Raw genomic sequence first — 57,671 nt, forward strand, 5'->3', positions numbered from 1 at the left:
ATTTGGCTTGACACCATGACCGCCGCTCATTGCGAGCGAAGCGACTTGTCCGCCATAGCCCGAAGGGCGACGGCGGAAGCAATCCAGGACTGTCTCGGGCCACGCGACTCTGGATTGCTTCGTCGCTTCGCTCCTCGCAATGACGGGAGAGACACAGGAGATTCTCATGCTCAAAGAAATCCGTCCCGCCATCTTGGTCCTGGTCGCGCTGACCCTGATTACCGGGCTGCTCTACCCGCTCGCCATGACCGTCGTCGCCGGCACCATCTTTCCGGCGCAGGCCGAGGGCAGCCTGATCACGCGCAACGGCAAGGTGATCGGATCGGCGCTGATCGGTCAGGAGTTCAAGGACGACAAATATTTCCACGGCCGTCCGTCGGCGACCTCGGCCGCCGATCCGAACGACTCCACCAAGACGGTTTCTGCGCCCTACAACGCCGCCAACTCGTCCGGCTCCAATCTCGGCCCGACCAGCAAGGCGCTGGCCGACCGCGTCAAGGAGGACGTCGACAAGCTGAAGGCGGAGAATCCCGCGCAGGCCGTGCCGGTCGATCTGGTGACGACCTCGGCGAGCGGGCTCGATCCGGACATCTCGCCGGAGGCGGCGCTGTTCCAGGTGCCGCGGGTGGCCAAGGCACGCGGCTTGCCGGAGGCGAGCGTCCAGGCCGTGATCGCCCGGCAGACCCAGGGCCGTCTGCTCGGACTGCTCGGCGAACCCCGCGTTAACGTGCTGGCGCTCAACCTGGCACTCGATGCTGCCAAACCGCAATGACGCCTTGAAGGTCTTGGCCTTGAAGGTCTTGGTCTTGGCGCCGAGGTCCCTCCGTCTATAATGCCGCATGGCCAGTCAACGCCGCGATCCTGACCAACGTCCCTCGCCGGAGGCCCTGCTCGAAGCGGCCCGGCGGGAGGACAGTCCTGCCGGCAAGCTCAAGATCTTCGTCGGCGCCGCCCCCGGCGTCGGCAAGACCTATGAGATGCTGTCGAGCGCGCATGCCAAGCTGAGGGCCGGCGTCGACGTCGTGATCGGCTTCGTCGAGACGCATGGCCGCGCCGAGACCGAGGCGCTGGTGCGCGGCCTGGAGATCGTCCCGCGCAAACGTATTTCCTACAAGGACCAGATCGTCGAGGAGATGGATCTGGATGCCGTGATCGCGCGCCGCCCCAAGCTCGCGATCGTCGACGAGCTCGCGCATACCAATGCGGTGGGCAGCCGCCACCCCAAGCGCTATCTCGACGTCGAGGAGCTGCTGTCGCACGGCATCGACGTCTACACCGCGGTCAACGTCCAGCACATCGAGAGCCTCAACGACGTCGTTGCCCAGATCACCCATGTGCGCGTGCGCGAGACCGTCCCGGACTCGGTCCTCGACCGCGCCGACGCCATCGAACTGATCGACCTCACGCCCGACGATCTGATCCAGCGACTGAAGGAGGGCAAGGTTTATGTGCCCAAGCAGGCAGAGCGGGCGCTGGAGCATTATTTCTCGCCCGGCAACCTGACCGCGCTGCGCGAGCTCGCGCTGCGCCGGACGGCCGAGCGCGTCGACGAGCAACTGCTCACCCACATGCAGGCCAATGCCATCGCCGGCCCCTGGGCAGCCGGCGAGCGCATCCTCGTCTGCGTGTCGGAGGATCCGCGGGCGACAGGGCTGGTGCGCTACACCAAGCGGCTCGCCGACCGTGTCCACGCGCCGTGGACCGCCGTTACCATCGAGACTCGGCGCAACCTGCAACTCACGGACAAGCAGCGCGACCGGCTCGCCGATACGCTGCGGCTAGCCGAGACCCTCGGCGGCGAGGCGCTGACGATTCCGGGCGTCGGCCGGCGTATCGCGGATGACCTTATCAACTTCGCGCAGGCCAACAACGTCACCCAGATCATCATCGGCAAGTCGAGCCGCTCGCGCCTGTTCGAGATCATCAGGGGCTCCGTGGTCCACGACCTCGTCAGGGGCGCCGGCAACATCAGCATCCACGTCATCGCCGGCGAGGAGGCGCCGGACACCACGAGCAGCTCGGTCCAGACGCGAGCGCGCAGCGAGCCGCTGCAGCCGAAGCCCTATCTGAAGGCGCTGCTGATCACGGCTGTCGGCCTTGGCCTCGCCGAGCTGATCCAGCCCGTCTTCGGCATCGAGAACGTCGATCTGGTGTTCCTCACGGCCGTGGTCGGCGTCGCCGCACGCTACGGCCTGTGGCCGTCACTGCTGGCGAGCCTCGCCGCCTCGCTCTGCTACAACTTCTTCTTCCTGCCGCCGCTGTATACGTTCACGATCACCGATCCGACCAACATCGGCGCGTTCTTCTTCTTCATGTTGATCGCGATCCTGGTGTCCAACGTCGCCGCGCGCGTTCGCGTTCAGGCTGACGCCGCCACCCACCGCGTCCGGACCACCGAGCAGCTCTATGCCTTCAGCCGCAAGCTTGCGGGCACCGCGACCCTCGATGACGTGCTGTGGGCCACGGCCTATCAGGCGGCGTTGATGCTGAAGGTACGGGTCGTGCTGCTGCTGCCGCAGGACGGCAAGCTCACGGTCATGACCGGCTACCCGCCGGAGGATCAGCTCGACGACGCCGACCTCGCCGCCGCGAGCTGGGCCTGGAGCAACGACCGCGCCGCTGGGCGCGGCTCCGACACGCTGCCGGGCGCCAAGCGGCTGTTCCTGCCGATGCGCACGGGGCGCGGCTCGATCGGCGTCATCGGCATTGATGACGATCGCACCGGGCCGCTGCTGACGCCGGACCAGCGCCGGCTGCTCGATGCCCTGGTCGACCAGGGCGCGCTCGCGATCGAGCGCGTGCTGCTGGTCGAAGACATGGACAAGGTCAAGCGCACCATGGAGCAGGACCGGCTGCGCTCGGCACTGCTCACCTCGATCTCGCACGATCTGAAGACGCCACTCGCCTCCGTGCTCGGCGCGGCCTCGACGATGCGCGATCTCGCGGCCCAGCTGTCCGACAAGGAGAAGCTCGACCTGCTCGCCACCGTCATCGACGAATCCGAACGGCTCAACCGTTTCATCGCCAATCTCCTGGACATGACCAAGCTGGAATCGGGCGCGATCGTGCCGAACGCCGCGCTCCACGACGTCGGCGAGATCGTCGGCAGCGCGCTGCGGCGCGCGAGCAAGATCCTCGCCGGTCATCATGTCTCGCTGGTACTGGCGCCCGATCTGCCGATGGTCGAGGTCGACGCGGTGCTGTTCGAGCAGGTGCTCTTCAATCTGCTCGACAACGCCGCCAAATATGCGCCTCCCGAGACCTCGATCGCGATCCGCGCGGCCCGCGACAGCAACTGGATCATGCTCGAGATCCGTGACGAAGGCGACGGCATTCCCGCCGCGGAGGTCGAGCACGTGTTCGACAAGTTCTATCGCGTGCAGAAGGGCGACCAGGTGCGGCCTGGCACCGGTCTGGGGCTCGCGATCTCGCGCGGCTTCATCGAGGCGATGCATGGCCGCATCTTCGCCGGCAACCGCACCGATCGGCCCGGCGCGGTCCTCACCATCCGCCTGCCCGTGCCGGCGCAGGCCAGATCGCTGGATACGGCCGCATGACCGGCGCTCCGATCAAGGTGCTCGTGATCGACGACGAGCCGCCGATCCGCAAGCTGCTGCGGATGGGCCTGACCACGCAGGGCTACGAGATTCTCGAAGCCTCGAACGGCAGGATCGCGCTGGAGCTGTTGGGCCAGGAGCCGGCGCTGATCATTCTCGACCTTGGCCTGCCCGACGTCGACGGGCTCGAGCTGCTGCGAACCATCCGTGGCCGCAACGAGGCCGTGCCGGTCGTGGTGCTGTCCAGCCGCGGCGACGAGGCGGGCAAGGTCCAGGCGCTCGATCTCGGGGCCGACGACTACATCACCAAGCCGTTCGGCATGGACGAGCTGCTGGCGCGGCTGCGCGCGGCGCTGCGGCACCAGTTGCAGGTGCAGGGCGAGCGGCCGGTGTTCCGCACCGGCGATCTCTCCGTCGATCTGGTGCGCCGCATCGTCAAGGTCGGCGAGCGCGAGATCAAGCTGTCGCCCAAGGAGTACGATCTGCTCCGCGTCCTGGTGCAGCACGCCGGCAAGGTGCTGACGCACCGCTTCCTGCTCAAGGAGCTGTGGGACGAATTGACCGACGCGCAATATCTGCGCGTCTATGTGCGTCAGCTGCGGCAGAAGATCGAGGCCGATCCCGAGCGCCCGCAATTCGTATTGACCGAGACCGGCATCGGCTATCGGCTGCGCGCGCCGGACTGAGCTTTGGCCGTATCGGCCGACTGGTCCTGTGTGTCAGGGGCGTTGGCATCGCCATTCGATGGGCGAGCTTGCGTGTCCCGCGGGCGGCATCAGCTCGTTTCGTTATATTTTCGAGCAATTTTGACCAGCCGGTCATCTCGCGCTGCGGCACAGTACGTCCGCAGGCGCCCGTTCTCTGGATCAACGGATGATCGAGACCGCGGTCGTGCCACCTCATCGGCGCAGCTGATCGTGCGTTTGCATGCACGACGGTGTAAACACGGGACGTGCCATGTCTCGGCTTGTCAGAACACGATCTGAATTTGGGGGGGCGAGGCTGCCGACTGCGGCGCAGAGATTGTCATCGGCGATACTGGGAAGAGCATCATGCCCGAAATTCATCTCAATCAAGGTCAGCCCGACGCGTTGCGGTGCCGCTTTGGCATGAAGGCCGGCCTATGTCCCGGTGAGGGGTTCTGCGCGTTCGATCTTTCAGCCTGCAGGGACTGTTCGAGATCGCAGCACAAGATCCAGACCTTGACGGGTTCGGAAGACCCGATGAGATCAAAGATATTGCACACCTGGATTTCGTTTGCCGTTCGTCCATCGACGTCGTTCTTGGCTCCCATCAGTGAGGTCGGTCATGGAAGAATACATTCATCTGCAGAACCTCATCCTGTTCAGGAAACGTCTCGCTGAATTCAACGATGAGTCCAAGCGGACGGTGCTCCTGAAATTGCTGACTGAGGAAGAGGCCAGGGACGCATCATTCGGACCGTCGCCTTGTCCAGTTGCGCCTCATGCAGCGGATCAGAACGTCTGATTGGCTTCTCGGTCTATCCGTCATCGAAACGATGAGCGCGAAGCTGCATTGGAATCTCGATGTATCGACGGGCTTCGATTCCCGCGATCGTGAAAGCATGGGTGGAGGTACGCGGCATCAGCTTGCGCTTTGGAACTTTCGTCTCGCCGACGCGGTTTACGTGTCGCAATCGGGAGGATGTTCATGGCACGACAATACTCGCGCAAGGCATCGGCCAAGGTCGGCCGGGCCATGAAGAAGCGCAAGGCCGGCACGCTGCGCAGCGGCGGTTCCGGTCGCAAGGTCAAGAGCCGCAAGCAGGCCATCGCGATCGGCCTGTCGGAGGCGCGCCGCGAAGGCAAGAAGGTGCCCGCGAAAAAGAGCGCGAGGGCCTCGGCGAAGAAGACGGCCAAGAAGGCGAGCAAGAAGAGCACGAAGAAGACTACCAAGAAAACGACGAAGAAGAAGTCGAAGAAGAGCTGACGAGGCGATCATTCGGGCTACGATCATCGCGCACGCCATGACCCGCAGCCGTCGCAAAATTCTCCGCTGTCGTCCCGGCGAACGCCGGGACCCATAACCCCAGGGAGATGTTATTGCGCGGGATGTGGGACAAGTCTTGTCTTACAACACCCGCCGCGGAGTATGGGTCCCGGCGTTCGCCGGGACGACGGCGGTGGGTGTGGAGGCCGCTTGCGCCACGCAGGCAGCTGCTGGCTTTCACCCCGCCTTCCTCTGCCGCGCCGCCGACCGATGCGCCTTCTTCGCCGGGCGTCGATGCGTGCTCGTCCGCCGCGACGCCGCACGCGCGGTCTTTTTTCGGCTCTTGCCGTTCAGGCTCTGCTTCAGCGCATCCATCAGGCTGACGACGTTGTCGGGCCGCTCCGCCGGCTCCGGCAGCTTGATCGGCTTGCCCGAGGCCTTGCGCTTCACCAGCGCCTTCAGCGCGGTCTCGTACTGGTCCTTGAACTCCGAGGGGTCGAAATGGGCTGCCTTGGTCTGCAAGATGTGGCCGGCCAGCTCGACCATGTCCTTGCTGATCTTCGGCGCCCTGATGTCGTCGAAGAACTCGGCTTCGTCGCGCAGCTCATAGGGAAAGCGCAGCGTGGTGCCGAGCATGCCCTTGCCCATCGGCTCGATGGCGATGACGTGCTCGCGGTTGGTCAGCACGATCCGCGCCAGCGCCACGCGCTCCTGGTCCTTCATGGCGTCGCGGATGACCGCGAAGGCGTCGAGCGCCGCCTTGCCGTCGGGGGCGATGTAATAGGGGTGGTTGAGATAGCGCTGGTCGATCTCGTCGCGCGGCACGAAGCTGTCGATGTCGATCGTGTGGTTGCTCTCGATCTGGACCGCCTCCAGCTCCTCCGGCTCGATCTCGACATACTGTCCCTTGGCGAGTTCATAGCCGCGGCCCTTCTGGTCGCCCTCGACGATGTCGCCGGTCTCGGCGTCCACCATCTGCTGCTTGAGCCGGTTGCCGGTCTCGCGGTTGATCAGATGGAAGCGCGTCTTCTCGACCGACGTCGACGCCGGATAGAGCACGACGGGGCAGCTGACGAGCGAGAGTTTGAGCGAGCCTTTCCAGTAGGCGCGGGGGGCCATCGTGGTCTCCTTGGACAATCCGGACGAGGCTGCAACGGGCAAGCATCGGTGTGGGTTCCATGGGCCCGGCGAAGGTCGCTTCGGGAAAAAATAATTCGCTTGACGACTTCGTAAAATCAGCATTATGGTCCGACCCGTTCCGTTGCGTCGGAGGGGACGTATCGCGGTCGTCACGGACGTCGGCAGCGGAATGCGATGGGTGTGCCGGGTTGCAGCGTGATTCAGTCGCGCCGACGAACAATCCGGCATGCACGGTCAAGTCGCGCGGTCCTGATACCCCGATGCTGGTATCCAGCGCAATGCGCGCAGGCGCATTGTCGCGACACGGTGGCCAACAAGCCCGGCGCACCGGGGAGAACGCGAAGCAGCCGTTAAAGCCGTCGCGCAGGGAGGGCCGGGATGTCTCGGCTGCACCTGTGGTACCTGCCGCCTGCATTTCTTTCTGCAGGCGGGCCATGGGGGCGGCGAGCTCCCGGCCTTCCCTGCGCCCTCTCGACTGGCAGAGGGCGGACGCCAGCACAGCCTGGGCCCTCCATGAGCCGCGGGAACGCGGAACTTTGCCCGAAGTTATCCTGCCGATGCGGCCGGTTCCACGAGTTCGCCGGCTTTGCTACGCTACCACTCAACGCGAGGGATCACCGTGGCGCTCGGGAAGCTTTCCACCTATCGCAAGAAGCGCGATTTCGACAAGACGGCGGAGCCGTCCGGCGACGCCAAGGTCGCGCGTACGGCGCGGCCGCGCTTCGTCATCCAGAAGCATGACGCAACGCGCCTGCACTACGACCTGCGGCTCGAATTCGACGGCGTCTTCAAGTCGTGGGCCGTCACCAAGGGGCCGTCGCTCGATCCGCACGACAAGCGGCTGGCGGTCGAGGTCGAGGATCATCCGCTCGACTACGGCGATTTCGAAGGTACGATCCCGGAAGGCGAGTATGGCGGCGGCACCGTCATGCTGTGGGACCGCGGCTATTGGGACAGCGAGGACCCGGAGCGCGGGTTCAAGAAGGGCGATCTCAAATTCACTCTCGAGGGCGAAAAGCTGCATGGCAGCTGGGTGCTGGTGCGGATGCGCCACGATCGCACCGGCGGCAAGCGGACCAATTGGCTGCTGATCAAGCATCGCGACGAGTTTGCCCGGGAAGGCGAGGCCAACGATATCCTGGATGCCGACAAGTCGGTCGCCTCGGGCCGCACGATGGAGCAGATCGCGGCCGGCAAGGGCAAGGCGCCGAAGCCGTTCATGCTCGCCAAGACGCAGCGCATGAACGCGGATGCGGTGTGGCACTCCAACCGCAGTGACAGCGAAACCAAGCCGACTACGAAGGCCTCATCACCGAAAGCGAGGGCCGAGAAGGGAAACGGCACCAAGGCCCGCGTTGCGCCGAAGACGGTATCGTCGCTGCCCGACTTCGTGCCGCCCGAGCTTTGCACGTCGGTCGCGCAACCGCCGAGCGGCGAGGGGTGGGGGCATGAGATCAAGTTCGACGGCTACCGCGTGCAGATCAGGGTCGAGGGCGGCGAGGCAACCCTGAAGACCCGCAAGGGCCTGGACTGGACCGCCAAGTTCGGCGCGATTGCGGAGGAGGCTGCGAAGCTGCCGGACGCGATCATCGACGGCGAGATCGTCGCGCTCGACAAGGACGGCAATCCGAATTTCTCCGCCCTTCAGGCGGCGATCTCGGCGGGTGAAACCGACGAGCTGATCTTCTTCGCCTTCGACCTGATGTTCGCCGAGGAGTTCGACTTGCGCCGCCAGCCTTTGCGCGAGCGCAAGGCACGGCTGGCGAAGCTGCTGAAGGCGCATATCAAGGGCAAGACACCGCGGATCCGCTACGTCGAGCATTTCGAGAGCGACGGCGAAGCCGTGCTGGAGTCGGCGCGCAAGCTGAACCTCGAAGGCATCGTCTCGAAGAAGTTGGACTCGGCCTATCATTCGGGACGGACGGAGAGCTGGACCAAAGCCAAGACCAGGCCCGGCCACGAGGTCGTCATCGGCGGCTGGAAGACGACCAACGGCAAATTCCGATCGTTGATGGTCGGCGTCAACAAGGACGATCATCTCGCTTATGTCGGGATCGTCGGCACCGGCTTCGGCCAGGACACGGTGAAGGCGATCATGCCGGCGCTGAAGGCGGCGGCATCCGACAAGAGCCCGTTCAGCGGCAAGAACGCGCCGCGTAAGACGCGTGACGTGCATTGGCTCAAGCCCGAGCTGGTCGCCGAGATCGAGTTTGCCGGCTTCACCGGCGACGGCAATGTCAGGCAGGCCTCGTTCAAGGGACTGCGCGAGGACAAGCCAGCCCGCGAGGTCGTTGCCGAGGCGCCGGTGGTGGCGACGAAGGTTGCCAGGCCGGTGGCGCGGGCCGCCGCGAGCGTCGCGACCGTCGGCACCACGCTGCACAAGACGCCGTCACGCACGAAGGGCTCGGCGACCGTGATGGGCGTTGCAATCTCCAAGCCCGACAAGGCGCTGTGGCCGGACGCCGGCGACGGCGAGCCCGTCACCAAGCTTGATCTTGCGACCTATCTGGAAGCCGTCGGCAACTGGATGATCGGGCATCTGAGGGGGCGGCCGTGCTCGATCGTGCGTGCGCCTGATGGCATCGGTGGCGAAAAATTCTTCCAGCGGCACGGCATGCAGGGCATGTCGGACCTGCTGGAGCTGGTCAAGGTCTCGGGCGACCGCAAACCATATCTGCAGATCGACCGCGTCGAGGGATTGATCGCGGTGGCCCAGGTCGCCGCCGTCGAGCTGCATCCATGGAATTGCGCGCCGGACGCCTATGACGTCCCGGGTCGGCTGGTGTTCGATCTCGATCCGGCGCCGAACGTCGCGTTCGAGGAGGTGATCGCGGCCGCCAAGGAGATGCGCCAGCGCTTGAAGAGCCTCGGGCTCGAGAGCTTCTGCAAGACCACGGGCGGCAAGGGTCTGCATGTGGTGACGCCGTTGCTGCACGGCGCGCGCGACAAGGTGAGCTGGCCCGAAGCGAAGGCGTTTGCACAGGGCGTGTGCCAATGGATGGCGAACGACCGCCCGGAGCAGTACCTGCTCAACATGTCGAAGAAGCTGCGCAAGGGGAAGATCTTCCTCGACTATCTGCGCAACGACCGGATGTCGACGGCGGTCGCCGTGCTGTCGCCGCGCGCTCGCGAAGGCGCCACCGTGTCGATGCCGCTGACCTGGGCGCAGGTGAAGAACGGGCTCGAACCCAAGCGCTACACGGTCCGAACCGCGCCGGCGCTGTTGCCCAAGACCAAGGCGTGGGAGGGCTATGACGACGCGGCCGGAGCGATCAAGCCGGCGATGAGGAAGCTCGCGAACGAAGTGTAAGGGATACGATGCGGGGGCGCAATCAAGGCCAGGCCGACGTGGCGCGGCCACGTCGGCCCGAGCTGATCAGTTGGATGGCTATGAGATCGATCGGATCAGATGCGTCCGAGCAGGACGAGAATCAGCACGATGACGATGATCAGGCCGAGGCCGCCGCCGCCGTAGTAGCCGGTGCCGTAGAACGGACCGCCGCCGATGCCGGAAAAGCCGCCGAGCAGGGCGATGATGAGAATGATGAGGATGATAGTTCCGATGGACATGTGCTTCCCTCCAGTGCCCGGCAGCGGGGCGACAACGTGCTCTGCCTTCGCCGAGGAAACTGGTTGGAACTTCGAAAGTTCCGCGTGGGAACAAGTAAAATGCAGCGTGTGTCTTTGCGGTCGTAGCCACCGATGACTACGTAGAGAGGGTTGTTAGTCAGGAGATCGCGATGTCAAGACCGCTTGTCGTTTCCATTCCGCATCGCCTCGGCAAGGACGAGGCCGTGCGCCGGCTCCAGGCCGGTCTCAGCCGCGCCGCGACCAGCGTTCCGGTCCTGAAGGTCGACGAAGAGCGCTGGGAGGGCGACAAGATGATCTTTCGCGTTCGCGCGCTCGGTCAGGCGGCGTCGGGCCATGTCGACGTCGCCGACGATCACGTGCGTGTCGAGGTCGTGCTGCCCTGGCTGCTGCAGCGCTTTGCCGAGGCCGCGCAATCCGCGATCCGCAGCCGCGGCCAGCTGCTGTTGACGAAGAAGAGCTGATCAGGTCGGCGCCGCTCCTGTCCGACGTCGACCAGGCGGGTGGGCTGCCGCGTCGGTCCGCGCCGGGATCGCCGCTGCAGGAAAATGCGTGAAGATGGAGGACACCGCCAGGATGCCGTCCTGCATGTCCGCCGGTATGTAGCCGCGGGCATGAACCTCGGCGTCGAAACCATCTGCGTGGGGCCACACCCGGCCACCGTCGGTGAAGGGTGCAAAGTTGCGCACGGTGACGACGACGACGGCGTCCCGCCCGCGCCGCCGTGCGAAAGCAATGATGTGATCGGCATGACGTCCGCTCACCTCGAGCGGCTCGTAGGAGCCGTCGGTGAACACGGCGGGCATCTGGTTGCGAAGCTTCAGCAGCTCCCGCGTCCAGGCGAGCTTGATGCGGCCGTCCGGCCAATGGTCCGCGAGGTGGGCCCAGTCGGGAGTCTCGCACGCACGCAGCGCGTGCTCACGCGCTGCGAAATCGACCGGGCGGCGGTTGTCGGGATCGACCATCGAAAGGTCCCAGAACTCGGTGCCCTGATAGAAATCCGGCACGCCGGGCATCGTCGCCTTCAGCGTGAGCTGGGTCAGCGAGTTCAGCGCGCCGAGCAAAGCGAGTCGCCTGGAAAGCGTCTCCAGCGACTGCAGGAACTCGGGCGAGCGCTCGCGATCCAGGATGCGGTCGATGAAGGCGCGCAGGCCGTTCTCATAGGCCTCGTTCGGATTGAGCCAGCTGGTCTCCTCCTTGCCCTCGCGCGCGGCCTTCAGCGCATAGGCCTGCAACCGCTCGGGCAGGGTGCCATCGGTGCCGCTTGCCGGCCAGATGCCGACGAGCGTCTGGTACAGCATGTATTCGAACGCCGCCGAGGGCGCGCGCATTTTGCCATCCGTGATGACGTGCGGCGCGTTCAAGGTCTTCCAGCGTGCCATCGCGGACGTCCAATCGTTGGGCAGCTCGGTGATGGCGGCGAGCCGCGTGCGCGCATCCTCGCCGCGCTTGGTGTCGTGGGTAGCAGTGGCGGTCATGCCGTGCGGCCAATGCCTGGCGCGGTCCCGCATCAGCTTGTGGAAGTCGGCGATCGCCAGAGCATGCGCCGCTGGATCGCCACCGACCTCGTTGAGCGCGAGCAGTCGGTGGAAGCGGTAGAAGGCGGTGTCCTCCAGCGACTTCGCCATCATCGGCCCGGTGAGCTGCTGCACCTTGAGGGCGAAGCGGCGCACACGCGGGACGCTGTGGTTGGTGCTGCGGTCGCGCTTGATGAGATCCATGGTCAGCGCATCGCGCAGGAACTCGAAGATCGAGCCGTCGGAGGCGAACCATTCGGCCCGGGCGCCTGCGATGGCGTGGTCGATCAGCTTGCGGTCGGTCTCGGTCGGGCCGGCTGTGGTGAGATAGGTGCGATAGACCGGGAAGTGAAGAACATACAGCTCGAGCGCCTGGCGCAGGATGTCTTCCGAATAGTCGCGCGTCGAGTAGTGGCCGTTGGCGATGCGCGCCAGCAGGCGGGTCAGCACGGTGAATTCGCTGGTCAGCAGCGTCTCCAGCACGCGCCGCTTGGCCTCCTTGATCACAGGCGCGAGCTTCGGCGGCTTGTTGCTGATCTGGCGCCAGATCTCGTCCAAGGGCTCCAGACCTTTGCCGTCGATCAGGACCTGGGTGATGACGTTCATCCACTCGTAGCCGGTGGTGCCGTGCACGCCGGCAAAACCCGGCAGCTTCTCGTGCTCGCAGAGAATCTTCTCGATGACGACGTAGAACGGCCCGGCTGCGGGCCCCCGAGCGTCGCGGATCAGCCGCCGCAGGCGCTGGAAATATTGTGCGGGATCGCGCAGGCCGTCGATATGGTCGAGCCGCAGACCCTGCAACTGGCCATCCGCGATCAGCTTCTTGACCAGCCGGTGGATCGCTTCGAACGTGCCGGCATCCTCGACGCGCAGGCCCGCCAGCGTGTTGACGTCGAAGAAGCGGCGGTAGTTGATGTCGCTGGACGCAAGCCGCCAATGGCCGAGCTTGTAGTGCTGTCGCTCCAGCAGATGATGCAGAGCGAGCGTCTGCGCACCACGGTCGGGGCCGGCCTTATAGGCCGCGATCCCCTGGGCAATGACGTCGGCCGCGCCGGGAATGGCCTTGAGGGCCGCCTTGAACGCCGGCGCTTCCTTGCGGTTCGGATGGCGCAAGCCGCGATAGCGCGACGCCAGGTCGAGAATCGCCTTGCCGGCCTCGCTGCTCTCCTCACCGGCCTCCTTGACGATGATGCGCAATACCTCGCCGTAGCGCTCCGGCGCGATCGGCAACCGATGCTCGAAGTACCAGCAGGAGAACGAGCCTTCGTCCGGATCATAGCGCAGCTCGATGTCGCCATGTTCGAGCGCGTGGCCGTAGGAGGTGCCGATGATCGGCAGCAGCACGCCGCCGCGCGCGCGGTACGGCAACTGGTCCCAGTCGATGTCGAACGAGGCGGCGTGCGGCGAAGCCTGGCCCCATTCGAGCACGTCGAGCCACCACGGATTGTCGTCGAAATGCACGCCGACATGGTTCGGCACGAAGTCGAGGATGAGGCCGAGATCGTACTGCTTCAGCGCCGCGCTCAGTTTCGCAAAGCCGTCCTCGCCGCCGAGCTCGGGATTGAGCTTGGAATGATCGGTGATGTCGTAGCCATGCGTCGAGCCCTTCCGCGCCGTCATGAAGGGCGAAGCGTAGACGTGGCTGATGCCCAGCGCCTTCAGATATGGCAAGACGCGTGCGGCCGATTCGAAGTTGAAATCACCCGTGAGCTGCAGGCGATAGGTCGCGAGGGGAATGGCCGGAGGCATGCTATCCCCCGATGCTCCAGAACACCGACCACGGCGGCAGGCGGTCTCCAGGCGTGTCGCCCCAGATCGGGGTGCCCGGGACGCCGGTCGGCGAAGCCGCGAGCTCCTTGTCGGAGACGTTGGCAAGCAGATTTAGCCGGCTGCCATCGCCCATCAGCCAATGCGCGCTCAGGCGACCGTCATCGGTCACGTCCGCCTCGCCGAATTTCGCTCCCGGAAGCCGCGGCGCAACCTCCTTGTGACGCACCGCAAGGAGCGCGCGCACCAGCGCGAGACGCTCGCGCCCCGGCGACTCATTGCGGGAGTCCCAGTCGATGATTGCGGACTTGAAGGTTTCGATGTCGAGCGGATCGGGAACCTCGTCGCCATATTTGGCGTACGCCCACTCATACTCCCTGCGGCGTCCGTTGCGCACGGCATGCGCGAGGTCGCCCTGGAAGTCGCAGAAGAACGGGAACGGCTGCTTCGAGCCCCATTCCTCGCCCATGTACAGCATCGGGACGGTGGGCGCGAGCAGCGTCACCGCGAGTGCCGCCGCGATCCCTTCCGGCGACGCCAGCGCCTCCAGGCGGTCGCCGAACACGCGGTTGCCGATCTGGTCGTGGTTCTGCAGGAAGTTGACGAACGCGCCGGGGGCCAGATGACCGCTCGGCTCGCCCCGCGGATCGCCGCCCCAGAATGCCGCGGGTTCGCCTTGGTAGACGAAGCCGGAGGCGAGCGCGCGAGCGAGATCGCGGCGCGGCGCCTGCTGGTAGTCACCGTAATAGCCGCCGCTCTCGCCGGTCAGGATCACGTGCCAGGTGTGATGATAGTCGTCGTTCCACTGCGCGCGGAATTTGCCGCGCGGCGGCTCCTCTGCGGAATCCAGCATGCTGGCGCGGTTGTCGCCGTTTTCGAGCACGAGATGGATGTGCCGCCCGGTTGCTTCGACCAGCTTGCCCACGGCGGCGCTGAGATCGTGCAGCATCGGGATCTCACCCTCGTTGGACAGGATGTGATTCACGGCGTCGAAGCGCAGGCCGTCGAAGCGATAGTCCGTCAGCCAATGCAACGCGTTTTGAATCGCGAAGGCGCGCACTTCGGAGCGCCGGTAGTCGATCGCGCTGCCCCACGGCGTATGCGCGTCGGTGAAGAAGGTCGGCGCATAGCGGCCGATGTAGTTTCCCTCCGGGCCGAAGTGATTGTAGACGACGTCGAGAAACACCATGATGCCACGCAGATGCGCCTCGTCGATCAGCGCGCGCAGATCATCGGGACGCCCATAGACGCTGTCCGGGGCGTAGAGCAGCACGCCGTCATAGCCCCAGTTGCGGGAGCCGGCGAAGTCCGCCAGCGGCATCAGTTCGAGCGCGGTGATGCCGGTTTCGACGAGATGATCGAGCTTGTCGATCATTGCGCGGTAGGTGCCTTCCGTCGTGAAGGTGCCGACATGGCTTTCGAGGAACACGGCATCCTGCCATGGACGACCGCGCCAGTTCTCGGAGCGCCAAGTGTAGGCACGGTGGTCGATGATTTCGCTCGGGCCGGAGACATCCTCCGGCTGGAAATCCGAGCCGGGATCTGGAACGTCGAGCTCATCGTCAATACGGAACTTATACCGCGTGCCGGCGCCGACGCCGGCGACGTCGAGCGAATACCAACCGCCATCCCCGCGTTGCATCTCATGCTTGACGTCGAGGATCAGATCGACGCGCCTGGCGGCGGGCGCCCACAGCCGGAACGTCGTGCCGTCCTGCGTGAGCCGAGGTCCGAATTGACGGCCGTTCATGACTGGCCCGCATACGCCAGCACGGAGCGGGACGGGGCCTTGAGATCCGCACCGGACGCGAAATCGATCGGCGTCTGCTGGGCTTCGGTGGTGTTCAGGACCTGTTGCCACGTCTTGTACTCGGCAAGCTTGGGCAATTTGAATCCGATCTCTTCGGGGGCCGCGTTCAGAACGATAAAGATCGGAGCCTGTTCCTGTTCCACCGGAGCGAGCACATAGGCGAGAAATCGTCCGTCGGGAAAGGTCCAGTCGGTTTGCGTCATCTCCTCCGCCGAAGGCGTCAGCCACAGCACGCCGAAGCTGCCGTCCGGGCGGCGGCCATCGAGCCAGCGGCGCGCGCGAATCTGGCCGAAGCGGCGGCGCAGCTCGGTCATGTGCGCGATGAAGTCGATGAGATCATCGCCCTCGCGGCCCATGCCGCTCCAGTCCACCCAGCCGACCTCGTTGTCCTGGCAATAGGCGTTGTTGTTGCCATGCTGCGAGTTGCCGACCTCGTCGCCTGCGAGCAGCAGCGGCAGGCCCTGCGCGAGGAACAGACAGGCGAGCTGGTTCTTGCGCGACTGCCGCCGCAGCGCCGTGATCGTCACGTCGTCGGTCGGCCCCTCATGACCGAAATTGTTGCTGTGGTTGTCGTTGGAGCCGTCGCGATTGTCCTCGCCGTTCGCCTCATTGTGCTTGCTGTTGTAGCTGAAGAGATCGGCCAGCGTGAACCCGTCATGGACGGTGACGTGATTGACGCTGGCGCGCTGGGTGCGGCCGTCATGGTTGAAGATGTCGGACGAGCCGGTCATGCGGCTCGACACCTCGCCGATCAGGCTGCCTTCGCCGCTCCAGTAGCGACGCATGGCGCTACGATAGCGGTCGTTCCATTCGGACCATTGCGAGGGGAATGCGCCGACCTGATAGCCGCCGAGACCGACGTCCCAGGGCTCTGCGACCAGCTTGACGCTCGCCAGCACCGGGTCCTGGCGGATCGCGGTGAGAAAGCCGCTGCGCCGGTCGAAGCCGTGCTTCTCGCGCGCCAGGGTGGTGGCAAGGTCGAAGCGGAAGCCGTCGACGTGGCAGACCTCGACCCAGTAGCGCAGCGAGTCCATCACCATCTGGAGCACACGCGGATGCGTCAGGTTAACGGACGAGCCGCAGCCGGTGAAATCGTCGTAGAAGCGCGGATTGTCGGGCTTCAGCCAGTAGTAGGACGCGTTGTCGATGCCGCGATAGCACAGGGTGGGTCCGAGATGGTTGCCCTCGGCGGTATGGTTGTAGACGACGTCGAGCATGACCTCGATGCCGGCATCGTGCAGCCTTGCCACCGTCGTCCGGAAGGCATCGAGCGGATTGTCCTGCGCGTAGCGAAGCTCCGGCGCGAAGAACGAGATCGTGTTGTAGCCCCAGTAGTTGACCAGCTTCTTCTCGACCAGCATGCGGTCGTCGATGAAGGCGTGGATGGGAAGCAGCTCGATCGTCGTGACGCCGAGCCGCTTCAGATGCTTGATCATCGCCGGCGACGACAGCCCGCCATAGGTGCCGCGCAGATTGGGTGGGACGTCGTCGCGCTTGTTGGTCAGGCCCTTGACATGGGCCTCGTAGATGATCGTGTCCTCCCACGGGATCTGCGGCCGCATTTCGCGCCGGCCCCAGTTGAAGGTCTCGTCGATGACGACAGCCTTGGGCATGCCGCGGGCGTTGTCGCGCCGGTCGAACGAGAGATCCTCGCGCGGCGAGCCGGCGCGGTAGGCGAAATGCGCGTCGCTCCAGACCAGCCGGCCGGCGAGCCGCTTGGCATAGGGGTCGAGCAGCAGCTTGTTGGCATTGAAGCGGTGGCCCTGCTCCGGCTCGTAAGGACCGTAGACACGGTAGCCATAGAGCTGCCCCGGCGAGACATCGTTGAGATAGCCGTGCCAGACATCCTCCGTCCGCTCCGGCAGTTCGATGCGCTCGATCTCGCGCCGGCCCTGGCTGTCGAACAGGCAGAGCTCGACCTTCTCGGCATTGGCGGAGAACAGGGCAAAATTGGTCCCCCGCCCGTCCCAGGTTGCTCCGAGACGGGCGTGGCTTCCAGCGGCCAGGCGCATTGCGTCAGGCTTCCGGGAGGAGAAATACCGCTGCCATGGGCGGGAGGATGAGGTTGAGCTGGTGTTCTTCAGAGGCATGGACCTGGCCGACGTTGCCGACATTGCTGCCGCCATAATGCAGGGAGTCGGAATTGAAAGCTTCCCTCCATCTGCCGCCGAACGGCACGCGGACCCGGTAATTGTAATACACGTTGGGCGAAAAGTTCACGACGACGACGCAGCGCGCGTGCTCATCGAAGCCCTTGCGCACCCAGGCGAAGACGTTTCGGTCGGAGTCGTCGGTCGTCAACCACTCGAAGCCGTCCGGCTCGCAGTCCCGCTCATGCAGCGCCGGCACGTTGCGGTAGAGGTGGTTGAGGTCGCGGATCAGGGCCTGGATGCCGGCATATTTGGCGTCGCCGAGCAGATGCCAGTCGAGCGAGGCATCGTGATTCCACTCGCGCTCCTGGGCGAGCTCGCAGCCCATGAACAGGAGCTTCTTGCCGGGATGCCCGAACATGAAGCTGTAATACGCACGCAGGTTGGCAAAACGCTGCCAGTCGTCGCCCGGCATCCGGCCAAGGATGGAGCGCTTGCCGTGCACGACCTCGTCATGCGACAGCGGCAGGATGAAGTTTTCCGAAAAGGCGTAGTGCAGGCCGAACAGGATCTCGCCGTGGTGATATTTGCGGTGGATCGGGTCCTTGCTGATGTAGCGCAAGGTGTCGTGCATCCAGCCCATGTTCCACTTGTAGCCGAAACCGAGCCCGCCCATGTCGACCGGGCGAGACACCTGCGGCCACGCCGTGGATTCCTCGGCAGCCGTGGTCGCCTGCGGGAAATGGCCGAACACGTCGATATTGGTCCGGCGCAGAAACTCGATGGCCTCGAGGTTCTCGCGCCCGCCATATTTGTTCGGAATCCAGCCGCCGGACGGACGGCTGTAGTCGAGATAGAGCATCGAGGCGACGGCATCGACGCGCAGACCGTCGATGCCGTAGCGCTCCAGCCAGAACAGCGCGTTCGAGCGCAGGAAATTGGCGACTTCGGTGCGGCCGTAATTGTAGATCAGCGTGCCCCAGTCGAGATGCCGGCCCTGCATCGGGTTGGCGTGCTCGTACAGCGCGGTGCCGTCGAAATGGCCGAGGCCGTGCGGATCATCCGGGAAATGGCCTGGCACCCAGTCGAGCCACACCGCGAGGCCCTCGCGGTGGCACGCATCAACCAGCGCACAGAAGTCCTCAGGACTGCCGAAGCGGCTGGTCGGCGCGAACAGGCCGGTCGGCTGATAGCCCCAGGAGCCGTCGAACGGGTGCTCGCTGACCGGCAGGAATTCGATGTGCGTGAAGCCCATGTCGCGTGCATAGGCCGGCAGTTGCTCGGCGAGTTCGCGATAGGTCAGCCACTGGTTATTGTCCTTGCGCCGCCAGGAGCCGAGATGCACCTCATAGATCGAGACCGGCCTGTTCAGCTTGTTGATGTCATGCGGCGCCGGCCGAGGTCGCGGCAGGCTGGACTCGTCGACCACGATCGATGCGGTCTTGGGACGCATCTCGGCCGCGAAGGCCATCGGATCCGATTTCAGCGGCAGGTGCTCGCCCTGCGGACCGATGATGTCGAACTTGTAGTGGTCGCCGGCCCTGGCGCGGGGAATGAACAGCTCCCAATAGCCGTTGCCGCGGACGCGCATCGGGTGGCGCCGCGCATTCCAGAAGTTGAAATCGCCGACCACGCTGACGCGACGTGCATTGGGCGCGAGTACGACGAATCCGACGCCATCGACGCCGTCGAGCACCATCGGATGCGCGCCGAGCTTGTCGTAAAGCCGCTCATGGTTGCCTTCGCCGAGCAGATGCAGGTCGAAATCGCTCAGGATCGGCAGGAAACGATAGGGATCCTCGAGGTCGGTGACGTGGTCGCCGAATGTCGCCCGAAGCCGATAGCGCTGCAGCGACGGCATGGTCCCGGTGAACAGGCCGGCATCATGGATGCGCGTCAGCGCGGCGACGTCGCCGTGCTCGCCGACCACCTCGACGCGGGAGGCCTCGGGCAGGAACGCGCGCACGACGGCCCGCCCGTCGACATTGTGCTGACCGAGATAGCGAAACGGGTCGGCATGCCGACCTTCGATGATCGCAAACGCCTCGGGAGAAAGATGGGTCATGAGGTCTCGCTGGCTGATGCTGGCTCGGACAGGACGCGAAGCAGGTTGCTCAATGCGATGCGCAACCAGTCCGGCCGGTGAGCCAGATCATATTCGAGCGCTCCGAGGGCTTTTTCCAGCATGAAAAAGTTAAGGAGCGCCTCCGCCGTATGCGGATCGTCCGGCCAGAGGCGCTGACTAGCCTTGATTTCGCGATAGCCAGCCAAGAAGGCGGTCGCGGCCTGGTCGCGCCATTCCGACAGCGCGGCGGCGATACGGCCGTGATCGTCCTGGCTCGCCCTCAGGGCGCGCTCCTGGGCGACGCGGACCGAGCAATCGATCGAGCGCAGGAAGCCTGCGATGTCGCGCGCCGGCGGCGCCTTGCGCCGACGCTCGGCAAGCGGCTGCTCCTCGTCACCGTCGAAGTCGATGATGAAAATATCGTCCTTGACGATGAGGATCTGGCCGAGATGGAAATCGCCATGCAGCCGGATGTCGCAGCCGCCGATATGGTGCGGGATCAGGCTGCTGAGGCGCTCCGACAGCTCGCCGCGCCTGGCGAGCACCTGGTCGACCAGCCCTCGTTCCGGATCCTTGAGGTGATCGCGGCGCTCGCCCAGGCCCGTGAGGATCCGGTCAGCCTGGCCGCGCAGCCGGTCGATCCAGTGATCGAGATGATCTGCGTTCGTGGGCTCGGGCGCGAAATCGACGATGTCGCTGCGCGAGGCGAGCGCCGCATGCAACTCGCCGACGCGACGGCCTGCCTGCGCCATGTAGCGCAGATAGGGCGACAGCTCCTCGCTCTGCCGCTCGTCGCCGCTCGCGGCGAACACGCGCTGGTCGTCGACGTAGCGATCGAGATAGGCGGCGCTGACGGTCCAGCCGTCGCCCTGGTTCTCGACGAAGCCGTGGACGCAGCCGACGGTCTGCCGCTCGCCCTCCTGGATCACCTCGACACTGCCGAGCAGCGGCGGGACATTGGCGAAGCCTACGGTTTCCGTGAGGAAACCGCCGATCTCGATCTCCGGGTGCGGACCAGCCTCCAGCTCGCGGCGGAGCTTGATGAAGAACTCGTTGTTGACCACCGCCTTGCTGCTGCAGCGGTCGGTCTCGACCACGCGCACCTGCTCCGATTCGCGGATCTGCTTGTCGGGAAACCGCGACGTCGGCCGGAATTCGAGGCGCACCCCGTTTTCCTCGACCGTCAACGCTTGCTTCAGATTGTGCAGGAGCAGCGCAAGAAAGATCGGGCTCGTCGCTGCATCGAGCAGCGTTCCCTCGCGGGCGCCCTGGCGCACGGCGGCGAAGGCCTGCGGATTGTAGCGATCGCGATCGAAACGCACCCACTCGATCTGCATCGGCAGCAGATAGCGCCGCTTCTCGTCGCGCTCGGCGGCCTTGAAGAAGATCAGCCAGGGCCGGTTGTCGCCGATGTCGCAGAACGGGATCGCCGAGGTCAGCGTCGGATGGATCGCGTCCGCCGAGCGCTCGGGGTACCATCGTGCGCGCGCCAGATGACCGGGCAGAACGTCGCGTTCGAACACGCTGCGAGTGCGAGCCAGCGATACCCAGGTCGAGCCGAGCGGCACGACCAGCGTCTCGAACTCCGGTACCGCGCGCTGGATGATGGGCTCCGACTTCTCGCGCTCCTTGAGCTGGAACCAGTAGAATCCGTAGGGCGCGAGCGTGATCATGTAAGGCAGTTCGCCGATGGCGGGAAAGCGCGAGCGGCCGAGCATTTCGATCGGGACGCGATCCTTGAATGGCGAGAGATCGAGCTCGGTCGCCTGCGCCGAGCGCGACAGGTTGGCGACGCAGAGGATGACCTCGTCCTTGTATTGGCGGACATAGGCCAGAACCGACCGGTTGGCCGGGCGGATGAAGGTCATGGTGCCCCTGCCGAAGGCCAGCGTCGACTTGCGCACCGAGATCAGCTTCTTGGTGGCGTTCAAAAGCGACGACAGGCTGCGCGACTGCGCCTCGACATTGACCGCCTCGTAGCCGTACACCGGGTCCATGATCATCGGCGCGTAGAGCCGCGCCGGGTCGGCGCGCGAGAAGCCCCCATTGCGGTCGGGCGTCCATTGCATCGGCGTTCGTACGCCGTTGCGGTCGCCGAGATAGATGTTGTCACCCATCCCGATCTCGTCGCCGTAATAGATGATCGGCGTGCCGGGGAATGACATCAGCAGCGAGTTCATCAGCTCGATCTTGCGCCGGTCATTGTCCATCAGCGGCGCGAGGCGGCGGCGGATGCCGACATTGATGCGCGCACGCGGATCGTTGGCGTAGGTCGACCACAGATAGTCGCGCTCGACGTCGGTGACCATCTCCAGGGTCAGCTCGTCATGATTGCGCAGGAACAGCGCCCATTGGCAGGTCGCGGGAATGTCGGGCGTCTGGCGCAGGATGTCGGTGATCGGGAAGCGGTCCTCCTGGGCGATCGCCATGTAGATGCGCGGCATCAGCGGGAAGTGATAGGCCATATGGCATTCGTCGCCCTGGCCGAAATATTCCTGAACGTCCTCCGGCCACTGATTGGCTTCCGCCAGCAGCAGCTTGTCCTTGGCGTAATTGTCGAGCTCGACACGCAGGCGCTTGATGATCGCATGCGTCTCGGGGAGGTTTTCGTTGTTGGTGCCGTCGCGCTCGCAGAGGTAGGGGATGGCGTCAAGCCGGAAGCCGTCGACGCCGGCATCGAGCCAGCGTTTCATCACCTGGATGATCGCGTTGACCACGCGCGGATTGTCGAAGTTGAGGTCCGGCTGGTGCGAGAAGAAGCGGTGCCAGTAGAACTGGCCGGCCTCCGGATCCCAGGTCCAGTTGGACTTCTCGGTATCGGTGAAGATGATTCGGGTGCCGAGATATTTCTGGTCGGTGTCGCTCCAGACGTACCAGTTGCGGGCGCTGGAGCCGGGCGGGCTGCGCCGGGCGCGCTTGAACCAGTGATGCTGGTCGGAGGTGTGATTGACCACGAGCTCGGTGATCACCCGCAGGCCGCGCCGCTTGGCCTCTTGGATGAAGCGCTTGAACTCCTTCATCGTCCCGAAATCGGGATTGATGCTGCCGTAATCGGCGATGTCGTAGCCGTCGTCGCGGCCAGGCGAGGGGTAAAACGGCAGCAGCCACAGCGTGGTGACGCCGAGGTCCTGCAGATAGTCCAGCTTGTCGGTCAGGCCGGCGAAGTCGCCGACGCCGTCATTGTTGCTGTCGGCGAACGCCTTGACGTGCAGCTGATAGATGATCGCGTCCTTGTACCAGAGACCGTCGCCGTCGGGCTCGGTCTGCAGGCTGGGCGAATCCAGGGATGACATCAGGTTCATGAGGCCCTCACCTAGGAGAGAGGATGATGATGCGGCTGCGATCGGAGGCGTCTCGAAAGATGTCTCGGCCTCGACAGATGCGGCTCTCCTCAAAAGAGGGCAGAATAGGGGAGAAAGCGTCTTTGAGGGCGACGCTCTCGAACGTGTGCGCAAATTTGTTCACGGTGATGCCATTGACAATAAAACGGCGTCCCGGTTCGCTAGAAACCGAGACGACCCCAATTACAAAGCCGCAAGGCTCGTTTTGTTCCCCGGGGAACGACGGCCTTGCCGCGGCGTTAGGGGCTTATCCTCTTGCCGTCCCACAACAATTTTACGACGTACGACTTGCCGTTACGTCCAGATCGCGTGCCGAATGGATCTCTACAGCGAAGCCCATAGTCTCGGAATCCTGACAGAATTCTACGATGGTCAGGGGCACCGTCGTGTGACCGACGAAGCGGCCCTCAAGATCATCGTGGAGGCCTTTCCCAGGCCCACGCCGCATCGGCTGCTGAGCGATGCGGTGGTGATTCGCTCCGGGCAGCCCGCGCGCAGCCGCCTGACCGAGGCGGCGAAGCTGCCGGTCAGGTGGACCATCAGGCGTGGCGACGCTGAGATCGCGAAGGGAGACGCCGGCGAGGCCCTGGTCGAGTGGCCGGGTGATCTGCCGGTCGGCAGCTACCGCCTCGAGCTGGTGGATGCGTCGTCGTACCGCGAGGAGCTGCCGCTGCTCGTCGCACCGGCGAAGGCCTTCGCCGGTGATTTCGACCGCGTCTGGCTGCTGGCGGTCCAGCTCTACGGCATTCGATCCGGCCGCAACTGGGGCATGGGCGATTTCACCGACCTTGCCAATCTCATCACGCTTTGCGCCGAAATCGGCGCCGATGGCGTCGGCCTCAATCCGTTGCACGCGCTGTTCGACGATCGGCCGGGCGATTTCAGCCCTTATGCGCCGAACAGCCGGCTGTTCCTGAATGCGCTCTATGTCGATGTCGAGCAGGCCCCGGGCTTCGCGAAGGGGCCCGGCAGCCAGGTGCTGGAGCCGCTGCGGCAGGCCGAGCTGGTGGACTACAAGGGTGTGTCGGCGTTGAAATGGCCGGCCCTGCGCGCGGCCTTCGACGCTTTCATGGCTGCGCCGGCCGCCGCGGCCGCTGCGGAGTTCAACGCCTATCGGGCCGAGCGTGGCGAGCTGCTGGCCCGCTTCACCTGCTTCGAGGTGTTGCGGCATCGCTTCCAGAAGCCCTGGTGGGACTGGCCCGAGGAGTGGCGGCAGCCCGATGCTGCGCGCTGCGCGGCGCTGCTCAGCGGCCCCGACCGGAGGGAGGCCGAGTTCATCGCCTATGTGCAATGGCTCGCCGAGCGACAATTGCGCCACTGCCGGGATCTCGCGCATCGGCTGGGAATGAAGGTCGGCTTGTATCTCGACGTCGCGGTCGGCGTTCAATCCGACGGCTTCGATGCCTGGAACGAGCAGGGCGCCATTTCGCGCACGCTCTCGGTCGGGGCGCCGCCCGATCCCTTGAACACGGTCGGGCAGAACTGGGGACTCGCCGGGTTCAACGCGCCCGGACTGGCGCTGAAGAATTTCGAGCCGTTCCGGGAGATGGTTCGGGCGTCGATGCGGCATGCCGGGGCGATCCGGCTCGACCATGTGCTCGGTTTGAAGCGGCTGTACCTGGTGCCGCATGGATTTCCGGCCAAGCAGGGCGCGTACGTGCAGATGCCGTTCGAGGCGCTGCTGGCCGCGACCGTCATCGAGAGCGTCGCCAATGAATGCATCGTCATCGGCGAGGATCTCGGCACCGTGCCGGAGGGCTTTCGCGAACAGATGGCCGATTGGGGATTGTGGTCCTACAAGGTGATGATCTTCGAACGCGACGACAACGGCCGCTTCCGCGATGTCGACTTCTATCCGCCGAACGCGCTGGTGACGCTGAATACCCACGACCTCTCGACCTACGCCGGCTGGCGCTCGTTCGGCGATCTCAAGACCAAACGCGGGCTGGGCATCGATCCCGGTGAAAGCGACCAGGATCGCTGGGATGCGTTGGGGCTCTGGGACGAGGTGCTCCGCCAACACGGCATTCAAGCCAACGATGTCCACTCAGCGATCGCCTTCCTGTCGCGGACGCGGTCCCGGCTGCTGGTGATTTCCCTGGAGGATCTGCTGGAGGTGGTCGATCAGCCCAATATTCCCGGCACGATCGACGAGCATCCGAACTGGCGCCGCAAGATGCCGATCAAGCTCGAGGACATCGCCGGTGCGACCAGCGTCGCAGCGTTGAAGGCGGCGACCGCCGAACGGATCAGCCCGGCCGGCGTTTAGTACGGGGGGATTGGGGGGGCAGTTGCACGCGGATGCCAAATGTCCTGCAGGATCGAAGACTACGCCCTGATTGGCGATTGTGAGACGGCTGCCCTGGTGAGCCGGAACGGGTCGATCGACTGGCTGTGCTGGCCGGCGTTCGATTCCGACGCCTGTTTCGCCGGCCTGCTGGGTGATAGCAGCCACGGCCGCTGGCTGATCGAGCCGCGCGGCGACGTCCGATCGACGTCTCGACGTTATCGCGGCGACAGCCTCATCCTCGAGACGCGATACGAAACTGCGACCGGCACCGTCGAGATGATCGATTTCATGCCGCCGCGGGGCAGGGCTTCCGATGTCGTTCGGCTGGTCCGCGGCGTCTCCGGCCGGGTCGCCATGCGGATGGAGCTGATCATCCGCTTCGGGTTCGGCATCGAGATTCCCTGGGTCAAGCGTTCCGAGGATCGCTCCGCGCTGCTCGCCATCTGCGGCCAGGACATGGCGGTGCTGCATACGCCCGTCGCGACCCGCGGCGCGGACATGACCACGGTGGCGGAGTTCGAGGTCGCTGCCGGCGAAACCGTGCCTTTCGTACTCACCTACGGTCCGTCGCATCTGCCGGCGCCCAAGGCGATCGATCCGGATCAGGCGCTGGATGACACCGAAACCTTCTGGGCCGACTGGTCGCGGCGCTGCACCTATCAGGGCGAGCATCGCGCACTCGTGATGCGCTCGCTGATCACCTTGAAGGCGCTCACCTACGCGCCGACCGGCGGCATCGTCGCGGCGCCGACCACCTCGCTGCCGGAGAAGCTCGGCGGCCGGCGCAACTGGGACTACCGATTCTGCTGGCTGCGTGACGCGACGTTCACGCTGCTCGCGTTGATGAACTCGGGTTACACCGAGGAAGCGCTGGCCTGGCACAACTGGCTGCTGCGCGCCGCGGCGGGCGCTCCCGCCTACATGCAGATCATGTATGGCATCATGGGCCAGCGGCGGCTGATGGAGTGGGAGGCCGAGTGGCTGCCGGGCTACGAGGGTGCCCAGCCGGTGCGGATCGGCAATGCCGCGCATGCGCAGCTCCAGCTCGACGTCTACGGCGAGCTGATGGATGCCTTCCATCAGGCCCGCATGACCAAGCTCAAGCTGGACGACGGCACCTGGGACCTGGAATGCGCGGTGCTCGACCATCTCACCGACGTCTGGGACCAGCCCGACCACGGCATCTGGGAACGCCGCGGCGATGGCCGTCACTACGTGTTCTCCAAGGTGATGACCTGGGTGGCGTTCGATCGCGCGATCAAGAGCGCGGAGAAATTCGGGTTCAAGGCGCCGCTGGAGCGCTGGCGGCGGCTGCGCGAGACGATTCATCACGATGTCTGCGCCAAGGGCTACGACGAAAGCCTCGGCAGCTTCGTCGAGTCCTATGGCTCGCGGCTGCTCGATGCCAGCCTGCTGCTGTTGCCGGCGGTCGGCTTCCTGCCGTGCTCCGATTCGCGCATTCGCGGCACGGTCGACGCGATTGAGGAGCATCTGCTGCGGGACGGCTTCGTGCTCCGGCACGATCCGCGCGAGGTCCCGCCGGACGAGCAGCAGCCGATCGAAGGCGCGTTCCTGGCCTGCACGCTGTGGCTGGCCGACGCCCATGTCCTGGCGGGCGATACGGAGAAGGCCGAGACGCTGTTCCGCCGCGTGGTGAACATCGCCAACGACGTTGGACTGCTGGCCGAAGAATACGACACCGAGGCACGGCGGCAGACCGGCAACTTTCCCCAGGCGCTGACCCATATCGCGCTGATCAACACGGCGCAAAATCTGAGCAGCGCCAAGAAGGCCAGCGACAAACCCGCAAGGCAGCGGTCGGGAGCCTGAGCTGCCGCGCGTCAGCTTGCGGATGAGCCTTGCGCGTTTTCCGCCAGGATCATCTCCATGGCATTGGCAAAGCCTTCGTCCTGATTGGACGTGGTGATGCGCTTGGCTTTGCTCTTCACCTCGTCGCTGGCATTGCCCATGGCGATCGACAATCCGCTCACCTCGAACATCGCGACATCATTGTGCATGTCGCCGATGGTCGCGACCTGGTCGAGCGGAACGCCGAGCCGCTTGGCCATCGCCGTGACGAAGGTGCCCTTGTTGCGCCCGGGCGGAGTGATGTCGAGATAGTAGCTCTGCGAGCGGACCGCCGTCGCCTCGGTCCCCAGCGTCTGCTGCATCTGGCTCTCGCAGTGCGCCAGCAGCTCGAAATCGCTGCTGGCGCCGACGATCTTGCAGGCGTTCGACAGATAGGGGGAGAAATCGTCGACGATCGTCGGCTCCGCGCGTATCGCGCGCCGCTCGTTCGGGACGTACTCGCCGTCCGGATTGCGCGTCAGCCAGGCATCATTGGTGAAGACCCAGATGTCGACCCTGGATTGTTGGAGAAGATCGACGCAGCGCGCGGCGGCCGCGGGCGGGATCAGGCTCTGCTCGAGCGGGCGCATGTCAGCGCCGATGATCGAGCTGCCGTTGAAGGGGCCGACCGGAAGGCTGATCTGCAGCGGCTCGATCAGAAAGCGCATGCCGATCGCAGGGCGGCTCGAGGTGAGCGTGAAGGCGACGCCACATTCGTGCAGGCGTCGTGCCACCTTCGCGGCCCGCTCGGTCAGAACCTTGTCCTTGGTCAGCAGCGTGCCGTCGACGTCGGATACGACGAGAGCGATGCGGGTCATGAGCCCTTCCTGTTCGCGGGTCAGGCGCAGCCCCGACCGGCGTGAAGCTGTTGCATGATGTCGTCCACGATCGCCGCGACTGGCGCGTCGACCGAGACTGTAATGGGACGCTCGGCGGCGTCAGGTGGTTCCAGGGTGGCGAATTGGCTGGCGAGCAGGCCCGGCGGCATGAAGTGCCCCTTGCGATGGCTCATCCGTCCGCCGATCAGCTCCTGACTGCCTTGGAGATAGACCATGCGGACATCGTTACAGCCGCCGACCAGGATATCGCGATAGGCCTTCTTGAGTGCAGAGCAGGCGATGATGATGTGCTGGCCCGCAGTACGGCAACGCGCGATCTCCTGGGCAATCGCCTGCAGCCAGGGCCAGCGATCCTCGTCCGTGAGCGGGTGGCCGGCGCTCATCTTGGCGACGTTTGCGGGCGGGTGAAAGCTGTCGCCATCCTCGAAGCGCCAGCCGAGGCGTTGCCCCAATGTTTTCCCGATCGTGCTCTTGCCGGAGCCGGACACGCCCATGATGACGAGCGCATGGGGCAGGTCAGATGTCGCCACTTCGCCCCTCCGGCCAGGCCTCGCTGTCGATGAGCAGGATCGTCTCCCGATTTGAGCGGGCGCGATTGGCCGGCAGGTCCTCACCGGCCAGCACCCGCGTCATGATCGCGCGCTTGTCGGTACCGGCGATCTCAAACAGCATGGTTCGGCAGGAGGCGAGCGCAGGCAAGGTCAGGCTGATCCGCGGCACGAAGGGAGCGACGTGAGCCTTGTCGACGCCGACGACCCAGCGATCGGCGACATCAACGGCGGGAAAACCGGGGAATAGCGACGCGACATGGCCGTCGGGGCCGATGCCGAGCAGCACAAGGTCGAACAGCGGCCGCGCGGGGGCGAGCCGCCCGGCGCCGTAGAACGCTTCCAGCGTGCGCTGATAGTCGCGGGCACTGGCCTCCGGGTCCGACCTATCGGTCGCGATCGGGTGGATGTTGGCGGCCGGCGCGCAGGCATCGAGGAACGCGTGGCGGGCCATGGTCATGTTGTGCAGGGGATCTCCGGCCGGAACATAGCGCTCGTCGCCGATGAACCAGTGCACGCGCGGCCATGCAATCCGCTCGCGATAGGCGTCCGTCGCCAGCAGCTGATAAAGCTGCCTCGGGCTCGATCCCCCGGTGAGGCAGACGGCTATGGTCCCCGGATTTGCGTCGATGCGGGCCAGGAGATGTTCGGCCGCGACCCTCGCCATCGTCGCCTGGTCCGCGACTCGCACGAGTTTGCGGTTCTGCGGCCCGGCCACGGCTAAATCAGCTTGCGCCAGCTGCGGCCGTCGCGGGCCAGGAGATCGGCCGCCGCCTCAGGTCCCTCGCTGCCGGCCGCGTAGGAATGCAGGCCATCGCGGCCGGCCTTCTTCCACGCCCCGATGAACGGCTCGACGGCCTTCCAGCCGGCCTCGACGCTGTCGGCGCGCTGGAACAGGATGTTGTCGCCGATCATGCAGTCATAGATCAGCGTCTCGTATCCGGTGGCGGGCTCGGCCTGGAAATAGTCCTTGTAATTGAACTTCATCTGCACGCCATCGGTGCGGATGGTGGGGCCGGGCACCTTGGTGTTGAACTGCAGCGTGATGCTCTGGGTCGGCTCGATGCCGATGACCAGATAGTTCTCGGCCAGGGTCTCGATCGGCGTGCAACTGAACATCGCGAACGGCGCCTGGCGGAACTTGATCGCGACCTCGGTGCGCTTGGCGCCGAGCGCCTTGCCGGTGCGCAGATAGAACGGAACGCCGGCCCAGCGCCAATTGTCGATCGTGAGCTTGAAGGCGGCATAGGTCTCGGTGGTGCTGTTGGGGCGGACGTCCTTGCTCCTCAGATAGTCGGGTAGCTCGGCATCGCCGATCATGCCAGCCGTGTACTGGCCGCGCACCGAATTGAGCAACGCCTCCCGTTCGCTCAACGGCTGGATCGCCGACAGCACCTCCGCCTTCTCGGAGCGGACGGTATGCGCATCGAACCGTGCCGGCGGCTCCATCGCCACCAGCGACAGCAATTGGAATAGATGGTTGGGGACCATGTCGCGCAGCGCGCCAGTCGCGTCGTAGAAGCTGCCGCGCGTGCCGACGCCGAGCTTCTCCTCGACGGTGATCTGCACGTGGTCGATGTGATGCCTGTTCCAGATCGGCTCGAACATGCCATTGGCGAAACGCAGCACCAGGATGTTCTGCACCGTCTCCTTGCCGAGGTAATGATCGATCCGGTAGATCTGGTGCTCGGTCACGAGCTGCAGAAGCTCGTCGTTCAGCTTCTTGGCCGAGGCGAGGTCGGTGCCGAACGGCTTTTCCACCACGAGGCGGCGCCAAGCCTTGCCGTCCTCGCGCAGCAACCCGACGCGCCCGAGCTGTTGCGCGATCGGCGCAAAGGCGCTCGGCGGCGTCGCGAGATAGAACAGCCGATTGCCGTGGGTCTCCCGCGCGGCTTCCAGCTTTTCCAGCTTCGCCTTCAACTGATCGAAGCTTTCCGGCTCCTTCGGATCGGCCTCGATCGCAGTCACGCATTGCAACAGGCGCTGCGCGATCTCATCCTCGATCGGGCGTGTGGCGTATTTGCGTAGGCCTTCCATGAGATTGTCGCGCAGTTGCTCGCTCGACGTGCCCTTGCGGGCAATGCCGACGATGCAGAACCTGTCCGGCAGCAGATGATTGGCCGCGAGATTGTAAAGCGATGGCAAGACGAGCCGATGGGTCAGATCGCCGGTCACACCGAAGATCACGAAGGCGCAAGCGTCAGGCTTCTGATGTTGCGGCTGGTGCGGATGCAGCGGGGTCACGCGCGGTCGTCCCTGGGCTTGACGATCTCGGGCGCGCTCTGGCGCGCCGGGTCTGGGTGCTGTTCAGGCTCCTTGTGCCCGCCAAAGCCTTCGCGCATCGCCGAGAGAATCTTTTCCGCGAAGGTGTGCTCCTGGCGCGAGCGGAAACGGGCGAACAAGGCGGCGGTCAACACCTCGGCCGGCACCGCTTCGTCGATCGCCGCATTCACGGTCCAGCGGCCCTCGCCGGAATCCTCGACGTAGCCGGAATATTTCTCCAGACCGGGCTGCCGCGCGAGCGCGCTGGCGGTGAGGTCGAGCAGCCAGGACGGAATGACGCTGCCGCGGCGCCACACCTCGGCGATGTCAGCGAGATCGAAGTCGAAGCGATGCGCCTCGGGCAGCGCCGCGCTGTTCGCATTCCTGAGGATGTCGAAGCCCTCGGCATAGGCCTGCATCAGGCCATATTCGATGCCGTTGTGGATCATCTTGACGAAATGGCCGGCGCCAGTCGGCCCCGCATGGATGTAGCCCTGTTCGACGCGCGGGTCGCGGCCGTCACGGCCCGGTGTGCGCGGGATGTCGCCGATGCCTGGCGCTAGCGTCGCGAAGATCGGATCGAGCCGGTCGACGACCGGCTTGTCGCCGCCGATCATCATGCAGTAGCCGCGGTCGAGGCCCCAGACTCCGCCGGAGGTGCCGACGTCGACGTAGTGCAGACCGCGCTCCTTGAGCGCCTTGCCGCGGCGGACGTCGTCCTGCCAGAAACTGTTGCCGCCGTCGATGACGACGTCGTCTCGGCTCATCAGCTTGGTGAGCTGCTCGACGGTGGCTTCCGTGATCTTGCCGGCCGGCAGCATGACCCAGGCGTGCCGCGGGAGGGCGAGTTTGCCGACGAACTCCTCGAGGCTCGCGGCGCCGGTGGCGCCCTCGGAAACCAGCGCGGCGACGGCCTTTGCGTCGCGATCATAGACCACGCAGGCGTGTCCGGCGCGCATCAGGCGGCGCACGATGTTGCCGCCCATCCGCCCGAGACCGATCATTCCCAATTGCATCGACGATGCCCTTCCTAGCTCAGCGCTTCACTGATCGCGCTGTCGAGCATCTTCAGGCCCGATTTCAGATTGCCCTTGAGATGGACCCGAAGAGCCCTACGCCCGCGCTCGGTGAGTACGTCGAAGTCGCCGCGCGCCTGCGCCGCCTTGATCACGCCGAAGCTCGCCTTCTGCCCGGGGATCGGCAGATCCTGGGCATCGTCGGCCGTGATCTGGAGAAACACGCCGCTGTCCGGACCGCCCTTGTAGGCCTGGCCGGTCGAGTGCAGGAAGCGCGGACCGAACTCGGCGCAGGTGGCGAGGTGCTTGGCATCGCGCAGCCTCAGCCGGATCCGCTGCAGCGTGTCGATATTGCCTGCGTTGCGGTCGATATAGCCGAGCAGGGCGATGTAGTCGCCGTCGCCGGCGCGGCCGAGATGCGCCTTCAGCCAGGACGCGAGCGTGCCGTCGGCGCCATGCTCGCGCAGGCTCTCGACGTTCTGTGCATCCGTGTAGAGCTCGCAGCCCTTGATCGAGACCACCGGCTCCTCGGCCGGCAGCGCGCCGCTCTGCTCGAACGCCGCCGTCAGCTCGCGGGTCTTGATCTTGGCCCATTCGACGTCGGGCTGGTCGAACGGGTTGATGCCGAGCACGGCGCCGGCAACGGCGGTCGCCATTTCGAAGCGGAAGAATTCCTGGCCGAGCTGGTCGATCGACTTCATGACGATGCGCACGACCGGATGGCCGGCCTCCTCGAGCGCGGCGAGCTTTGCATCATGGCCGGCCACGTCGTCGCCGCCGATCCTGATGTCGATGAAGAAGCGATCATGACCGTAGACCTCGGGCGAGGCGACTGGCTCGCCATCGATCGGGATGAGGCCCTTGCCTTCCTTGCCCGTGGACTCCGCGATCAACTGCTCGGCCCAGGCACCGAAATCGGCGATCTTGGGCGAGGCGAAGATCGTTATCTTGTCGCGGCCTTCGAGGCCGGCGAGACCCATCGCCAAGCCGAGCTGAACGCCCGGGTTCTGCGGCGGCGGCACGTCGGGCCCGCAGGAGCGCACCATTGACAGCGCCTGCGTAATCAGCCTGCGCACGTCGATGCCGGCGGTGGCGGCCGGCACCAGGCCGAACGGCGACAGCACCGAATAGCGGCCGCCGATGGTCGGCTCGCCGTGGAAGATGCGGGCGAAGCCTTGCGCCTTGGCCGCCTTCTCCAGCGACGAGCCGGGATCGGTCACGGCAATGAAGCGATGGCCGGCCTTCTTCGGCCCGATCGCCTCGGAGACGCGCGCGAAGAAGTAGTCCTTCATCGCGTTCGGCTCGGTGGTGCCGCCCGACTTCGAGGAGACGATGAACACCGTACGGGTGATGTCGATCGCCTTCTCCATCGCGCGCACCTGCGCGGGGTCGGTGGAATCGAGCACGTGCAGCCTGGGGAAGCCGGCCCTGCGCGGGAACGTCTCGGCGAGCACTTCCGGCCCGAGGCTGGAGCCGCCCATGCCAAGGACCACGGCGTCGGAAAACTTCTGTCCCTTCACCCGCTGCGCATAGTCCTCATAATCGGCGATATCGGCTTTCTCCGCGCTGGTCAGCCAGCCCAGCCATTTGTGCTCGTCATGGCCGGTCCAGACCGTCGCATCCTTATGCCAGAGCCGGCGGATCCTGGCGTCCTTGCGCCAGTCCTCGGTCGCGGAGGCGACCTTCTTCTCGAGATCAGCAGCAACGGCGATCGTCTGCTGCCCAAGTCCTGTCCCCAGCACGACGGCGCGCTTGTGCGCAACCGCGCCGTAGAGCTTGTCGGCGGCGTCCGCGAACTGCCTGACGCCGTCGACCACGAGATCTGCGGTGATGTCGTCGAGCGAGATGCCGGTCTTCGCCAGATCCTCCAGGGCGGCCTGGGCGGCGTCGACGTCTTCCTCCAGGCTGTCGCGCACCTCTCCGTGATCGCGGAAGGCGTCCAGCGTGGCCGGCGGCACGGTGTTGACGGTGTTCGGCCCGATCAGCTCCTCGACATAGAGGACATCGCTGTAATCCTTGTTCTTGGTACCTGTGGAGGCCCAGAGCAGCCGCTGCGGCTTGGCGCCTTGCTCGGCCAGCCGCTCCCAGCGCGCGCCTGCGAACAGCCGCTTGTAATCCTGATACGCCATCTTGGCGTTGGCGATGGCGGTCCTGCCCTTGAGCGCCGCCAGCCGCTCCTTCTCCGAGGGATCGTTGGCCTGGGCGATCTTCTCGTCCAGTTGCTTGTCGACCACGCTGTCGATGCGGCTGACGAAGAACGACGCCACGCTGGCGACATGCGACGGATCGCCGCCGGCGCCGACGTAGGCCTCGAGGCCGGCAATGTAGGCTTCGGCGACCTGCCGGTAGACGTCTTGCGAAAACAGCAAGGTGATGTTGACGCTGATGCCCTTGGAGATCAGGTGCTGGATGGCCGGCAGGCAGGCGTCGGTCGCCGGCACCTTGATCATCAGATTCTTGCGGTCGACCGCCTTCCAGAGCTGTTCGGCCTCGGTGATGGTCGCTTTGCTGTCCATCGCCAGATAGGGCGAGACTTCGAGGCTGACGAAGCCGTCATTGCCATCGAAGCGGTCGTAGACCGGCCGCAGCACGTCGGCAGCATTCTGGATGTCCTCGACGGCGACGGCCTCGAACAGCTGCGTCGGCGATCGATCGCCGTTCTTCAGCGCCGTGGCGATCGGCGCGTCATATTCATCGGAGCTGCCGATCGCCTTCTCGAAAATCGCGGGATTCGAGGTGACGCCCTTGACGCCATCCTCATCGATCAGCCGCTTCAGGTCGCCTTTGGCGACGAAGCCGCGTGCGAGGAAATCGAGCCAGACCGCCTGGCCGTGTTCTTCGAGAGCTTTGACCGGATTCATGATGCCTATCTATGTGCGTCGGCTTGCTTTTTCGGGTTCCCGCCTGGCGGCCTGCCAGGTCGTGGACCTCACATGAACAACTATGCGCCAGCCCACAGGAGAACGCCATTCATAATGGATTGATCCCTCTGGAATCCCAAGAGCTTCGCGCCGGGCTCGACGTGCCGGCGGCGCGCGCCCCGCGGGAGACGTGCAGGCAGCCTGAAGCCTGCTGCCGACCGTTCGACCAAGGCGTGGCGAAGGTTCGCCAAGCGCGGCCAGCGTTCGGCTCGCGTCGGCCTCCGCGACACCCGCGCGCCGGAGGTCTCCCATCGTCGCGAGCAAATGCCGTCGATCAAACCTTCTCCGCCTTGCAATGCCGGAAAGCGGCCACATGTGTTCTGGGTAATGGTGCCTCACGTCACGGATCAAGGCGAGCGTCTTGCGATTGTCGCGTCGGCTGCGGCTCGTGATCGGCGGATAACCCATGATGCTTTCTGCTTGCAGACATTCGGTGGCGAGCCGCAACCTGATCATGGCAATGATCAGCATCGAGTGATCCGTCCGGTTTCGGCCGCGCGTTACGTCACGGCATTCGATTCTAGCGGTGAACATGTGTGCGGATGGCTGTGAGATGCGCGCGTTCATCGCTCGCCTGATCACGATGACGTCGCGTGAGCGATGGTTGACGTGCGCGCAGCGGGGCCATCTGTTCGACCACCGTGGCCGGCGCGCATCATGTCGCGCCACGAATGAGACATTCGCTGCCTGGCGCAGCTGCGCGACCGTTGGCGTTCACTCGCGGTTCACTTCCGGAAGACAGACTGATCCCGGAGCTGTCACGCCACCAGTTCACGTGGCTTCACAACACCTTGTGCGGCGCAGGAAGACTACGGTGCCGGGGTATTGCGGATGTTGCGAAGCAGAGACAATGGGGTACAAATGGGGAGAGTCGGCCGGCGTTTGCCGAACTATTGAGCGAAGTGCATGTTGATAGGGCATATGCTGCATGCACTTTGCGTTGCGGAAAAGGACGAAGACGGTGCCCAATGGGGGCTAGCGCGCTTCACTCTGAGTCGGTTCGGGATCAGCAGGAACGTACTTGGATCTCGGCCCGTTGCAGCAGTGCAGCGGAACCTACGTGGAGAGGGATCATGTACAACGATTCGTTGTTCAACGCGTTCGCAAGGTCGTTCGAGGCACGCAGCCAGACCGACATGTCGATGCAGGAATATCTAGAATCGTGTCGAACCGACCCGATGCGATACGCGAACGCCGCTGAACGACTACTAGCTGCGATCGGTGAGCCTCAGATGATCGATACGGCCAAGGACCCACGCCTTGGCCGTATTTTTTTGAACCGGACGGTTCGGCTGTATCCCGCGTTCGCCGGCTTCTACGGTATGGAAGACACGATCGAGCGCATCGTCGGATTCTTCCGTCACGCCGCGCAGGGTCTCGAAGAGCGCAAGCAGATCCTCTATCTGCTCGGACCGGTCGGCGGCGGCAAGTCGTCGCTCGCCGAACGGTTGAAGCAGTTGATGGAAACTCATCCGATCTACGTGCTCAAGGCGGGAGATGAGTTGAGCCCCGTGTTCGAGTCGCCGCTCGGCCTGTTCGATCCCGACACGCTGGGCCCGATGCTCGAGGAGAAATACGGCATTCCGCGCCGCCGCCTGTCGGGCCTGATGAGCCCGTGGTGCTACAAGCGGCTCGAAGCCTTCGGCGGCGACATCTCGCAGTTCCGCGTCGCCAAGATCCAGCCGTCGCGGCTGCGCCAGATCGGCATCGCCAAGACCGAGCCCGGCGACGAGAACAACCAGGACATCTCCTCGCTGGTCGGCAAGGTCGACATCCGCAAGCTCGAAACCTACGCCCAGAACGATCCCGACGCCTACTCCTATTCGGGCGGCCTCAACCGCGCCAACCAGGGCATCCTCGAATTCGTCGAGATGTTCAAGGCGCCGATCAAGATGCTGCATCCGCTGCTGACGGCGACGCAGGAGGGCAACTATATCGGCACCGAGAACATCGGCGCGATTCCCTACAATGGCGTGATCCTCGCCCACTCCAACGAGGCGGAGTGGCAGAGCTTCAAGACCAACAAGAACAACGAGGCCTTCATCGACCGGATCTGCGTCATCAAGGTGCCGTACTGCCTGCGCGTCACCGAGGAGCGCAAGATCTATGAGAAGCTGATCCAGGGCTCCGAGCTCTCCGCCGCGCCCTGCGCGCCCGCGACCTTGGACACGCTCGCCAGATTCTCGGTGATGTCGCGCCTGCGCAAGCACGAGAATTCGACGTTGTACGCCAAGATGCGGGTCTATGACGGCGAGAGCCTCAAGGAGTCCGATCCGAAGGCGCGCAGCGTGCAGGAATATCGCGACGCCGCCGGCGTCGACGAGGGCATGGACGGCATCTCCACGCGCTTTGCCTTCAAGGTGCTGGCTGCGACCTACAATCACGACACGGCGGAAGTGTCGGCCGATGCCGTGCATCTGATGTACGTGCTGGAACAGTCGATCAAGCGCGAGCAACTGCCCGAGGAGATCGAGAAGCGCTACCTCGAATTCATCAAGGCGGATCTGGCGCCGCGCTACGCCGAGTTCATCGGTCACGAGATCCAGAAGGCCTATCTGGAATCCTACTCCGATTACGGCCAGAACCTGTTCGACCGCTACGTCGACTACGCCGATGCCTGGATCGAGGATCAGGACTTCAAGGATCCCGATACGGGACAGCTGCTCAATCGCGAGCTGCTGAACCAGGAGCTGACCAAAATCGAGAAGCCGGCCGGGATCGCCAACCCGAAGGATTTCCGCAACGAGGTTGTCAAGTTCTCGCTGCGCTTCCGGGCCCAGAATGGTGGCAAAAATCCGTCCTGGACCTCCTACGAAAAGATCCGCGAAGTCATCGAAAAGAGGATATTCTCGCAGGTCGAGGATCTGCTTCCGGTCATCTCGTTCGGTACCAAGAAGGACGGCGAGACCGAGAAGAAGCACGACGACTTCGTCGCGCGCATGGTCGAACGCGGCTACACCGAGCGGCAGGTCCGCCGGCTGGTCGAGTGGTACATGCGCGTGAAGCAGGCGGGTTGATCGTGGTCCGGCGCCGATGTTCACTGCAGGTGCGGCAGGCCATCGGTCTGACGTCGGCGCCAGGGCTACGAAACGAGCGAAACGTTCGACGCTGAGCTTCGCTGGGAGGCGTCGGACAGGCAGAGGGTGCCGTTGCAGTGTCGGGTCCGATACTGCACCGCGGCATCGCGGCGGGGGAGAGCAGGAGTCGAAGCCGCTGCAGCAGGAGGCGTATGGAACGTGGTCATGCACATCATTGATCGGCGCCTGAATCCGGGCGGCAAAAGTCTCGAAAATCGCCAGCGATTTTTGCGCCGCGCCAAGGCCCTGGTTCAGGGAGCGGTCAAGAAGACCTCGCAGGACCGCGACATCAAGGACGTGCTGGAGGGCGGCGAGGTCTCGATCCCGCTCGACGGCATGGACGAGCCTCGCTTCCGCCGCGAGGGCGGCACCCGCGACATGGTGTTGCCCGGCAACAAGAAGTTCGTCGAAGGCGACATCCTGCCGCGCTCCGGCGACGGCAGCGGCCGCAAGTCGGCGCCCGGACAAGGCGACAGCGAGGACGCGTTCCGCTTCGTGCTGAGCAAGGAGGAGTTCGTCAACCTCTTCCTCGACGATCTCGAACTGCCCGATCTCGCCAAGCGCAAATTCGCCGAGGCCGAGAGCGAGGGGCTGGTACGCGCGGGCTATTCGACCTCGGGTTCGCCGGCCAATATCTCGATCAGCCGCACCGTCACCCGCGCCTTGGCCCGCCGCGTCGCGCTGCGCCGTCCGCGGCCGGAGGCGATTGCCGAGCTCGAAGCCCAGCTGGAGCAGGAGACCGACGACGACAAGCGCGCCGCGCTTCTGGCCGAGATCGAGGCGCTGAAGGCGAAGGCCAAGCGCATCCCCTTCATCGACCCGATCGACATCCGCTACCGGCGCTTCGAGGCCGTGCCGAAGCCGATCGCACAGGCCGTGATGTTCTGCCTGATGGACGTGTCCGGCTCGATGTCGGAGCACATGAAGGACCTCGCCAAGCGATTCTACATGCTGCTCTACGTGTTCCTGACCCGGCGCTACCGCCATGTCGAGATCGTCTTCATCCGCCATACCGATCGCGCCGAGGAGGTCGACGAGCAGACGTTCTTCTACGGACCGGCGTCCGGCGGCACCTTGGTGTCGAGCGCCTTGCAATGCATGCACGACATCGTCCGCTCGCGCTTCCGCCCGTCGGACTGGAACATCTACGCGGCGCAGGCCTCCGACGGCGACAACGCCACCTCGGATTCCGAGAACGTCGCGCGGCTCTTGACCGACAACATCCTGCCGGTGTCGCAGTTCTTCGCCTATCTCGAGGTCGGCGAATCCGGCACCTATTCGTTCGAGATGCCCGACTCGGCGCTGTGGTCGCTGTATGAGCGGCTGCGCGCCAATGGCGAGCCGCTGTCGATGCGCAAGGTCCGCGACCGCAGCGAGATCTTCCCGGTGTTCCACGACCTGTTTCAGCGTCGCGGCACCACGCAGGAGAGGGCGGCGTCATGAGCGGGTTGCTGTTCGAGGGCGCAGACTGGAATTTCCTCACCCTGCAGCGCATCCACGATGCCTGCGAAGCCGTCGCCGAGAAGGAGCTCGGGCTCGACACCTATCCCAACCAGATCGAGGTGATCACGGCCGAGCAGATGCTCGACGCCTATTCCTCGGTCGGCATGCCCCTGTTCTACAAACACTGGTCGTTTGGCAAGCACTTCGCCTATCACGAGGCCTCGTACCGCAAGGGCCTGATGGGCCTCGCCTATGAGATCGTGATCAACTCCTCGCCCTGTATCTCCTATCTGATGGAGGAGAACACGGCGACGATGCAGACCTTGGTGATCGCGCACGCGGCGTTCGGCCACAACCATTTCTTCAAGAACAACTATCTGTTCAAGCAGTGGACCGACGCCGACGGCATCCTCGACTATCTCGATTTCGCCCGCGGCTACATCGCGCAATGCGAGGAGCGTTATGGCCGGCTCGCGGTCGAGCATACGCTCGACGCGGCGCATGCGCTGATGTCGCACGGCGTCGACCGCTATCCGGGCAAGAAGAAGCTCGACTTCCGCGAGGAGGAGAAGCGCGCCGGCAAGCGCAGGCTCTACGAGGAGGGCCAGTTCAACGATCTCTGGCGCACGGTGCCGACCGGCCCGGTCAAGACCAATGCGATGCTGAACGTCGAGCGGCGCCGCGCGCTGCTCGGCCTCCCGCAGGAGAACCTGCTCTATTTCCTGGAGAAGACCGCGCCGCGGCTGGCGCCCTGGCAGCGCGAGTTGCTGCGCATCGTTCGCCACATCGCGCAGTATTTCTATCCGCAGGGCCAGACCAAGGTCATGAACGAGGGCACGGCGACCTATGTGCACTATCGCATCATGAACCGGCTGCACCAGGACGGCCGCCTCACCGACGGCAACTTCCTGGAGTTCCTGCAGTCGCACACCAACGTCGTGTTCCAGCCGGAGTTCGACGATCCGCGCTTCTCCGGCTTCAACCCATATGCGCTCGGCTTTGCGATCATGCAGGACATCGAGCGCATCGTGAAGGACCCGACCGACGAGGATCGCGAATGGTTTCCGGACATCGCCGGCACCGGCGACGAAATGGCGGTGCTGCGTGACGTCTGGGCGAATTATCGCGACGAGAGCTTCATCAGCCAGTTCCTCAGCCCCAACCTGATCCGGCGCTTCAAGCTGTTCCATTTGCATGACGATCCGGCCGAACGCGCCGGCATCCTGGTCGACGCCATCCATGACGAGCGCGGCTATCGTCGCATCCGGCGCGAGCTGTCGAAACAGTACGATGTCGGCTACATCGACCCGAACATCGAGGTGGTCGATGTCGATCTCGCCGGCGATCGCCGCCTGATGCTGCGACATACGGTGGTCAAGGGCGCCCAGCTCAACGAGACCGACACCAAGCGCGTGCTGCAGCATCTCGCCGATCTCTGGAGCTACGACGTGTCGCTGGTCGAAGTCGACGCCGCCACCGACAAGGTGCTGAAGGAGTACGTGCTCAATCCCCGGATACAACCGGCGGCCGCCTAGCGCGGCCGCCAAGCCCTGAGCGACGTCAGATTTCCGCGAAGATCTCCAGCAGATTGCCGTCGGGATCCCTGAAGAACAGCGTCCGATGGCCGAAGGGCTGGTCCCTCGGCTGCTCCAGGAGCGCGACGCCCTTCTCCGTCAGCTCGGCCGCGCAGCGGTCGACGTCGACGCGTCCCACCTTGAAGGCGAGTTGAAGCGCCGCGCTTCCCGGCGGTGTCGGCTGGTGCGATGTCAGCCGCTGCGGCCGAGCGAGCGCGAGCGTGTTGGAGCCGATCTGAAATTCGATCCACCCCTGCGACAGTTCCCGGAGCAGCGGAAAGCCCAGGACCTCCTCGTAGAACTGCCGCATGACGTCCCAGTCGCGGGCGAGGATCACCGTGTAGTCGATGGCGCGAATGGCGCGAAATGCGGACACCCTCTTTACATCATTGGTCACGATCTCTCCCTCCCGGCCGGCCTCACCAAGCTTTTCCATCCCGCGTCGAGTGGCGCAAGGCTGATGAGCCCGCTATGGTGCCCGCCGTTGGCCGGGTGGTTGCAGCCGGCCGTTGCGGACGATGATCAAAGCTCGGGCGTAAGGCGCGTGGTTGGACCAAAGGAGACGGCGGCAACGGATCGGCGGGACCGGTTCATTCCGATACGCAAGTCCGACGTCCTGGACACCGTCATTTCGCATGGCGGCCTGGATGACGCCCTGGCGGCCGACCTGCGCCAGCTGGCGCACATGCTCGGCGCCATCCTGCACCACGAATATTTCGACGAGCTCGATCGGCTGCGCGACGTCTATTTCGACTTCGATCCCGAGGTCCCCGCCGGCCGCCATCGCTCCGCTCAGGAGCTCGACACCGCCTATTGCAACCTCACCGACGAATTCGTCCGGGTGCTGAGCGAAGCGAACTTCATCGAGATCAGCCACGATGAGATCGAGCGCGCCTTCGCCGAGCACGCGCTTGTCAGGGTCAAGCTGAGGGCGCCGGTCTCCGACTTTCGCGCCGTCCGCATGTTCCGGCGCGGCACGCATCAAGAGACCATCGAGGTCCCCATGCTGTATGGCCTGCGGAGGCGCAAGCAGGAGATCGAGGTCTACGACGACATCATCCTGATGGTCGCGACCAGGCCAGACGAGCCGTCTCAGAAGAAGCGCAAGACCGCCGCCTGGCGTGGCCGCAACAAGATCCGCGGCGGCGCGGTGCTGTTCAAATATTTCCGCCACATCGCGCGCTTCGACCTCGAGGCGCTGCTGCCGAACGTCCGCGTCGTCATGGGCCTGCGCGAGCAACTGACGCTGGGCGTGCCGGCGCTGGTCGGCGGCGTACCGATCCTGCTCAAGCTGGCTTCGACGCTCACCGTGCTGTTCATCGTCGCCGGCTTTTATCTCGGCCTCAGCGGCACCGTGCACGACAACGATACGGAGCAGGCGCTGGCGGCGCTGTCGGGATTGTTCGCGCTCGGCGCCTTCATCCTGCGGCAATGGGGCAACTTCCATCGCCAGTCGCTGATCCATCAGAAGCAGGTCACCGACAACATCTACTTCCGCAACGTCAACAACAATTCCGGCATCTTCAACTATTTGATCGGCGAGGCCGAGGACCAGGACTGGAAGGAAGCGATGCTGGCCTATGGCGGCCTGCTGCTGGCGTCGGTGCCGCTCTCGCGTGCAGCATTGTGCAGCCATGTCGAGGAGTTGCTGCAGCAGATGTTTGGATTGAGCCGCGCGTTCAATGTCGAGGAGGCCTTGATCAGGCTGCGGGAGTTCGGCCTTGTGACCGGCGGAGATGACGCGCTGTCCGCGCTGCCGCTGCGCGAGGCGATCGCGCAGCTCGATCGCGTCTGGGCAAGCGCGTTGCGGGCGTAATCGTCATCAACGATGACGGGCCTCATGGTTCAAGACGCGCCTGCGGCGCTCCTCATGATGAGGAGCGAGGGCGCGGCTCACCAGGATATGCCGAGCTGTCGCAACGAACGATCTGATAGTTAGTTACTCCGTCATGGCCGGGCTTGTCCCGGGCATCCACGTGGTTATCAGCGTGCCGAACGACGTGGATGGCCGGGACAAGCCCGGCCATGACGTGGAGATAGACAAGCGCAAAACTCCGATTGTGAAATGCGATAGCCCCGCCAGAAGCGGGCGCAATGCACTCCACCTTTGTCCTGAGGAGCCCGCCGGAGGCGGGCGTCTCGAAGGACGGTTACAGAGCGCACGCTCTCCACGCAGCGGTCTGCCTAGCGCAGACTCGCATTGATCTTGTCGAGCGCGGCCTGGCCCGGGCACAGATCCGCGGCCTCCAGCCGGTTGAGCGGGCGTTCCACCGTGTTGAGGTGGCTGTGCAGATCGTCGGCCTCAGGGTCGACATAGAGCAGGCCGGTGACGATCTGGCCTTGCGCGGCATGCTTCTGGAGGAAGGTCATGGCGCCGAGCCGGTCGTGCGGGTCGTAGTCGGCGTCGATCTTGCGCAGCGCCAGCCTGGAGCCGTCGTGCTGCTCGACGATCTGCACCGTGCCCGGATCCTGGTCGATCTCGATCGGATCGCGCCCGGTCAGCACGTCCAACCGGTTCACGGCATCGTTGTGCTCGCGGACATAGTCGAAGCTCTTGGTTGAGCCGGCGTGATTGTTGAACGCGATGCACGGGCTGATGACGTCGATGAACGCCGCGCCCTTGTGCCGGATGGCGCCCTCGATGATCGGCACCAGCTGCTTCTTGTCGCCGGAGAACGACCGCGCCACATAGGTGGCCCCGAGCTGCAGCGCGATGCCGACCAGGTCGATCGGATTGTCGGTGTTGGTGACGCCCTTCTTCGACTTCGACCCGCGGTCGGCGGTCGCCGAGAATTGGCCCTTGGTCAGGCCGTAGACGCCGTTGTTCTCGACGATATAGGTCATGTTCACGCCGCGCCGGATCGCGTGGGCGAACTGGCCGAAGCCGATCGAGGCGGAATCGCCGTCGCCGGAGACGCCGAGATAGATCAGCTCGCGGTTGGCGAGGTTGGCGCCGGTCAGCACCGAGGGCATGCGGCCGTGCACGGTGTTGAAGCCGTGCGAATTGCCGAGAAAGTAGTCCGGTGTCTTCGACGAGCAGCCGATGCCGGAGATTTTTGCCACCCGATGCGGCTCGATCGACAGCTCGAAGCAGGCCTCGATGATCGAGGCCGTGATCGAATCGTGGCCGCAGCCGGCGCACAAGGTCGAGATCTTGCCCTCGTAGTCGCGATGGCTGTAGCCGAGTGCGTTCTTCTTGATGCCGGGATGCTGGAATTTCGGCTTTGCGATGTAGGTCATGAGAGCACCCTGTCGCCCAGTGCCGTCATGGCCGGGCTTGTCCCGGCCATCCACGTGGGAGTCCGAGGAAAGAGAGGCGTGGATGCCCGGGCCTTCGCCGCGCCGGAGCGGCTCCGGCCGCGCAGGCGGGTCAAGCCCGGGCATGACCGTGGAGAGAGTGGCTGTAAAGTCATGACACCGCCTTGCGCAGCGGTGTGACCTTGATGTGGTCCTGGTGGTCGCCGATCGCATCGGCGATGAAGCGCGCCGTGATCGGCGTGCCGTCATAATGCAGGATCGGCACCAGCCGGACCGGGTCGATGCCGTTCTCGGTGACGATCAGCTGGCGCAGCTGCGCGTCGCGGTTCTGCTCGACCACATAGACGAAGTCGTGCTCGGCGATGAAGCTCGCCACGCTCGAATGGAACGGGAAGGCGCGGATGCGCAGGCGGTCGAGCTGACAGCCGCGCGCCTCCAGCAGTCCGATTGCCTCGTCCATCGCCGGCGCGGTCGAGCCGAAATAGATCACGCCATATCTGGTCGGCTTGCTCGCATTGGCCTGCAGCGGCCGCGGCACCATGTCCTGCGCGGTCTGGAACTTGCGCAGCAGGCGCTGCACGTTGTCGGCATAGACGGCGCCTTCCTCGGAATAGCGCGCGTAGCGGTCACGCGAGGTGCCGCGGGTGAAGTAGGAGCCCTTCGTCGGATGCGTGCCGGGGTAGGTGCGGAACGGAATGCCGTCGCCGTCGACGTCGAGATAGCGGCCGAAGTCGCGGCCTTCGTCGAGCATTTCCGCCGTCATCACCTTGCCGCGGTCATACTGCTTGGCGTCGTCCCACTTCAGCGGCCGGGACAGCCGCTGGTTCATGCCGATGTCGAGATCGAGCATCAGGAAGATCGTGGTCTGTAGCCGCTCGGCGAGGTCGAACGCCGCAGCGGCAAACTCAAACGCCTCCGCCGGATCTTCGGGGAACAGCATCACATGCTTGGTATCGCCGTGCGAGGCATAGCCGCAGGCGATCAGGTCGCATTGCTGCGTCCGCGTCGGCATGCCGGTCGAGGGGCCGGCGCGCTGCACGTTCATGATCACGGCCGGGATCTCGGCAAAGTAGGAGAGGCCGATGAACTCGGTCATCAGCGACACGCCGGGGCCCGATGTCGTGGTAAAGGCGCGGGCGCCGTTCCAGGACGCGCCAACCACCATGCCGATCGAGGCGAGCTCGTCCTCGGCCTGCACGATCGCGTATTTGGCCTGCCCGGTTTCCGGATCGTGCCGCAGTTTCTTGCAGTGGTTGCTGAACGCTTCGGCCAGCGACGACGACGGCGTGATCGGGTACCAGGCGCAGACCGTGGCGCCGCCATAGACGGCGCCGAGCGCGGCGGCGTTGTTGCCCTCGATGAAGATGCGGTCGCCGACCTTGTCGGCCTTCTTGATGCGCAGGCCGATCGGGCACTTCAAATTCTGCAGCGCCCAGTCGCGGCCGAGATGCAGCGCGTGGACGTTGGAGGAGAGCAGCTTCTCCTTGCCCTTGTACTGCTCACCGATCAATTGCTCGATCAGCTTCGGATCCATGTCGAGCAGCGCTGAGAGCGCGCCGAGATAGATGATGTTCTTGAACAGCTGGCGCTGGCGCGGATCCGAATAGGTCGAGTTGGTGATCGCGGTCAGCGGGACGCCGATGACGGTGATGTCGTCGCGGAACTTGGTTGCCGGCATCGGCTTGGTGGAATCGTAGAACAGATAGCCGCCCGGCGCGATACCGGCGACGTCCTTGTCCCAGGTCTGCGGGTTCATCGCCACCATCAGATCAGTGCCGCCGCCGCGGGCGCCGAGATGGCCCGCTTCGGTGACGCGCACCTCGTACCAGGTCGGCAGGCCCTGGATGTTCGACGGGAAGATGTTGCGCGGGCTGACCGGCACGCCGTGGCGGAGCACGGCGCGCGCGAAGAGTTCGTTCGCGCTGGCCGAGCCGGAGCCGTTGACGTTGGCGAAGCGGACGACGAAGTCGTTTACGCTGCTGAGCGGCGCTTGCTGGGACATGCGTTACCTGCGTGAGTCGTCTCGATGAAATATTTCTGCATGTCCCACGCACCGGTGGGACAGCGCTCGGCGCACAGGCCGCAATGGAGGCAGACGTCCTCGTCCTTCACCATCACCCGCCCGGTCTTCAGATCCGACGACACGTAGAGGCTCTGGTCGACATGCGGCGCCGGCGCCTTCAGGCGCGAACGCAGATCCGCCTCCTCGCCGTTGTCGGTGAAGGTGATGCAGTCCATCGGACAGATGTCGGCGCAGGCGTCGCATTCGATGCACAGCGTGTCGGAGAACACCGTCTGCACGTCGCAATTCAGGCAGCGATGCGCCTCGCCGAGCGCGAGCTTGACGTCGTAGCCGAGCTCGACCTCGGCGCGGATGTCCTTCAGCGCGACCACCTTGTCGCGGTGCGGCACCTTGAAGCGCTTCTCGGACGAAACGTCGTTGTCATAGCTCCATTCATGGATGCCCATCTTCTGCGAGGAGACATGCACCTCGGGCAGCGGCCGCTCGGTGATGTCCTCGCCGGACAGCAGGCGGTGGATCGACAGCGCCGCCTCGTGGCCCTGGGCGACCGCCCAGATGATGTTCTTCGGACCGAACGCCGCATCGCCGCCGAAGAACACTTTCGGGTTGGTCGAGACGAAGGTTGTCGGATCGACCACCGGCATGTGCCATTTGTCGAACGCGATGTCGCAATCGGCCTCGATCCAGGGGAACGCGTTCTCCTGGCCGACGGCGACCAGCACGTCGTCGCACTCATAGGTGACGTCGGGCTCGCCCGACGGCACCAGCGAGCGACGGCCGCTGGCGTCATATTCGGCCTTCACCTTCTGGAAGGTGACGCCGGTGAGCCTGCCATTGTCGTGATTGAAGGCGACCGGCACGAGATAGTTGAGGATCGGAATGTCCTCGTGCAGCGCGTCCTCCTTCTCCCAGGGCGACGCCTTCATCTCCTCGAAGCCGGAGCGCACGATGACCTTGACGTCCTCGCCGCCGAGCCGTCGCGCGGTGCGGCAGCAATCCATCGCGGTGTTGCCGCCGCCGAGCACGATCACGCGCCTGCCGATCTTGTCGGTGTGTCCGAACGAGACGCTGGAGAGCCAGTCGATGCCGAGATGGATGTTCGCGGCGGCTTCCTTGCGTCCGGGAATGTTCAGCTCCCGGCCGCGTGGCGCGCCGGAGCCGATGAAGATGGCATCATAGTTCTCGGCCAGCAGCGTCTTGAGGCTGTCGACGCGATGTCCGGCCTTGTAGTCGACGCCGAGGCCGAGCACGTAGCCCGTCTCCTCGTCGATGACGCTGTCGGGCAGGCGGAATTTGGGGATCTGCGAGCGCATCATGCCGCCGGGCTTTGGGTCGGCATCGAACACGGTGCAGTGATAGCCGAGCGGCGCGAGATCGCGCGCCACCGTCAGCGAGGCCGGGCCGCCGCCGACCAGCGCGATGCGCCGGCCGTTCTTCGGGGCAGGGCGCGGCAGGCGCTGATGGATGTCGTCCTTGAAATCGGCCGCAACGCGCTTCAGGCGGCAGATCGCGACCGGGCTTTCCTCGACACGCCCCCGTCGGCAGGCGGGCTCGCAAGGGCGATCGCAGGTGCGTCCGAGAATGCCCGGGAATACATTCGATTTCCAATTGATCATGTAGGCGTCGCTGTAGCGACCCTCAGCGATCAGGCGGATGTATTCAGGGACCGGAGTGTGTGCGGGACAAGCCCATTGGCAGTCGACCACTTTGTGAAAGTAGTCGGGGGCCGAGATATCAGTCGCTCTCATTCATACCCTGTCCGCGCGGCGAACCATGAGCGCGCGGCCTTCCTGACGTGAGGACGACTGCTTGTTCAGGATCGGCTAGGGATCGATGTGGGTCCGGAGCAGGTCCTGTTCGTCGCCCTTCTGTTTTTTGAATGGCTCAATTGAATAGTCTTATCAGACTAGAGCCATTCCAAGGCGCGCACAAAGGCAAATTTGCAAAGCTGCCCCTCATGCACAGTGTGCGGCGCCGCATTGCCGGCCTGATGCTGCCACGTGTTGCGATGCGGCATTTTCGGTGACGATAGATTGCGAGGATGATGATAAATTAAAGAATGGAGGGTGGAGCACGCGGGTTGCCACGCACTCCGCCGTCATGCCCGGGCTTGTCCCGGGCATCCACGTCGTTCCCAGGATGCCGCACAACGTGGATGGCCGGGACGAGCCCGGCCATGACGATGTGGAGAGAGGCGGGATCTAACTCACTTCGCCGCCGCGATGTCGGCGCGGCTCAAGTCCCACATCAGGCGATAGATGCCGGCCGAGATCTGCGTCGCCAGCGGACCGTCGATCGCCGCGAAGCGGGTGGTCATCAAGGTGGCGATGGCATGACTGTCGGTACCGTCGATGAGGATGAACCAGTCGGCATCGCGCGAGCTCGCAGGAACTCCGGCCGCGGGACCGGAGAGGTCGGCATCGCCTTCGAGCAGATGCATTGAGATGATGCCCCTCAGCTTGCTTGGGTCGAGCTCGACCTGCAGCGCGTCGCGCAACGCTTTGTCCTGCCCGGGTTTGGGCCGCAGGCGGATGATGCCCAGCACGGCGCCGCGACCGGCGCCGATCGAGATCGTGATGCGCGCGACGCTGCGGATCATGTTCTTGAACCGCGCCATCACCGCCTTCGACCATTCCGTCGGCGACTCCAGCCGGGCGCGGTAGGCCGCGCTGTCGAGCACGTCGATCGTTTCGGTCGAATACAGGCAGAGATATTTCGGGCTGCCCTGCTCGGCGACATAGCGTCGCGCCTCGATGAAGCCGGGGATGGCCACGCGCTCTTCGAGATGCTCGCTGTCATACCAATGGTTGAAATCGGCTTCATGCTCAGCATCGATGTTCATCGATGTCAAAAGCATGCCTTTCCCGGCGATGGGCATTGCAGATGTCCTTGTTCAGCGGCCAATTCCTCATGGTGAGGGCGTCACTTGGCGCGTCTCCCGGACAATGCTGCGCATTGCCTGGTGAACCATGAGGCGGGGGATGTCTGGGGCCTCATCCTTTGAGACGCCATGCCGCGCATGGCTCCTCAGGATGAGGAGAGATGACCATGTGTTTAAGGCGCAGTCGTGCGCGTCGCCATATCGCAGATGGCTTTCATGACCGCATCGCGGATGCCGGGATCATAAAGATTGTGACCTGCGGCTTCGACGACACGGATTTCGGCGTCGCGCCAGATTTCGGCCAGGCGCGCGGAGGTGGAGGGCGGACAGAGCAGGTCATAGCGGCCCTGCACGATGATTCCGGGAATCCCGCTGAGCCTGCTCGCATCACGCAGCAACTGGCCTTTCGCCATGAAGCTGTCCTGCGAGAAGTAATGCGCCTCCATGAACGGCGTCGCCGGCAAGGCGGTGCCGGAGCGGATGGCGAGCCGATCCAGATGGGCGCGGGCGGGTTTGATCTCGGACAGCGCCCGCTCGGTGTCGTGCCAGGCGCGCGCAGCCGGGCCATGAATCGCCGGATCGGGATCGAGGATGCGGCGGAAATAGGCGTCGCACGGGTTGGCGCGTTCGTTCTCCGGCAGCATCTCCAGGAAGTCGCGGTGCAGGGCAGGGTGAAAGCGCGCCAGCGTCTCGCCGAATGCCGTCTCCACTTCCGCACGGGTGCCGAGGAACGTCGCCCGCAGCACCAGCCCCGTGACGCGCGTCGGGTGCGCCTGCGTATAGGCCAGCGCCAAGGTGGCGCCCCAGGAGCCGCCGGCGACGATCCAGCGGTCGAAACCGAACTTTTCGCGGATCGCCTCCATGTCGGCGATCAGGTCGGGCAGGGTGTTGTTGTCGCGGCTGCGCGCAGGACGCGAGCGGCCGGCGCCGCGCTGGTCGAACAGCACGGCATGGAAGCGCTCGGGATCGAACAGCCGGCGGTGATCCGGCTGGCATCCGGAGCCCGGCCCACCATGCAGATAGACGGCGGGGATGCCGGCGGCGCAGCCGCTGCTCTCGACGTAGATCTGGTGACCGCCGGAGACATCTAGCCATTCCGACGTCAGCGGCGCGAACGGATCGCTGCGGCGCGCGGAGGCGCGGCCGGCTTCGGCGTCAGGCATCATTGCTCTCGGGCGTGCCGCCGGCGAAGTTGCGATAGAGGAAGCGGTCCTTGCCCGAGGCCGCGTCACGCTCGGCCTGCTTGAAGATGCTCTCGTGCAGCGGCGACAGCGTGCAGGCCGGATCGGTATTCCCCGCATCGCCGGTCAGCGCGAACGCCTGGCAGCGGCAGCCGCCGAAATCGATCTCGCGGAACTCGCAGGATTTGCACGGCTCCTTCATCCAGCCGGTGCCACGGTAGCGGTTGAAGGCCTCGGAGTTCTGCCAGATCCAGGCGATCGAATGGTTCGACCGCACGGACATGAAGTCGAGCCCGGTGATGCTCTCGGCAGCGTGGCAGGGCAGGATCTTGCCCGAGGGAGAGATGTTGAAGAACTGCCGGCCCCAGCCGCCCATGCACTTCTTCGGCCGCAGCGCGTAGTAGTCCGGCACGACGTAGTCGATCGTCAGCGTGCCCTTCAGCCGCTCGCGCGCCTCCTCGACCATGCGGTCGGTCTCTTCGAGCTGGGCGTAGGTCGGCATCAGGCTGGCGCGATTCTTCAGCGCCCAGCCGTAATATTGCACGTTGGCGACCTCGAGCCGGTCGGCATCGAGATCGATCGCCATCTGGATGATGTCGGGCAGCTGATGCAGGTTCTGCCGGTGCATCACGGCGTTGACCGTCAGCGGCAGGTCGAGCTCGCGGGTCCAGCGCGCGACCTCGAGCTTCTTGACGTGGCCGCCCTTGTAGCCGCCGACGCGGTCGGCGATGCCGGCCTCGCTGCCCTGGAAGCTGATCTGGACATGGGACAGCCCGGCATCGGCCAGCTCCTTCAGCCGCTCCCGCGTCAGCAGCACGGCCGAGGTGATCAGGTTGGTGTAGAGGCCGACGTCGTTGGCATGCTGCACCAGCTCGACCAGATCCTTGCGCGCGGTCGGCTCGCCGCCGGAGAAGTGGATCTGCAGCACGCCGATCTCGGCGAGCTCGGACAGCACCTTCTTCCATTCCGTGGTGGTCAGCTCCTGTCCGGCGCGATCGAGTTCCAGCGGGTTGGAGCAATAGGGGCATTGCAGCGGACAGCGATGCGTGAGTTCGAGCAGCACGGCGAGCGGAATGCCGTAGGTTTCGGCCACGGAACCGCGCCGCTCCAGCACGGCGAGGCCGTCATTGCTGTCGATGGGCGGTGAGGTGTCGGTCAGCTCGGTCATGATGTCGTCTCCCGAACCTCGGTCAGGAATCCCTTGTCGGCGAGATCCTGCAGCATGGCAACCACATCGGTCGCGATGACGTCGCGAGGCGCGGCATATTTCGCCGCGAGCTCGTCGATGATATCAGCGACGCTGCGCGCGCCATCGCACAGCTTGAGCACCTCGATCGCGATCTCGTCCGGCGCCAGCACGCGTTCCGGCGCCAGGATCACCCAGAGCTGCCGGGTCTCGTCGAACTTCAGCTTGGCATGCCGCGGCAGCACCACGCGGCTGGTCTCGGCAACTTGGATGTGACGCGGGGCCATGGCGGGTCTCTAGCCGATGATTGTTGCGTTCTGTCCGATGCCGCGGCATCGGCGGTGCCCACCCTCCCCTGGAGGGGGAGGGTCGTTGCGCATCGCCCGCGATGCGCAACGGGGTGGGGCGATCTCTCCATGCGCACCGCGGCAGGTGGCTTCACCCCACCCCGCCTCGCGCTTCGCGCGAGCCGACCCTCCCCCTCCAGGGGAGGGTGGCACCGGTACCCTTGAGAGAGCCGCGAAGACCACGCTCAGCCCTCCTTCGGCACGAAGGCGCCGGGCGGGATGTGGCCCTCGACATAGGCATGATACAGCGCGTCGAGCTGCACCCACAGCACGTTGGTCTTGAAGATCAGCGCGTTGCACACGGCGGCGCGCTGCTCCGGCGTGGTGGCGTGCTCCTTGACGTAATGCAGCGCGAAGTTCGCGTCGCGCGGCGCCTGGGTGAGACGGCGCTTGAAGTAGCTCATCGTGTCGTTGTTGACGAAATCGTAGTGCTCGAGCATGCCCGAGATGCGCTCTTCATGGATGCTCGGCGCGAACAGCTCGGTCAGCGACGAGGCGATCGCCTCCAGCGGCGAGCGGTCGCGGCAGAAATGCACATAGGCTTCGACCGCGAAGCGGGTGGCCGGCAGGATGCCTTCGGTCGATTCGACGTAGGCCGTGTCGAGGCCGAGGCCTTCGGTCAGTTTGATCCAGCGCTCGATGCCGCCCTCGCTGCCGACATCGCCATCATGATCCTCGATGCGGTGCCGCCATTCCAGCCGCGTGGCGCGGTCGCGGAAGCGCGTCATCACCATCGCGTCCTTCAGCGGGATCGTCGACTGGTAGTAGTAGCGGTTGAGCGCCCAGGCCTGCACCTGGCCCTTGTTGAGCTTGCCGCCGTGCAGCAGCTTATGAAACGGGTGGTGGTTGTGATAGCGCGTCGCGCCGATATGGCGAAGTGCTGCTTCCAATTCGCTTGCACTGTTCAGCGTCACGCCGCGTCCGATCGACAGCGCCGTCATTCCGCTCAGATTGACCTCACTCACAGTACGATCTCCATCCCTTCAGCGGGGATTTCCCATCCCTCGCGTTCCAACGTTTGCCGCTCGGGTGAGGCGTGCAGCCACGCCGGATTGGAGTTGTTGATGTGCAGGAAGACCTTCCTGCCGATCGCGAGGTCCGCCAGCTGCTTGATCGCGCCGCTTTCTCCGGACATCGCGATATGTCCCATGCTCTGCCCGGTCTTGTTGCCGAGTCCGGCCTGGATCATCTCGTCGTCGCGCCACACCGTGCCGTCGAACAGCACCAAGGGCGCGCCCCTCAATCTCGTTCTCAGATCATCGTCCACGCCGGCACAGGCGGCGATGACGTAGCAATATTGCCCGCCTTCGAGATCGGCGATCTTCAGGCCCAGCGTGTCGCCGGTCGAGGAGCTGCCGCCGGGATGCTGCTTGTCGCGCAGATACCACGCGCTCGTTCCCGAGACGGCGAAGGCCGTGATCTCCAGGCCCGAGGGCCGGCCGTCCTGCAGCAGCGGCCGGAACGGCACATCGATCACGATCGGCACGCGCTTGACGGTCTCGTCCTTCAGCACATCGAAGATGTTGTTCGATCTGAGGATCGCAAGCACTTTGGGGTGCGCATGGATCGAAAACGGCGAGCTCTCGCGCATCGACAGCAGCCCCGTGACCGCGTCGATCTCGCCATTGGTCAGGATCACGCCGGCGATCGGACTGTGGCGCAGGGTGCCGGGCTTCGGATGCAGTTGCGGCGTGCGGGTAACCTGCTGGCGCAGATCGGGCGAGGCGTTGATCAGGAACCAGTTGGCGCCATCAGCGCTGACCGCGACCGAGGCCTGGCTGTTGCTGATCTCGGGATGATCGGTGCGCGCGGCACGGCACACGGCGCAGCCGCAATTCCACTGTGGCACTCCACCGCCTGCGGCGGCGCCCAGGACGACGAGGCGAAGCATGAGCCGTCTCCTGGAATTCAGCTGTGGTGGCGCACGCGATTACCAGCGGCAGGATCACCGACAGGCAGGCTGACCAATGGTCAGGACCGCCCGCAGGGAAGGTGACGAGGGTGGGACATCCGACTAGCGTACGGGCTGGCACATACGCGGTCGCTGATCCCCACCCTCAAGCGTCGACGTCCTGATCGCCGAGACCTGGACGTCACACCCGCGAATTATTTGCGGGCCGCGCAGGCGTACATGTTGATTTCCATGCCGACCGGCACTTCAACGATCTTCGGTGCTTTCCAGGCCATTGTCCTCTCCTTCAAGTCGGGACGGTTATCGTCCTCAGCAATAAACTACCGTGCTACGAAAAGTTCGCCAGTGGAATCTTTTTGTTTGAGCCTCTCAGGCCTGTTTATTGCAGTGCGAAGTTGCAGATGCGAGTTGCTGCCGTTTTCGTCGGAACGAGCCGTGAAAACAACGAATTCGTGATCGATGGCTTCGCAACACCGTTCAATTCGGTCCCTAGCTTGGGGGGCTGAGCTGGCCGGATAAAGCAGTCGTGAGATGTTCGAGACTTCAAAACCCCAGCGCGCGACCCCATTGGAAGCTGATGATGCCTAGATATTTCTTCAACACACGGATCGGCGAGGAACTGGTCTCCGACACCGACGGCGAGGTGCTGCGCAGTCCCGACCGCGCCTGGGAAGTCGCGCGCGACATGATCAAGGAACTGCTGCGGACCGAAGGCGGCAACGCGGCGCTGATGACGGCCGTCATCGAGGTGACCGACGAGGACGGTGAGATCGTGCTGGAGTTCCCGTTCTCCGAAGCGATCTTCAACATGCCGGCGCAATCGATGACGCGCCATTGAGCGCAGAACGGCCGCATGGCCGTTTCCCGAACGCCCGCGTGCTTGCGGCCGAGATCAGACCGAATGGCGCGGGCGCGCGATGTCGCCGCGCGTGCTGGCGATGCCCATCTCGAAACTGTCGGCGATGCGGCGGGCGCGGACGATGAAGAGCTCCGCGAGCTCCGGCGCGAGCAGGTCCTTCGCCGTCGCCTCGAACAGTTGCAGCCAGCGGTCGAAATGCGGCCCCCGCAACGATAGCAACAGATGCGGCCGCATCGGCGCGCCGCTGTAGCGGCCGGTCTTCAGGAACATCGACGACCAGAAATCGCTGATCCTGCCGATATGGTCGTCCCAATCCTCCACGGTACGGTTGAAGATCGGGCCGATCAGCTCGTCCTCCCGTGCGCGCCCGTAGAAGGTCTCGACCAGCAGGCGGATCGAGGCGTCGTCGAGTTCCGGATGTTGAACTGCGAGGGGATGGCGGTCAGGCTGGGCGGCAGGCATCGTCATGGCGTTGCATATAGGCACTCGCAGCGCCGATGGAAACGCCGGGCCGCCACGTCCGATCTCGTGGCGGCCCTGTCGTTCGCTCACGGCAGGCTGACGAACTCCACCCAGTTCGGCTTCTTGCCCACGGCGTAGGATTTCGGGCTCGTGAGCGCGCCGCTGGCCGGGTCGATCCGATAGACCGTCATCTCATTCGACACTTCGCCAACGGCGGCGAGATAGCGCCCGGTGGGATCGATGGCGAAGCCGCGTGGCTGGGTCTCGGTCGGCACGCTGCCGATCAGGCTCACGCGCCCGCTGGCCGCATCGACCTTGAAGCCGGCAATCGTGTTCGAGCCGCGCTCCGAGGCGTAGAGGAACTTGCCATCCGGCGTCACGTGCAGATCGGCCGCCCAGGGCTTGCCGGTGAAGCCTGAGGGCAGGGCGGTGGTGCGCTGCTGCTCGCTCCAGGTGCCGTTCTCCGCGTCATAGGCATAGACCGCGAGATCCGCGTTGAGTTCGTGCAGAAGGTAGATGAACTTGCCGTTCGGGTGGAAGATGAAGTGGCGCGGCCCTGACTTCTCCGGCGTCTTCACCGTCAGCGCCTCCTTGGCCGTCAGCGTGCCCGTCGCGGCGTCGAAGGCGAAGCCGAGCACCTGGTCGGAGCCGAGATTGGTCGCGAACACGAAGCGGTTGTCGGGCGAGGGCAGGAAGGCGTGGGCGTTCAGCCCGGTCGGGATCACCTGGCTCGGCGCCGCGACGACGCCATTGGCCTGGATCGGATTCACCGCCACCTTGTTGCCGCCATAGGAGGCGCTGAACAGCACCTTGCCGGTGCGGTCGAAGGCGATGTTGGCCATGCTGTCGGCGAGCGGCCCGTTGCCGATGTGGCTGAGCTGACCGGTCTTGGCATTGATCGCAAAGCTCTCGGCCTGGAACGGCTGCGAGCGGATTCCGGCGATAAGCACCGTCTTGTCCGGGCTGACCGCGAGCGGGGTCGACGAGCCCGGCTTGTCGACGCCGACGAAGGAAGCCGTCTGCGCCGGGGTCATCTCGCCGGTGGAAGCATCGAACTTGAAGACGCTGATGTCGTTGCTGTCGGCGTTGCCGACATAGGCATAGGTCTCGGCGTGGCCCGCGCGCGGCGCCAGCGTTGCTGCAGCGGCGAGAACGAATGTTGCGGCCATGATGGTGCCCGGTCTGATCATGTGGTTTCCCCCTTTTGTGATGTGCTTGCTTCAGCTCTTAAAGTCGAACGTGAAGCTTGACCAAGCCTGATTCCGGATCGATCGATGCAGGATGGGTATTGATCGCGACCGCACTTCGCACCCCTAACACGCGGCCAGTTTGTCTCTCCGTCATGCCCGGGCTTGTCCCGGGCATCCACGTCGGTCCACGCGCGCTGCACGACGTGGATGGCCGGGACAAGCCCGGCCATGACGAGGAGGCGAGGGCGAGTGCAACAAGACCCATGCGGTTTGCTGCCGAAGCTATGCTGGAGTGCCGCGCCGCGACGGCTTTCTCCCGGTAAGTGCTCGCGCTAGAACAAGCCCCGACACCACGGAGCTTCCCATGACCGATCTCTGGCGCCTGCCGGCTGCCGACCTTGCCGCCCTCATCAAGTCGAAGCAGGTCTCCGCCCGCGATGCCGCGACCGCGGCGCTGGCGCGGCTCGATGCGGTCAATCCGGCGATCAATGCCGTGATCGACCATCGGCCGGAGGAGGTCTTGAAGCAGGCCGACGCCATCGACTCCCGGCTGGCGCGCGGCGAGGATCCGGGGCCTCTCGCCGGCGTGCCGGTGACGATCAAGGTCAATGTCGACCAGGCCGGCTTCGCTACCACCAACGGCCTCAATCTGCAGAAGGACGCGATCGCCTCGGCTCACAATCCGGTCGTCAACAACCTGGTCAAGGCCGGCGCCGTGCTGCTCGGCCGCACCAACACCCCGGCGGTGTCCTATCGCTGGTTCACCAGCAACCTCATCCACGGTCACACCAAGAATCCGCGCGACCCCAGCATCACGCCGGGCGGCTCCTCGGGCGGCGCAGGATCGGCCACCGCGGCGGGCATCGGCCATATCGGCCATGGCACCGACATCGCCGGCTCCGTCCGCTATCCCGCCTATGCCTGCGGCATCCACGGCCTGCGCCCGACGGTCGGCCGCATCCCCGCCTTCAACACACAGTTCCCCGAGCGCCCGATCGGACCGCAGATCAGCGCCGTCTCCGGCCCGCTCGCCCGCACCATCAATGACGTCAGGATCGCGTTGGCGGCGATGTCGGCGCGCGACGTCCGCGATGTCTGGTGGATGCCGGTGCCGCTCGAGGGCCCGCCGCTGCCGAAGCGCGTTACCCTCTGCGTCAACCCGGACGGGCTGAACCCTGTGCCGGAGGTCGTGGCCGCCTTGCGCGATGCCGCCGGGCGGCTGGAAGCCGCCGGCTGGACCGTCGAGGAGATCGCGGACACGCCGCCGATGCAGGAGGCCGCGCTGCTGCAGACCCGTCTCTGGCTCGGCGACGGCTACGAGGCGCAGCTCGCGGCGGCCGAGAAGGAGGGCGACCCAGGCGCGCTGGCCTGCCTGCGCGGCGTCAGTGACAAGGTTCACCCATTCGACCTGTCGCAGACGCTCGCGCGCCGCGCCGCGCTGACCCGGCAATGGCTCCTGTTCATGGAGCAGCATCCGCTGCTGCTGATGCCGGTGTCGGGCATGCTGCCGTTCGCCGATCAGCTCGACCGCAAGGGCGAGGAGTCGTTCCAGCAGGTCTGGCACGCGCAGCTCACGCAGATCGCGATTCCGTTCTTCGGCCTGCCGGGCCTGACGGTCTCGACCGGCATGGTCGGCCGCGTCCCGGTCGGCGTCCAGCTGGTCGGCCAGCGCTTTCGCGAGGACGCGTGCCTTCTCGCTGGCGAAGCGATCGAGGCTGGCGGTACCCCG

General features: G+C 64.9%; 43 protein-coding genes (2 of these 43 only partly in view). 16 read left to right on the plus strand and 27 right to left on the minus strand.

What is annotated here, in order from left to right; translation table 11 throughout:
* From kdpB to QX094_RS19740, 6 genes are all read left to right on the plus strand, one after another.
* Positions 1 to 11, plus strand: the 3' end of a protein-coding gene (gene kdpB, locus QX094_RS19715; RefSeq protein ID WP_315750192.1) for a potassium-transporting ATPase subunit KdpB. 2,107 nt of this gene lie to the left of the window's left edge; 11 of the gene's 2,118 nt are visible here — the last part of the coding sequence; the start codon falls outside the window, past its left edge; it ends in the stop codon at positions 9 to 11.
* A gap of 155 nt (positions 12 to 166) precedes the next feature.
* Positions 167 to 772 (plus strand): K(+)-transporting ATPase subunit C, encoded by a 606-nt coding sequence (locus QX094_RS19720; protein ID WP_315750193.1) that lies wholly within the window; start codon positions 167 to 169, stop codon positions 770 to 772.
* A 67-nt stretch (positions 773 to 839) separates the two neighbouring features.
* Positions 840 to 3,557, plus strand: a complete 2,718-nt coding sequence (locus tag QX094_RS19725; protein WP_315750194.1) for a sensor histidine kinase KdpD — start codon at positions 840 to 842, stop codon at positions 3,555 to 3,557.
* Complete coding sequence (locus tag QX094_RS19730; RefSeq protein ID WP_315750195.1) at positions 3,554 to 4,243, plus strand: response regulator transcription factor; 690 nt, start codon at positions 3,554 to 3,556, stop codon at positions 4,241 to 4,243. The genes QX094_RS19725 and QX094_RS19730 overlap by 4 nt, the downstream gene beginning before the upstream one ends.
* A 622-nt stretch (positions 4,244 to 4,865) precedes the next feature.
* Positions 4,866 to 5,045: a hypothetical protein gene (locus QX094_RS19735; protein WP_315717991.1), complete on the plus strand. Its 180-nt coding sequence runs from the start codon at positions 4,866 to 4,868 to the stop codon at positions 5,043 to 5,045.
* A 183-nt stretch (positions 5,046 to 5,228) separates the two neighbouring features.
* Positions 5,229 to 5,507, plus strand: coding sequence for a DUF6496 domain-containing protein (locus QX094_RS19740; RefSeq protein ID WP_315750196.1), 279 nt, complete (start codon positions 5,229 to 5,231; stop codon positions 5,505 to 5,507).
* Between the two features lie 237 nt (positions 5,508 to 5,744).
* On the opposite strand, the gene QX094_RS19745 is transcribed toward QX094_RS19740, so the two are convergent.
* Entirely contained in the window at positions 5,745 to 6,626 is an 882-nt protein-coding gene (locus QX094_RS19745; protein WP_315750197.1) for a Ku protein, read from the minus strand.
* Positions 6,627 to 7,266: 640 nt separating this feature from the next.
* Between QX094_RS19745 and ligD the strand changes: the two genes are divergently transcribed.
* The gene (ligD, locus tag QX094_RS19750) at positions 7,267 to 9,957 is read left to right on the plus strand and encodes a DNA ligase D (RefSeq protein WP_315828324.1); all 2,691 of its coding nucleotides are present in this window, start codon (positions 7,267 to 7,269) and stop codon (positions 9,955 to 9,957) included.
* Positions 9,958 to 10,052: 95 nt separating this feature from the next.
* Here the strand turns inward: ligD and QX094_RS19755 are convergent, their stop codons facing one another.
* Positions 10,053 to 10,217, minus strand: coding sequence for a DUF3309 family protein (locus QX094_RS19755; RefSeq protein WP_006614022.1), 165 nt, complete (start codon positions 10,215 to 10,217; stop codon positions 10,053 to 10,055).
* A 170-nt stretch (positions 10,218 to 10,387) separates the two neighbouring features.
* Here QX094_RS19755 and QX094_RS19760 point away from each other — a divergent pair, with 170 nt between their 5' ends.
* Entirely contained in the window at positions 10,388 to 10,699 is a 312-nt protein-coding gene (locus QX094_RS19760) for a polyhydroxyalkanoic acid system family protein (RefSeq protein ID WP_315717996.1), read from the plus strand.
* Here the strand turns inward: QX094_RS19760 and treY are convergent, their stop codons facing one another.
* Genes treY through treS form a run of 5 tightly spaced genes read right to left on the minus strand, consistent with a single transcriptional unit; the run spans position 10,700 to position 22,786 of the window.
* On the minus strand, positions 10,700 to 13,501 hold the full coding sequence (treY, locus tag QX094_RS19765; protein WP_315750199.1) for a malto-oligosyltrehalose synthase: 2,802 nt from the start codon (positions 13,499 to 13,501) through the stop codon (positions 10,700 to 10,702).
* 1 nt (position 13,502) lies between these two features.
* Positions 13,503 to 15,269 (minus strand): malto-oligosyltrehalose trehalohydrolase, encoded by a 1,767-nt coding sequence (gene treZ, locus QX094_RS19770; RefSeq protein ID WP_315750200.1) that lies wholly within the window; start codon positions 15,267 to 15,269, stop codon positions 13,503 to 13,505.
* The gene (gene glgX / locus QX094_RS19775) at positions 15,266 to 17,341 is read right to left on the minus strand and encodes a glycogen debranching protein GlgX (protein ID WP_315750201.1); all 2,076 of its coding nucleotides are present in this window, start codon (positions 17,339 to 17,341) and stop codon (positions 15,266 to 15,268) included. The genes treZ and glgX overlap by 4 nt, the downstream gene beginning before the upstream one ends.
* A 4-nt stretch (positions 17,342 to 17,345) precedes the next feature.
* A complete protein-coding gene (gene glgB / locus QX094_RS19780) occupies positions 17,346 to 19,484 on the minus strand; it encodes a 1,4-alpha-glucan branching protein GlgB (RefSeq protein ID WP_315750202.1) in 2,139 nt (712 codons plus the stop codon).
* Positions 19,481 to 22,786, minus strand: a complete 3,306-nt coding sequence (gene treS / locus QX094_RS19785) for a maltose alpha-D-glucosyltransferase (protein ID WP_315750203.1) — start codon at positions 22,784 to 22,786, stop codon at positions 19,481 to 19,483. Before treS ends, glgB begins: the two co-directional genes overlap by 4 nt.
* 355 nt (positions 22,787 to 23,141) lie before the next feature.
* On the opposite strand from treS, the gene malQ reads away from it, so the two are divergent.
* Together malQ and QX094_RS19795 are read left to right on the plus strand one after the other, a co-directional pair.
* Positions 23,142 to 25,094: a 4-alpha-glucanotransferase gene (gene malQ / locus QX094_RS19790; RefSeq protein WP_315750204.1), complete on the plus strand. Its 1,953-nt coding sequence runs from the start codon at positions 23,142 to 23,144 to the stop codon at positions 25,092 to 25,094.
* A gap of 39 nt (positions 25,095 to 25,133) precedes the next feature.
* On the plus strand, positions 25,134 to 26,945 hold the full coding sequence (locus QX094_RS19795) for a glycoside hydrolase family 15 protein (RefSeq protein ID WP_315750205.1): 1,812 nt from the start codon (positions 25,134 to 25,136) through the stop codon (positions 26,943 to 26,945).
* 11 nt (positions 26,946 to 26,956) lie between these two features.
* Here QX094_RS19795 and QX094_RS19800 read toward each other — a convergent pair whose 3' ends face one another.
* Genes QX094_RS19800 through QX094_RS19830 form a run of 7 tightly spaced genes read right to left on the minus strand, consistent with a single transcriptional unit; the run spans position 26,957 to position 35,020 of the window.
* The gene (locus QX094_RS19800) at positions 26,957 to 27,781 is read right to left on the minus strand and encodes an HAD family hydrolase (protein WP_315718003.1); all 825 of its coding nucleotides are present in this window, start codon (positions 27,779 to 27,781) and stop codon (positions 26,957 to 26,959) included.
* 20 nt (positions 27,782 to 27,801) lie between these two features.
* Positions 27,802 to 28,332, minus strand: a complete 531-nt coding sequence (locus QX094_RS19805) for a gluconokinase (protein ID WP_316188096.1) — start codon at positions 28,330 to 28,332, stop codon at positions 27,802 to 27,804.
* Positions 28,319 to 29,068: a 6-phosphogluconolactonase gene (pgl, locus tag QX094_RS19810; protein ID WP_315718005.1), complete on the minus strand. Its 750-nt coding sequence runs from the start codon at positions 29,066 to 29,068 to the stop codon at positions 28,319 to 28,321. Before pgl ends, QX094_RS19805 begins: the two co-directional genes overlap by 14 nt.
* A 2-nt stretch (positions 29,069 to 29,070) precedes the next feature.
* On the minus strand, positions 29,071 to 30,594 hold the full coding sequence (zwf, locus tag QX094_RS19815; protein ID WP_315718006.1) for a glucose-6-phosphate dehydrogenase: 1,524 nt from the start codon (positions 30,592 to 30,594) through the stop codon (positions 29,071 to 29,073).
* Positions 30,591 to 31,628 carry a phosphogluconate dehydrogenase (NAD(+)-dependent, decarboxylating) gene (gene gnd / locus QX094_RS19820; RefSeq protein ID WP_315718007.1) on the minus strand — a complete coding sequence of 346 codons (1,038 nt, stop codon included), beginning with the start codon at positions 31,626 to 31,628 and terminating at the stop codon, positions 30,591 to 30,593. Before gnd ends, zwf begins: the two co-directional genes overlap by 4 nt.
* A gap of 14 nt (positions 31,629 to 31,642) precedes the next feature.
* Positions 31,643 to 34,489, minus strand: a complete 2,847-nt coding sequence (locus QX094_RS19825) for a bifunctional transaldolase/phosoglucose isomerase (protein ID WP_316188097.1) — start codon at positions 34,487 to 34,489, stop codon at positions 31,643 to 31,645.
* A gap of 9 nt (positions 34,490 to 34,498) precedes the next feature.
* Positions 34,499 to 35,020 (minus strand): hypothetical protein, encoded by a 522-nt coding sequence (locus QX094_RS19830; protein ID WP_315750206.1) that lies wholly within the window; start codon positions 35,018 to 35,020, stop codon positions 34,499 to 34,501.
* 602 nt (positions 35,021 to 35,622) lie between these two features.
* On the opposite strand from QX094_RS19830, the gene QX094_RS19835 reads away from it, so the two are divergent.
* The 3 genes from QX094_RS19835 (at position 35,623) to QX094_RS19845 (ending at position 40,604) form a co-directional block, all read left to right on the plus strand.
* The gene (locus QX094_RS19835; protein WP_315718010.1) at positions 35,623 to 37,566 is read left to right on the plus strand and encodes a PrkA family serine protein kinase; all 1,944 of its coding nucleotides are present in this window, start codon (positions 35,623 to 35,625) and stop codon (positions 37,564 to 37,566) included.
* Between the two features lie 225 nt (positions 37,567 to 37,791).
* Positions 37,792 to 39,069, plus strand: a complete 1,278-nt coding sequence (locus QX094_RS19840; protein ID WP_315718011.1) for a YeaH/YhbH family protein — start codon at positions 37,792 to 37,794, stop codon at positions 39,067 to 39,069.
* The gene (locus tag QX094_RS19845) at positions 39,066 to 40,604 is read left to right on the plus strand and encodes a SpoVR family protein (protein ID WP_315750207.1); all 1,539 of its coding nucleotides are present in this window, start codon (positions 39,066 to 39,068) and stop codon (positions 40,602 to 40,604) included. The genes QX094_RS19840 and QX094_RS19845 overlap by 4 nt, the downstream gene beginning before the upstream one ends.
* A gap of 25 nt (positions 40,605 to 40,629) precedes the next feature.
* Here QX094_RS19845 and QX094_RS19850 read toward each other — a convergent pair whose 3' ends face one another.
* The gene (locus tag QX094_RS19850) at positions 40,630 to 41,040 is read right to left on the minus strand and encodes a VOC family protein (protein WP_315750208.1); all 411 of its coding nucleotides are present in this window, start codon (positions 41,038 to 41,040) and stop codon (positions 40,630 to 40,632) included.
* A gap of 147 nt (positions 41,041 to 41,187) precedes the next feature.
* Between QX094_RS19850 and QX094_RS19855 the strand changes: the two genes are divergently transcribed.
* Entirely contained in the window at positions 41,188 to 42,459 is a 1,272-nt protein-coding gene (locus tag QX094_RS19855) for a TMEM143 family protein (RefSeq protein ID WP_315750209.1), read from the plus strand.
* 368 nt (positions 42,460 to 42,827) lie between these two features.
* Here the strand turns inward: QX094_RS19855 and QX094_RS19860 are convergent, their stop codons facing one another.
* From QX094_RS19860 to pqqA, 10 genes are all read right to left on the minus strand, one after another.
* A complete protein-coding gene (locus tag QX094_RS19860) occupies positions 42,828 to 43,883 on the minus strand; it encodes a 2-oxoacid:ferredoxin oxidoreductase subunit beta (protein WP_315718016.1) in 1,056 nt (351 codons plus the stop codon).
* A 169-nt stretch (positions 43,884 to 44,052) separates the two neighbouring features.
* On the minus strand, positions 44,053 to 45,903 hold the full coding sequence (locus QX094_RS19865) for a 2-oxoacid:acceptor oxidoreductase subunit alpha (RefSeq protein WP_315718017.1): 1,851 nt from the start codon (positions 45,901 to 45,903) through the stop codon (positions 44,053 to 44,055).
* Positions 45,873 to 47,672 (minus strand): FAD-dependent oxidoreductase, encoded by a 1,800-nt coding sequence (locus tag QX094_RS19870; protein ID WP_315718018.1) that lies wholly within the window; start codon positions 47,670 to 47,672, stop codon positions 45,873 to 45,875. The genes QX094_RS19865 and QX094_RS19870 overlap by 31 nt, the downstream gene beginning before the upstream one ends.
* Positions 47,673 to 48,130: 458 nt before the next feature.
* On the minus strand, positions 48,131 to 48,802 hold the full coding sequence (locus tag QX094_RS19875; RefSeq protein WP_315750210.1) for a DUF4286 family protein: 672 nt from the start codon (positions 48,800 to 48,802) through the stop codon (positions 48,131 to 48,133).
* 176 nt (positions 48,803 to 48,978) lie between these two features.
* The gene (gene pip, locus QX094_RS19880; RefSeq protein WP_315718020.1) at positions 48,979 to 49,968 is read right to left on the minus strand and encodes a prolyl aminopeptidase; all 990 of its coding nucleotides are present in this window, start codon (positions 49,966 to 49,968) and stop codon (positions 48,979 to 48,981) included.
* Positions 49,961 to 51,154: a pyrroloquinoline quinone biosynthesis protein PqqE gene (gene pqqE, locus QX094_RS19885; RefSeq protein ID WP_315750211.1), complete on the minus strand. Its 1,194-nt coding sequence runs from the start codon at positions 51,152 to 51,154 to the stop codon at positions 49,961 to 49,963. Before pqqE ends, pip begins: the two co-directional genes overlap by 8 nt.
* A complete protein-coding gene (pqqD, locus tag QX094_RS19890; RefSeq protein WP_315750212.1) occupies positions 51,151 to 51,459 on the minus strand; it encodes a pyrroloquinoline quinone biosynthesis peptide chaperone PqqD in 309 nt (102 codons plus the stop codon). Before pqqD ends, pqqE begins: the two co-directional genes overlap by 4 nt.
* A 245-nt stretch (positions 51,460 to 51,704) precedes the next feature.
* Complete coding sequence (gene pqqC / locus QX094_RS19895) at positions 51,705 to 52,460, minus strand: pyrroloquinoline-quinone synthase PqqC (protein WP_409977980.1); 756 nt, start codon at positions 52,458 to 52,460, stop codon at positions 51,705 to 51,707.
* A 20-nt stretch (positions 52,461 to 52,480) separates the two neighbouring features.
* Entirely contained in the window at positions 52,481 to 53,410 is a 930-nt protein-coding gene (gene pqqB / locus QX094_RS19900; RefSeq protein WP_315750213.1) for a pyrroloquinoline quinone biosynthesis protein PqqB, read from the minus strand.
* Between the two features lie 215 nt (positions 53,411 to 53,625).
* Positions 53,626 to 53,706 carry a pyrroloquinoline quinone precursor peptide PqqA gene (gene pqqA / locus QX094_RS19905; protein WP_012029362.1) on the minus strand — a complete coding sequence of 27 codons (81 nt, stop codon included), beginning with the start codon at positions 53,704 to 53,706 and terminating at the stop codon, positions 53,626 to 53,628.
* A gap of 305 nt (positions 53,707 to 54,011) precedes the next feature.
* Between pqqA and QX094_RS19910 the strand changes: the two genes are divergently transcribed.
* Positions 54,012 to 54,269 carry a DUF6894 family protein gene (locus tag QX094_RS19910; RefSeq protein WP_315718026.1) on the plus strand — a complete coding sequence of 86 codons (258 nt, stop codon included), beginning with the start codon at positions 54,012 to 54,014 and terminating at the stop codon, positions 54,267 to 54,269.
* 54 nt (positions 54,270 to 54,323) lie between these two features.
* Here the strand turns inward: QX094_RS19910 and QX094_RS19915 are convergent, their stop codons facing one another.
* Both QX094_RS19915 and QX094_RS19920 read right to left on the minus strand, forming a co-directional pair.
* Positions 54,324 to 54,758 carry a group III truncated hemoglobin gene (locus QX094_RS19915; protein WP_315750214.1) on the minus strand — a complete coding sequence of 145 codons (435 nt, stop codon included), beginning with the start codon at positions 54,756 to 54,758 and terminating at the stop codon, positions 54,324 to 54,326.
* Positions 54,759 to 54,838: 80 nt separating this feature from the next.
* Positions 54,839 to 55,942, minus strand: coding sequence for a lactonase family protein (locus QX094_RS19920; protein WP_315750215.1), 1,104 nt, complete (start codon positions 55,940 to 55,942; stop codon positions 54,839 to 54,841).
* A gap of 364 nt (positions 55,943 to 56,306) precedes the next feature.
* Here QX094_RS19920 and QX094_RS19925 point away from each other — a divergent pair, with 364 nt between their 5' ends.
* On the plus strand, positions 56,307 to 57,671 hold the 5' portion of the coding sequence (locus QX094_RS19925; protein ID WP_315750216.1) for an amidase family protein. Its footprint extends 30 nt past the window's final position; 1,365 of the gene's 1,395 nt are visible here — the first part of the coding sequence; its start codon is at positions 56,307 to 56,309; the stop codon falls past the right edge of the window.

It is taken from the genome of Bradyrhizobium sp. SZCCHNS1050 (assembly GCF_032484785.1).
Lineage (GTDB): Bacteria > Pseudomonadota > Alphaproteobacteria > Rhizobiales > Xanthobacteraceae > Bradyrhizobium.

Excerpts from the sequence above, each read along its gene's own strand:
- QX094_RS19845 (WP_315750207.1), top strand. The coding sequence starts at position 39,066 with ATGAGCGGGTTGCTGTTCGAGGGCGCAGACTGGAATTTCCTCACCCTG.
- QX094_RS19755 (WP_006614022.1), bottom strand. The coding sequence starts at position 10,217 with ATGTCCATCGGAACTATCATCCTCATCATTCTCATCATCGCCCTGCTC.
- QX094_RS19730 (WP_315750195.1), top strand. The coding sequence starts at position 3,554 with ATGACCGGCGCTCCGATCAAGGTGCTCGTGATCGACGACGAGCCGCCG.
- QX094_RS19735 (WP_315717991.1), top strand. The coding sequence starts at position 4,866 with ATGGAAGAATACATTCATCTGCAGAACCTCATCCTGTTCAGGAAACGT.
- QX094_RS19720 (WP_315750193.1), top strand. The coding sequence starts at position 167 with ATGCTCAAAGAAATCCGTCCCGCCATCTTGGTCCTGGTCGCGCTGACC.
- QX094_RS19915 (WP_315750214.1), bottom strand. The coding sequence starts at position 54,758 with ATGACGATGCCTGCCGCCCAGCCTGACCGCCATCCCCTCGCAGTTCAA.
- QX094_RS19865 (WP_315718017.1), bottom strand. The coding sequence starts at position 45,903 with ATGTCCCAGCAAGCGCCGCTCAGCAGCGTAAACGACTTCGTCGTCCGC.
- QX094_RS19725 (WP_315750194.1), top strand. The coding sequence starts at position 840 with ATGGCCAGTCAACGCCGCGATCCTGACCAACGTCCCTCGCCGGAGGCC.
- QX094_RS19825 (WP_316188097.1), bottom strand. The coding sequence starts at position 34,489 with ATGAATCCGGTCAAAGCTCTCGAAGAACACGGCCAGGCGGTCTGGCTC.
- pqqB (WP_315750213.1), bottom strand. The coding sequence starts at position 53,410 with ATGCTTCGCCTCGTCGTCCTGGGCGCCGCCGCAGGCGGTGGAGTGCCA.
- QX094_RS19860 (WP_315718016.1), bottom strand. The coding sequence starts at position 43,883 with ATGACCTACATCGCAAAGCCGAAATTCCAGCATCCCGGCATCAAGAAG.
- pqqC (WP_409977980.1), bottom strand. The coding sequence starts at position 52,460 with ATGACGGCGCTGTCGATCGGACGCGGCGTGACGCTGAACAGTGCAAGC.
- QX094_RS19830 (WP_315750206.1), bottom strand. The coding sequence starts at position 35,020 with ATGCTGATCATTGCCATGATCAGGTTGCGGCTCGCCACCGAATGTCTG.
- QX094_RS19745 (WP_315750197.1), bottom strand. The coding sequence starts at position 6,626 with ATGGCCCCCCGCGCCTACTGGAAAGGCTCGCTCAAACTCTCGCTCGTC.
- QX094_RS19875 (WP_315750210.1), bottom strand. The coding sequence starts at position 48,802 with ATGCCCATCGCCGGGAAAGGCATGCTTTTGACATCGATGAACATCGAT.
- QX094_RS19920 (WP_315750215.1), bottom strand. The coding sequence starts at position 55,942 with ATGATCAGACCGGGCACCATCATGGCCGCAACATTCGTTCTCGCCGCT.
- QX094_RS19910 (WP_315718026.1), top strand. The coding sequence starts at position 54,012 with ATGCCTAGATATTTCTTCAACACACGGATCGGCGAGGAACTGGTCTCC.
- pqqA (WP_012029362.1), bottom strand. The coding sequence starts at position 53,706 with ATGGCCTGGAAAGCACCGAAGATCGTTGAAGTGCCGGTCGGCATGGAA.
- treZ (WP_315750200.1), bottom strand. The coding sequence starts at position 15,269 with ATGAACGGCCGTCAATTCGGACCTCGGCTCACGCAGGACGGCACGACG.
- pip (WP_315718020.1), bottom strand. The coding sequence starts at position 49,968 with ATGCCTGACGCCGAAGCCGGCCGCGCCTCCGCGCGCCGCAGCGATCCG.
- pqqE (WP_315750211.1), bottom strand. The coding sequence starts at position 51,154 with ATGACCGAGCTGACCGACACCTCACCGCCCATCGACAGCAATGACGGC.
- QX094_RS19870 (WP_315718018.1), bottom strand. The coding sequence starts at position 47,672 with ATGAGAGCGACTGATATCTCGGCCCCCGACTACTTTCACAAAGTGGTC.
- QX094_RS19760 (WP_315717996.1), top strand. The coding sequence starts at position 10,388 with ATGTCAAGACCGCTTGTCGTTTCCATTCCGCATCGCCTCGGCAAGGAC.
- QX094_RS19795 (WP_315750205.1), top strand. The coding sequence starts at position 25,134 with ATGTCCTGCAGGATCGAAGACTACGCCCTGATTGGCGATTGTGAGACG.
- QX094_RS19800 (WP_315718003.1), bottom strand. The coding sequence starts at position 27,781 with ATGACCCGCATCGCTCTCGTCGTATCCGACGTCGACGGCACGCTGCTG.
- pqqD (WP_315750212.1), bottom strand. The coding sequence starts at position 51,459 with ATGGCCCCGCGTCACATCCAAGTTGCCGAGACCAGCCGCGTGGTGCTG.
- gnd (WP_315718007.1), bottom strand. The coding sequence starts at position 31,628 with ATGCAATTGGGAATGATCGGTCTCGGGCGGATGGGCGGCAACATCGTG.
- glgB (WP_315750202.1), bottom strand. The coding sequence starts at position 19,484 with ATGACCCATCTTTCTCCCGAGGCGTTTGCGATCATCGAAGGTCGGCAT.
- malQ (WP_315750204.1), top strand. The coding sequence starts at position 23,142 with ATGGATCTCTACAGCGAAGCCCATAGTCTCGGAATCCTGACAGAATTC.
- treY (WP_315750199.1), bottom strand. The coding sequence starts at position 13,501 with ATGCCTCCGGCCATTCCCCTCGCGACCTATCGCCTGCAGCTCACGGGT.
- QX094_RS19835 (WP_315718010.1), top strand. The coding sequence starts at position 35,623 with ATGTACAACGATTCGTTGTTCAACGCGTTCGCAAGGTCGTTCGAGGCA.
- QX094_RS19740 (WP_315750196.1), top strand. The coding sequence starts at position 5,229 with ATGGCACGACAATACTCGCGCAAGGCATCGGCCAAGGTCGGCCGGGCC.
- QX094_RS19840 (WP_315718011.1), top strand. The coding sequence starts at position 37,792 with ATGCACATCATTGATCGGCGCCTGAATCCGGGCGGCAAAAGTCTCGAA.
- glgX (WP_315750201.1), bottom strand. The coding sequence starts at position 17,341 with ATGCGCCTGGCCGCTGGAAGCCACGCCCGTCTCGGAGCAACCTGGGAC.
- treS (WP_315750203.1), bottom strand. The coding sequence starts at position 22,786 with ATGAACCTGATGTCATCCCTGGATTCGCCCAGCCTGCAGACCGAGCCC.